Origin of the sequence: Streptomyces sp. ISL-87 (genome assembly GCF_018614095.1) — a bacterium.
In the GTDB taxonomy this organism is placed as follows: Bacteria; Actinomycetota; Actinomycetes; order Streptomycetales; family Streptomycetaceae; genus Streptomyces.
This window is the reverse complement of record NZ_JAGGOY010000041.1, coordinates 1-52,743: the sequence shown is the minus strand read 5'-3', so window position 1 is coordinate 52,743 and position 52,743 is coordinate 1. Positions and strand designations below refer to the sequence as shown.

Annotated in this window: 40 protein-coding genes; 32 read left to right on the top strand and 8 right to left on the bottom strand. The window is 71.5% G+C overall.

Annotated features, from left to right (window positions below; translation table 11 throughout):
* Nucleotides 1–1,335 precede the first annotated feature (1,335 nt).
* The 4 genes from J7I97_RS15965 (at nucleotide 1,336) to J7I97_RS15950 (ending at nucleotide 7,997) form a co-directional block, all read left to right on the top strand.
* A complete protein-coding gene (locus tag J7I97_RS15965) occupies nucleotides 1,336–3,273 on the top strand; it encodes an IucA/IucC family siderophore biosynthesis protein (protein WP_374195477.1) in 1,938 nt (645 codons plus the stop codon).
* 31 nt (nucleotides 3,274–3,304) lie between these two features.
* Nucleotides 3,305–3,943: a GNAT family N-acetyltransferase gene (locus J7I97_RS15960; protein WP_214935372.1), complete on the top strand. Its 639-nt coding sequence runs from the start codon at nucleotides 3,305–3,307 to the stop codon at nucleotides 3,941–3,943.
* Between the two features lie 168 nt (nucleotides 3,944–4,111).
* Complete coding sequence (locus J7I97_RS15955) at nucleotides 4,112–5,974, top strand: IucA/IucC family siderophore biosynthesis protein (RefSeq protein ID WP_214935370.1); 1,863 nt, start codon at nucleotides 4,112–4,114, stop codon at nucleotides 5,972–5,974.
* Nucleotides 5,975–6,026: 52 nt separating this feature from the next.
* Entirely contained in the window at nucleotides 6,027–7,997 is a 1,971-nt protein-coding gene (locus tag J7I97_RS15950; RefSeq protein WP_214935368.1) for an ATP-dependent DNA helicase, read from the top strand.
* A gap of 113 nt (nucleotides 7,998–8,110) precedes the next feature.
* Here the strand turns inward: J7I97_RS15950 and lexA are convergent, their stop codons facing one another.
* Nucleotides 8,111–8,908 (bottom strand): transcriptional repressor LexA, encoded by a 798-nt coding sequence (lexA, locus tag J7I97_RS15945; RefSeq protein WP_214935366.1) that lies wholly within the window; start codon nucleotides 8,906–8,908, stop codon nucleotides 8,111–8,113.
* Between the two features lie 468 nt (nucleotides 8,909–9,376).
* On the opposite strand from lexA, the gene nrdR reads away from it, so the two are divergent.
* The 6 genes from nrdR to J7I97_RS15915 all read left to right on the top strand — a co-directional run bounded on the left by nrdR (nucleotide 9,377) and on the right by J7I97_RS15915 (nucleotide 16,340).
* Complete coding sequence (gene nrdR, locus J7I97_RS15940) at nucleotides 9,377–9,889, top strand: transcriptional regulator NrdR (protein WP_214935364.1); 513 nt, start codon at nucleotides 9,377–9,379, stop codon at nucleotides 9,887–9,889.
* Nucleotides 9,890–10,018: 129 nt separating this feature from the next.
* Entirely contained in the window at nucleotides 10,019–12,910 is a 2,892-nt protein-coding gene (locus tag J7I97_RS15935) for a vitamin B12-dependent ribonucleotide reductase (RefSeq protein WP_214935362.1), read from the top strand.
* A gap of 204 nt (nucleotides 12,911–13,114) precedes the next feature.
* Complete coding sequence (locus J7I97_RS15930) at nucleotides 13,115–13,441, top strand: hypothetical protein (protein ID WP_214935360.1); 327 nt, start codon at nucleotides 13,115–13,117, stop codon at nucleotides 13,439–13,441.
* A gap of 27 nt (nucleotides 13,442–13,468) precedes the next feature.
* Entirely contained in the window at nucleotides 13,469–13,723 is a 255-nt protein-coding gene (locus tag J7I97_RS40310; protein ID WP_214935378.1) for a helix-turn-helix transcriptional regulator, read from the top strand.
* Nucleotides 13,724–15,274: 1,551 nt separating this feature from the next.
* Entirely contained in the window at nucleotides 15,275–16,108 is an 834-nt protein-coding gene (locus J7I97_RS15920; RefSeq protein WP_214935358.1) for a hypothetical protein, read from the top strand.
* A gap of 16 nt (nucleotides 16,109–16,124) precedes the next feature.
* Nucleotides 16,125–16,340 (top strand): Tn3 family transposase, encoded by a 216-nt coding sequence (locus J7I97_RS15915; RefSeq protein WP_214935356.1) that lies wholly within the window; start codon nucleotides 16,125–16,127, stop codon nucleotides 16,338–16,340.
* Nucleotides 16,341–16,413: 73 nt separating this feature from the next.
* Here the strand turns inward: J7I97_RS15915 and J7I97_RS15910 are convergent, their stop codons facing one another.
* Nucleotides 16,414–17,106, bottom strand: a complete 693-nt coding sequence (locus J7I97_RS15910; protein ID WP_214935354.1) for a TetR/AcrR family transcriptional regulator — start codon at nucleotides 17,104–17,106, stop codon at nucleotides 16,414–16,416.
* 53 nt (nucleotides 17,107–17,159) lie between these two features.
* On the opposite strand from J7I97_RS15910, the gene J7I97_RS15905 reads away from it, so the two are divergent.
* The 6 genes from J7I97_RS15905 to J7I97_RS15880 all read left to right on the top strand — a co-directional run bounded on the left by J7I97_RS15905 (nucleotide 17,160) and on the right by J7I97_RS15880 (nucleotide 23,978).
* Nucleotides 17,160–18,278: an NAD(P)/FAD-dependent oxidoreductase gene (locus J7I97_RS15905; protein ID WP_214935352.1), complete on the top strand. Its 1,119-nt coding sequence runs from the start codon at nucleotides 17,160–17,162 to the stop codon at nucleotides 18,276–18,278.
* 526 nt (nucleotides 18,279–18,804) lie between these two features.
* Entirely contained in the window at nucleotides 18,805–19,653 is an 849-nt protein-coding gene (locus J7I97_RS15900; RefSeq protein WP_214935350.1) for an arylamine N-acetyltransferase, read from the top strand.
* A 32-nt stretch (nucleotides 19,654–19,685) separates the two neighbouring features.
* Nucleotides 19,686–20,291, top strand: a complete 606-nt coding sequence (locus J7I97_RS15895) for a YdbC family protein (RefSeq protein ID WP_214935348.1) — start codon at nucleotides 19,686–19,688, stop codon at nucleotides 20,289–20,291.
* 80 nt (nucleotides 20,292–20,371) lie between these two features.
* Nucleotides 20,372–21,031, top strand: coding sequence for a histidine phosphatase family protein (locus tag J7I97_RS15890; RefSeq protein ID WP_214935346.1), 660 nt, complete (start codon nucleotides 20,372–20,374; stop codon nucleotides 21,029–21,031).
* An 11-nt stretch (nucleotides 21,032–21,042) separates the two neighbouring features.
* Nucleotides 21,043–21,960, top strand: coding sequence for an ADP-ribosylglycohydrolase family protein (locus J7I97_RS15885; RefSeq protein ID WP_214935344.1), 918 nt, complete (start codon nucleotides 21,043–21,045; stop codon nucleotides 21,958–21,960).
* A gap of 197 nt (nucleotides 21,961–22,157) precedes the next feature.
* Nucleotides 22,158–23,978 (top strand): DUF4153 domain-containing protein, encoded by a 1,821-nt coding sequence (locus J7I97_RS15880; protein ID WP_214935342.1) that lies wholly within the window; start codon nucleotides 22,158–22,160, stop codon nucleotides 23,976–23,978.
* 107 nt (nucleotides 23,979–24,085) lie between these two features.
* Here the strand turns inward: J7I97_RS15880 and J7I97_RS15875 are convergent, their stop codons facing one another.
* Nucleotides 24,086–25,639 (bottom strand): MFS transporter, encoded by a 1,554-nt coding sequence (locus J7I97_RS15875; RefSeq protein WP_214935340.1) that lies wholly within the window; start codon nucleotides 25,637–25,639, stop codon nucleotides 24,086–24,088.
* Between the two features lie 139 nt (nucleotides 25,640–25,778).
* On the opposite strand from J7I97_RS15875, the gene J7I97_RS15870 reads away from it, so the two are divergent.
* From J7I97_RS15870 to J7I97_RS15860, 3 genes are all read left to right on the top strand, one after another.
* Complete coding sequence (locus J7I97_RS15870; protein ID WP_214935339.1) at nucleotides 25,779–26,381, top strand: TetR/AcrR family transcriptional regulator; 603 nt, start codon at nucleotides 25,779–25,781, stop codon at nucleotides 26,379–26,381.
* A gap of 93 nt (nucleotides 26,382–26,474) precedes the next feature.
* Nucleotides 26,475–27,185: a ribonuclease HII gene (locus tag J7I97_RS15865; RefSeq protein ID WP_214935337.1), complete on the top strand. Its 711-nt coding sequence runs from the start codon at nucleotides 26,475–26,477 to the stop codon at nucleotides 27,183–27,185.
* Between the two features lie 59 nt (nucleotides 27,186–27,244).
* Nucleotides 27,245–27,904 (top strand): hypothetical protein, encoded by a 660-nt coding sequence (locus tag J7I97_RS15860; protein ID WP_214935334.1) that lies wholly within the window; start codon nucleotides 27,245–27,247, stop codon nucleotides 27,902–27,904.
* A 253-nt stretch (nucleotides 27,905–28,157) separates the two neighbouring features.
* Here J7I97_RS15860 and J7I97_RS15855 read toward each other — a convergent pair whose 3' ends face one another.
* Entirely contained in the window at nucleotides 28,158–28,787 is a 630-nt protein-coding gene (locus J7I97_RS15855) for a hypothetical protein (protein ID WP_214935332.1), read from the bottom strand.
* A gap of 506 nt (nucleotides 28,788–29,293) precedes the next feature.
* Here J7I97_RS15855 and J7I97_RS15850 point away from each other — a divergent pair.
* The 8 genes from J7I97_RS15850 (at nucleotide 29,294) to J7I97_RS15815 (ending at nucleotide 42,250) form a co-directional block, all read left to right on the top strand.
* Nucleotides 29,294–31,453, top strand: a complete 2,160-nt coding sequence (locus J7I97_RS15850; RefSeq protein ID WP_214935330.1) for a RecQ family ATP-dependent DNA helicase — start codon at nucleotides 29,294–29,296, stop codon at nucleotides 31,451–31,453.
* Between the two features lie 259 nt (nucleotides 31,454–31,712).
* Complete coding sequence (locus tag J7I97_RS15845) at nucleotides 31,713–32,978, top strand: DUF4192 domain-containing protein (protein WP_214935328.1); 1,266 nt, start codon at nucleotides 31,713–31,715, stop codon at nucleotides 32,976–32,978.
* Between the two features lie 200 nt (nucleotides 32,979–33,178).
* Complete coding sequence (locus J7I97_RS15840; protein WP_214935326.1) at nucleotides 33,179–35,146, top strand: glycogen debranching N-terminal domain-containing protein; 1,968 nt, start codon at nucleotides 33,179–33,181, stop codon at nucleotides 35,144–35,146.
* A 227-nt stretch (nucleotides 35,147–35,373) separates the two neighbouring features.
* Complete coding sequence (locus tag J7I97_RS15835; protein WP_214935324.1) at nucleotides 35,374–36,120, top strand: NUDIX domain-containing protein; 747 nt, start codon at nucleotides 35,374–35,376, stop codon at nucleotides 36,118–36,120.
* 158 nt (nucleotides 36,121–36,278) lie between these two features.
* Nucleotides 36,279–38,069, top strand: coding sequence for an ABC transporter ATP-binding protein (locus tag J7I97_RS15830; protein ID WP_214935322.1), 1,791 nt, complete (start codon nucleotides 36,279–36,281; stop codon nucleotides 38,067–38,069).
* A 212-nt stretch (nucleotides 38,070–38,281) separates the two neighbouring features.
* On the top strand, nucleotides 38,282–39,148 hold the full coding sequence (locus J7I97_RS15825) for a FadR/GntR family transcriptional regulator (protein WP_251058849.1): 867 nt from the start codon (nucleotides 38,282–38,284) through the stop codon (nucleotides 39,146–39,148).
* A gap of 496 nt (nucleotides 39,149–39,644) precedes the next feature.
* A complete protein-coding gene (locus J7I97_RS15820) occupies nucleotides 39,645–41,222 on the top strand; it encodes an RNA polymerase sigma factor (RefSeq protein WP_214935319.1) in 1,578 nt (525 codons plus the stop codon).
* Between the two features lie 110 nt (nucleotides 41,223–41,332).
* Nucleotides 41,333–42,250, top strand: a complete 918-nt coding sequence (locus J7I97_RS15815; RefSeq protein ID WP_214935317.1) for a serine protease — start codon at nucleotides 41,333–41,335, stop codon at nucleotides 42,248–42,250.
* 115 nt (nucleotides 42,251–42,365) lie between these two features.
* On the opposite strand, the gene J7I97_RS15810 is transcribed toward J7I97_RS15815, so the two are convergent.
* Nucleotides 42,366–42,599, bottom strand: coding sequence for a hypothetical protein (locus J7I97_RS15810; protein ID WP_008743800.1), 234 nt, complete (start codon nucleotides 42,597–42,599; stop codon nucleotides 42,366–42,368).
* Nucleotides 42,600–43,045: 446 nt separating this feature from the next.
* Here J7I97_RS15810 and J7I97_RS15805 point away from each other — a divergent pair, with 446 nt between their 5' ends.
* From J7I97_RS15805 to J7I97_RS15795, 3 genes are all read left to right on the top strand, one after another.
* Complete coding sequence (locus J7I97_RS15805; RefSeq protein ID WP_214935316.1) at nucleotides 43,046–45,166, top strand: type IIA DNA topoisomerase subunit B; 2,121 nt, start codon at nucleotides 43,046–43,048, stop codon at nucleotides 45,164–45,166.
* Nucleotides 45,167–45,309: 143 nt separating this feature from the next.
* A complete protein-coding gene (locus J7I97_RS15800) occupies nucleotides 45,310–45,795 on the top strand; it encodes a DUF485 domain-containing protein (RefSeq protein ID WP_214935314.1) in 486 nt (161 codons plus the stop codon).
* Nucleotides 45,792–47,384 carry a cation acetate symporter gene (locus tag J7I97_RS15795; RefSeq protein ID WP_214935312.1) on the top strand — a complete coding sequence of 531 codons (1,593 nt, stop codon included), beginning with the start codon at nucleotides 45,792–45,794 and terminating at the stop codon, nucleotides 47,382–47,384. Before J7I97_RS15800 ends, J7I97_RS15795 begins: the two co-directional genes overlap by 4 nt.
* 14 nt (nucleotides 47,385–47,398) lie before the next feature.
* On the opposite strand, the gene J7I97_RS15790 is transcribed toward J7I97_RS15795, so the two are convergent.
* The 3 genes from J7I97_RS15790 to J7I97_RS15780 all read right to left on the bottom strand — a co-directional run bounded on the left by J7I97_RS15790 (nucleotide 47,399) and on the right by J7I97_RS15780 (nucleotide 51,115).
* Entirely contained in the window at nucleotides 47,399–48,106 is a 708-nt protein-coding gene (locus J7I97_RS15790) for a response regulator (RefSeq protein WP_214935310.1), read from the bottom strand.
* Nucleotides 48,103–49,719, bottom strand: a complete 1,617-nt coding sequence (locus J7I97_RS15785) for a sensor histidine kinase (protein WP_251058845.1) — start codon at nucleotides 49,717–49,719, stop codon at nucleotides 48,103–48,105. The genes J7I97_RS15790 and J7I97_RS15785 overlap by 4 nt, the downstream gene beginning before the upstream one ends.
* A gap of 70 nt (nucleotides 49,720–49,789) precedes the next feature.
* Nucleotides 49,790–51,115 (bottom strand): citrate synthase, encoded by a 1,326-nt coding sequence (locus tag J7I97_RS15780; protein ID WP_374195476.1) that lies wholly within the window; start codon nucleotides 51,113–51,115, stop codon nucleotides 49,790–49,792.
* A gap of 61 nt (nucleotides 51,116–51,176) precedes the next feature.
* Between J7I97_RS15780 and J7I97_RS15775 the strand changes: the two genes are divergently transcribed.
* Complete coding sequence (locus J7I97_RS15775; RefSeq protein WP_214935307.1) at nucleotides 51,177–52,328, top strand: citrate synthase/methylcitrate synthase; 1,152 nt, start codon at nucleotides 51,177–51,179, stop codon at nucleotides 52,326–52,328.
* Nucleotides 52,329–52,342: 14 nt separating this feature from the next.
* On the top strand, nucleotides 52,343–52,743 hold a 401-nt coding region (locus J7I97_RS15770; RefSeq protein ID WP_374195475.1), incomplete at its 3' end, for a GTP-binding protein.

Below are 52,743 nucleotides of genomic sequence, written 5' to 3'. Positions count from 1 at the left end.
TCGGCCCCGGCCCTGTCTCCCGCAGCCACGGCAGGTCTCCTCCCGCCGTCGCCGCCCGCCGCCTCAGCCCCGCCTTCTCACCTGTCGGCTTCTGCGGACGCGTCGCCCCGCGCCACGGCGTCCCCGCCCGACATCTCGGCCCCGGCCCTGTCTCCCACAGCCACGGCAGGCTTCCTCCCGCCGTCGCCGCCCGGCGTCTCGGCCCCGACGCCCTACCCGTCGGCTTCTGCGGATGTGCCGGCCCGGGCCACGGTGTCCCCGCCCGACATCTCGGGCTCGGCCCTGTCTGCCCTAGCCGCGGCGGGCCTCCTCCCGACGTTGCCGCCTGTCGCCTCGGCCCTGCCGTCCCGCCCGGCGGCCCCGTCTGCCGTGGAGGTGTCGGCCCCCCTCCCGGCGGCCCCGCCCGACATCTCGGGGGCAGCCCTTTCGGCCGCAGCCGCCTCGGCCCCTCTCCCGACGCCTACGGTCTCGGCCCCGCCGTCCCGCCCGTCGGCCCTGGCTGCTGACGCGTCAGCATGCGCGACGGCGGCTGCGCCCGGCATCTCGGGACCGGCCCTGTCGGCCGCAGCCGCAGCTGTACCCCTCCCGGCGTTGCCGTCTTCCACCTTGGGTACGCCGCACGACCCGTTGGCCCTGTCTGCTGCAGACGCGTCGGCTCTCCTTCCTGTGTCGCCTCCTTCCACCTCGGGCATGCTGCTCCCCCCACCGGCCTGCTCTGCCCCAGCCGCAGCGGACCGCCTCCCGGCGTCCCCCCCTTCCGTGTTGGCCCGCCCCACCGAGGCCCCGCCCGGTGACCTGGGTTCCTCGCCCCTCCCGCTGGCCGCGCCGCAGCAGGCCGGGACTCCCTCCGCGCACGCGGACCCGGGTCCGACGCCGCCCGCCGGGGCACCCGGTCAGGCTCCCGACTTCGGGGCCGCCCCCGGGCACGCCCAGGCGGCGTCACCCTCCTCTGCCCGGGCCGGTGTGCCGGAGGAGGCCCCGGCCGCAGGGCAGGGGTACAAGGCCACTCCGCCCCCGGTGCCGGCCCTGCCGGCGTCCGACGCCGCCGTGTCGCGATACCCGGCGGGCTCGGCCCCGCAGGACGGTCCGGAGACTGGGCCCGGCCATGGACCCGCGCGCCCGCAGCACCCGGCGGGCTCGGCCCCGCAGGACGATCCGGAGACTGCGTCCGGCCACGTACCCGCGCGCCCGCAGCACCCGAGGGACTCGGCCCCGCACGAAGGCCCGGAGACTGAGCCCGGCCACGTACCCGCGCACCCGCAGCACCCGACGGGTTCGGCCCCGCACGACGGCCCGGAGCCGTACCCGACGGGCTCGGCCCCGCAAAGCGGTCCGGTGCCCGCGCGCGGTCATGGCGTACCCGCCCCGCAGTACCCCTCGGCCTGGTCGGCGGCGGAGCAGCCTGCCGGGGCGGGCCGCGAGGGTGAGCCGGCAGAGGCTCAGGCGCAGGCGGCCATCGTGCCGCGGCAGAAGGACGGCACGGCCAGACCCCGGGTGGGTGGCGTGGGACCCGTGGGGCCCGAACCGGCCGCGCTGCCCGACCTCCTCGACCACCCCGACCCGGCGATCGCCGCCGAGGCCGCAGCCGTGGAGAACCTGCTGCGGTGCTGGGTCCGCGAAACCGGTCTCGGCCGGCCCGACGGGCCCGTCGGTACTCTGCTGCGCATCCCCCTCCCCGCATCCGGCTCAGCCCTCCTCGTCGCCGTCCGGCACTGGTCCCTGGCCGGCTGGCACCGCTTCTCCCCACCCCGGCTCGAAGGCGCCCCCGCCAACGCCCCCGCCCTGGACGCCGTCACCCTCGCCGCCCTGATCGCCCGCGAGGGCAACGTCGGCGGCCGTGGCGGCGCCGACCTCGTCGGCCGGGTCGCCGACTCGCTCCACTGCACCGCCGAGTTCATCGCCGACCGGCGCGAACGCCCCGCCGCGCCCGCCCCCGTCGCCGCGGACCTCTTCCTCACCTCCGAGCAGTCCCTCCTCCTCGGCCACCCCCTCCAGCCGGACCCGAAGAGCCGCCAAGGCCTCTCCGAAGCCGAAGTGCGCCGCTACTCACCCGAGCTCCACGGCTCCTTCCCGCTCCACTGGCTCGCTGTCGCCCCGGCCGCCCTCGCCACGGACTCCGCCTGGACCGAACGCGGCCGCCCGGTCTCCGCCGCACAACTCCTCGCACGACTCGCCCCCGGGCTCCCGCTGCCCGAAGGCACCACCCCCCTTCCCCTGCACCCCTGGCAGGCCCGCGACCTGCTTCAGCGCCCCGCCGTCGCCGCGCTCCGCGACGCAGGACTCCTCACCGACCTGGGCCCGTACGGAGAGCCCTGGTACCCCACCTCCTCCGTCCGCACGGTCCACCGCCCCGGCGCCCCCGCGATGGTCAAGCTCTCCCTGGGCCTGCGCATCACCAACTCCCGCCGCGAGAACCTCCGCAAGGAACTCCACCGAGGCGTCGAGGTGCACCGGCTGCTTCGCACCGGCCTCGCCGAGCACTGGCAGGCGGCCCACCCCGGCTTCGACATCGTCCGCGACCCAGCGTGGGTCGCCGTCGACGCCCCGGACGGAACCCCCGTCCCAGGACTCGACGCCCTGCTGCGCCACAACCCCTTCCGCTCCGACGACGACGCCGTCTGCATCGCCGCACTCACCACACCCCGACCGTGGCCCGGCCGGACCACGATGCGCTCCCGGCTCGCCGAGACCGTCACCCGGCTCGCCGCCGCCACAGGACGCCCCCTCTCCGCCGTCGCCGCCGAGTGGTTCCTGCGCTACCTCGATCACGTCGTGCTGCCGGTCCTCGCCTTCGACGCGCTCGCCGGGATCGCCCTGGAAGCGCACCAGCAGAACACCCTCGTCCTCCTCGACAGGGCCGGCTGGCCGGTCGGCGGCCGCTACCGCGACAACCAGGGCTACTACTTCCGCGACTCCCACCGTGCGGAACTAGAGCACCGGCTTCCCGGCATCGGCAGCGCCAGCGACACCTTCGTCTCCGACTCCGTCACCGACGAACGCTTCGCCTACTACCTCGGCATCAACAACGTCCTCGGCCTCATCGGCGCCTTCGGATCCCAGCGGCTCGCCGACGAGCGCGTGCTCCTCGCCGCCTTCCGCCGCTTCCTCGGCAAGGCCTCGAACCTCGGCCCGCTGCCCGCGCGGTTGCTCGACTCGCCCACCCTGCGATGCAAGGCGAACCTGCTCACCCGCCTGGGCGGCCTCGACGAGCTCGTCGGCCCCGTCGACACCCAGTCCGTCTACGTCACCATCGCCAACCCCCTTCACGATTGACGCGTCACCACTGACGCGGAGAAGAGCCCCGATGTCCTCCACCGACGACACCGTCGAACTGCACCTCACCGCCGAGCTGCTGCCCCTGCTCGCCGAGGCGGACCTCCTCGACTCCCCGGCGGACTGGGGGACCGCCGCCACCCCGGAAGGAGCCTTCCGCCTCGAACCCGTACGGCTCGAACGCGACTTGGAGCTCCTCACCGGCTGGATGAACGACCCCGCGGTGGCCTCGTACTGGGAACTCGCCGGCCCCGCCTCCGTCACCGCCGCCCACCTGCGGGCCCAGCTCGACGGAGACGGCCGCAGCATCCCCTGCCTCGGCCTCCTCGACAGCACGCCGATGAGCTACTGGGAGATCTACCGGGCCGACCTCGACCCGCTCTCCCGCCACTACGCGGCGCGCCCCCACGACACGGGTATCCATCTGCTCATCGGAGACGGCACGAACCGCGGCCGCGGCCTGGGCACCGCACTGTTGCGCGCCGTCGCCGACCTGGTATTCGACAACCGGCCTCGCTGCACACGCGTCATCGCCGAACCGGACATCCGCAACACCCCCTCCGTATCAGCCTTTCTGAACTCCGGTTTCCGCTCTTCCACTGAAATCGACCTCCCCGAGAAGCGCGCCGCGCTGATGATCCGGGAACGGGCGCTGCGCAACCTCCTCTGAGTGCCGCCCCGCAGTCCCGGATCTCCCTCGCTCACGTCGCTTCGCCTCGCTCACGTCGCTTCACGTCGCTTCGCCTCGCTTCGCGTCTCGCCGCTTCACTTCGTTTCGCGCCTCTCACTTCGAAAACTCTGCGTCGCGCAGCAAAGTTCCCGATTCCCGAGGAGCCCCGTGCCGAATTTCCCCGCCGCCCCCGACTCCGCAGAGCCCGATGTGCCCCCGTCGCCCCAGCACCCCCGTACCCCGCCCGAACTCAACCCTGTGACCTGGGACTTCGCCACCCGCACCCTGCTCGCCAAAATGCTCGGCGAGTTCGCCTACGAGGAGATCATCAGCCCCGTCCCGGCCCCGGCCCCGGCCGCGGCCGGCGACGCCTGGTCGCTCACCCTCGATGACGGCAGCAGCCTCGGCTTCCGGGCCCGCCGCCGCTCGTACGGCAGTTGGCAGGTGACCCCCGACACCATCACCCTGACTCCGGCGCCGCCCTCGACGGACACCACGACCGCCTTCGGGGACCCGTACGCGTTCCTGATCCGCGCCCGGACCCTGCTCGGCCTCGACGGCGCGACCCTCGGCCACCTGGTCCGCGAGCTGAGCGCCACCCTCGCCGCCGACGCCCGCATCGCCCACACCGCACTCACCGCCGACGTCCTCGCCGACCTCGACTACGCCGACCTCGAAGGCCACCAGACCGGCCACCCCTGGCTCGTCCTGAACAAGGGCCGCATCGGACTGTCCGCCGCCGACACCGCCGCCTGGGCACCCGAGGCCCGCGCCCGCCAGCGGCTGCCCTGGCTCGCCGCCCACACCTCCCTCGCCGCCTACCGCGGCACCGTCGGCCTCGAGGACCCGGCACACCTCTACTCCGCCGAGCTCGACCCCGTCACCAGGGCCGCCTTCGAGCAGGCCCTGCGCGATCGCGGCCTCGACCCGCGCGGCTACCTCTACTTCCCAGTCCACCCCTGGCAGTGGGACGAGGTCGTGCTCCCCCTCTTCTCGTCGGCCCTCGCCTCCGGCGCCCTCGTCCCGCTGCCCGCCGATCCCGACGTACGCCTGCCCCAGCAGTCGATCCGTACCTTCCTCAACCTCACCCGCCCCGACCGGCACAGCGTCAAGCTGCCGCTCTCCGTCTTCAACACCATGGTCTGGCGCGGCCTGCCCTCCGACCTCGCCCTGGCCGCCCCCGCCGTCACCGCCTGGATCCACTCCCTCCGCGACGCCGACCCCTTCCTGCACGACGAATGCGGGGTCGTCCTGCTGGGCGAGGTCGCCTCCGTCACCGTCCGCCACCCCGTCTACGACGCGCTCCCCGAGGTCCCGTACCAGTACAAGGAGCTCCTCGGTGCGATCTGGCGCGAGCCCCTGACCGGCTGCCTGGCCCCCGGCGAGCGTGCCCGCACCCTCGCTTCGCTCCTCCACACCGACCCGCGCGGCCGCTCCTTCACCGCCGAACTCGTCGCCCGGTCCGGACTCGCCCCCGCCGTCTGGTTGCAGCGGCTCTTCGCCGCCCTGCTGCCCCCTCTCCTCCGCTTCCTCTACCGCTACGGCACCGTCTTCTCCCCGCACGGCGAGAACGTCATCGTGATCTTCGACGAGCACGACGTCCCCGTCCGGCTCGCGGTCAAGGACTTCGTCGACGACATCAACATCAGCCGTGAACCGCTGCCCGAGCACGATTCCATGCCCGACGAGGTACGCGCGGCCCTGCTCACCGAGCCGCCAGCCTTCCTCACCCAGTTCATCCACTCCGGACTGTTCATCGGCGTCTTCCGCTACCTCTCCGCACTGTGCGAGGACCGCCTCGGTGTCCCCGAGAGTGATTTCTGGTCCCTCGTTCGGGCGGAGATCCTCCGCCACCAGGCGCTCTTCCCGGAGCTCAAGGACCGCTACGAGCTCTTCGACCTGCTCACCGAGCGGATCGACCGGCTCTGCCTGAACCGGAACCGGCTCCACAAGGACGGCTACCGAGATCGCCCGGACCGCCCGCACGCCGTCACCCACGGCACCGTGCCCAACCCCCTGCACGAGCCGTGACGGCTCACCGATGCGGCCGCTGTCGGTGCGGCCCCGTAGGGTTGGCAGTGCTATGACGAAGCCCTCCCTCCCCGACCTGCTGCACGCCGCCGTCTCCGCCGTCGGCGGCACGGAGCGGCCCGGCCAGGTAGCCATGGCCGAAGCCGTCGCGGAAGCGATCGACGACAACTCCCACCGGCTGATCCAGGCAGGCACCGGCACCGGAAAGTCCCTCGGCTACCTGGTGCCGGCCCTCGCGCACGGCGAGCGCGTGGTCGTGGCCACCGCGACCCTGGCCCTCCAGCGGCAGCTCGTCGAGCGTGACCTGCCGCGCACGGTGGAGGCGCTGCATCCGCAGCTGCGCCGCCGCCCGCAGTTCGCCATGCTCAAGGGCCGTTCCAACTACCTGTGCCTGCACCGCCTGCACGAGGGCGCCCCGCAGGACGAGGAGGAGGGCCTCTTCGACCAGTTCGAGGCGGCCACCCCCACCAGCAAGCTCGGCAAGGATCTGCTGCGCCTGCGCGACTGGGCGGACGAGACGGAGACCGGGGACCGCGACGACCTGACCCCCGGCGTCTCCGACAAGGCGTGGGCGCAGATCTCGGTCTCCTCCCGCGAATGCCTGGGCGCGACGAAATGCGCCTACGGGGCCGAGTGCTTCGCGGAGGCCGCCCGGGAGCGGGCCAAGCTCGCGGACGTCGTCGTCACCAACCACGCCCTGCTCGCCATCGACGCCATCGAGGGCGCCCCGGTGCTCCCGCAGCACGAAGTGCTGATCGTCGACGAGGCGCACGAGCTGGTCTCCCGGGTGACCGGCGTCGCCACCGGCGAGCTCACCCCGGGGCAGGTCAACCGGGCCGTGAAGCGGTCGGCGAAGCTGGTCGACGAGAAGACGGCGGACTCCCTGCAGACTGCCTCCGAGTCGTTCGAGCGGGTCATGGAGCTGGCGCTTCCCGGCCGGCTGGAGGAACTTCCCGAGGACCTCGGGTACGCCCTGATGTCCCTGCGGGACGCCGCGCGCAACGTGATCTCGGCGATCGGCGCCACCCGCGACAAGTCCGTCCACGACGAGGACGCGGTCCGCAAGCAGGCCCTCGCCGCGGTGGAGAGCATCCACGGCGTGGCGGAGCGGATCGTCAACGGCTCCGAGTACGACGTCGTCTGGTACGAGCGCCACGACCGCTTCGGCGCCACCCTCCGGGTCGCCCCGCTGTCGGTGTCCGGGCTGCTGCGCGAGAAGCTGTTCGAGGAACGCTCGGTGGTCCTCACCTCCGCGACGCTCAAGCTTGGCGGCGATTTCAACGGGGTCGCGGCCTCGCTGGGACTGTCCCCCGAGGGGGTCGAGGGGGACGACGTGCCGGCCTGGAAGGGCCTGGATGTCGGCTCCCCGTTCGACTATCCCAAGCAGGGCATCCTGTACGTCGCCAAGCACCTGGCCACCCCCGGACGGGAGGGCACGCGCGGGGACATGATGGACGAGCTCGCCGAGCTGATCGAGGCGGCCGGCGGCCGCACCCTCGGGCTCTTCTCCTCCATGCGCGGGGCCAAGGCTGCGGCCGAGGAACTGCGAGGCCGGCTCGACAACCCGATCCTGCTCCAGGGCGAGGAGACGCTGGGCGAGCTGATCAAGGCCTTCGCCGCGGATCCGAAGACCTGCCTGTTCGGGACGCTCTCGCTCTGGCAGGGCGTGGACGTGCCGGGGCCGAGCTGCCAGCTCGTGATCATGGACCGAATCCCGTTCCCGCGCCCCGACGACCCGCTGATGAGCGCCCGCCAGAAGTCGGTCGAGGAGCACGGCGGCAACGGCTTCATGGCCGTCGCGGCCACGCACGCGGCGCTCCTGATGGCCCAGGGCGCGGGCCGGCTCGTACGGGCCAGCGGCGACCGGGGCGTCGTCGCGGTGCTCGACCCCCGGCTGGCCACGGCCCGGTACGGGAGCTTCCTGCGGGCCACCCTGCCGGACTTCTGGTACACCACGGACCGTAACCAGGTACGCCGCTCCCTGGCAGCCATCGACGCCGCCGCGCAGGCGGACGGCAAATAGCCCCTGCCGACGTGCAGACAGGGGCGGCCAATGGTGTCCGGAGGCCAGCCACCACAAAGGGGACAGCTCCGGGACCGGCGCAGTAGGTCCCGGAGCTGGCTAGGGGCGCGGGGTCAGACCCGGCGCAGTACGGCGACCACCTTGCCGAGGATGGTCGCCTCATCGCCGGGGATCGGCTGGTAGGCGGCGTTGTGCGGGAGCAGCCAGACATGGCCGTCTTCGCGCTTGAAGCGCTTGACCGTGGCCTCGCCGTCCAGCATCGCGGCGACGATGTCGCCGTTCTCCGCGACCGGCTGGCGACGGACCGTGACCCAGTCGCCGTCACAGATCGCGGCCTCGATCATCGAGTCGCCGACGACCTTGAGGACGAACAGCTCGCCGTCGCCCACCAGCTGGCGCGGGAGGGGGAACACATCCTCGACCGACTCCTCGGCGAGAATCGGGCCGCCGGCAGCGATCCGGCCGACCAGGGGAACGTAGGAGGCGGCGGGCTTGCCGGTGGTGTCCGTGGGCTGCGAGCTGGGCTGGTCGGAGCCGCGCACCTCGTAGGCCCGCGGGCGGTGCGGGTCGCGGCGCAGGAAGCCCTTGCGCTCCAGGGCCATCAGCTGGTGAGCGACCGACGACGTGCTCGACAGGCCGACCGCCTGACCGATCTCCCGCATCGACGGCGGGTAGCCGCGCCGCTGCACCGAGTCGCGAATGACCTCGATGACCCTCCGCTGCCGGTCCGTGAGCCCGGAGCTGTCGGCGCGGATGCCTGGAGGTCGCCCTGGCAGCGAACGTGCGGGGCGTACGGGCTCCGCCTCCGGGTTGAGGCTTGCGTCATTCATGGCATGCACCGGCTCGAGTCGGCTCTGGCTCTGGGAGCGGTTCTGGGCAGTGATGGTGGCACTGTCTGCGGTGGTGGTCACGTCGGCCCCTCTCGAAATGTTCTCCCTAGCTGGACAACGGTAGTTGCTTTCGAAAGGTTGCGCCAAACACACGTTCGAGTGAAAAATCGCAGATCGTCCGACGTGGTCACATCGCGGGGTGTATAGACGATCGGTCCGCCGAACACGGGTTCGGCCCGGCATCCGGTGCCTACGGTACCCTTCCGGGTCGGGTCGCCACCGTTGGGTCTGTGCTCAGTGTGGCACCGCGAGGTCGCGTATCCGGGTATCGGACGCCGCGACACGCAGAGCGCAGTAAATCCGCCACAACACAAGATCTAGTGGTTGGATGAGCGCTGCCACCCAGAAGTTGGGGTCCTCGGTCTGCTGGGGTCCCCGACATCGCATATGCTTGTGGCTGCTTCACAAGCCCCCGACAGAGCCTCGTCTCTGCCGTTCAGGGGCCTCGTGAGGTGATTCAGTCGTGCCAAGAGGGAGGGTGAGGGAATCATGCACTGCCCCTTCTGCAGGCACCCCGACAGCCGCGTCGTCGACAGTCGCACCACGGACGACGGCACATCGATCCGCCGGCGCCGTCAGTGCCCCGACTGCTCCCGTCGTTTCACGACGGTGGAGACGGCCTCGCTGATGGTGATCAAGCGCAGCGGGGTGACCGAACCCTTCAGCCGTACCAAGGTCATCTCTGGGGTGCGCAAGGCATGCCAGGGGCGGCCCGTCACCGAGGACGCCCTCGCCAAACTCGGCCAGCGGGTCGAAGAGGCGGTGCGCGCCACCGGGAGCGCCGAGCTGACCACCCATGACGTGGGTCTGGCCATACTCGGCCCGTTGCAGGAGCTCGACCTGGTCGCCTACCTCCGGTTCGCGTCCGTTTACAAGGCGTTCGACACACTCGAAGACTTCGAGACCGCCATCGCGGAACTCCGCGTGCCCCGGCCTCACCCCGAAGAGTGCGAGCCCGGTGGGACCCCTCCGGTCCCCGTGCCCGCCTCCGCCGCCGACTGACCGGAAGGCCGCAGTCCAGCGCGGCCGCTCAGCTCAGCCAGGCGAAGAAACGCAGATACAAGACACAGCACCGTGCCGCGGAATAACGCTGGCACTTTAGGGCGTTTTTGCCCGCATATGGGAGGCGGCATGACAGAGACGGCGAGCGGCTCGGCACGAGGTTCCCGCGCCAAGGGGACCAAGGCTGCCAAGAGCGGCCTGCGTATCGAGCGCATCCACACCACCCCGGGCGTGCACCCGTACGACGAGGTGAGCTGGGAGCGTCGTGACGTCGTCATGACCAACTGGCGCGACGGCTCGGTGAACTTCGAGCAGCGTGGCGTCGAGTTCCCCGACTTCTGGTCGGTGAACGCGGTCAACATCGTCACCAGCAAGTACTTCCGCGGCGCGGTCGGCACCCCGCAGCGCGAGACCGGTCTGAAGCAGCTCATCGACCGGATCGTGAAGACCTACACGAAGGCCGGCGAGGACTTCGACTACTTCTCCTCGCCCGCTGACGCGGAGATCTTCGAACACGAGCTGACGTACGCGCTCCTGCACCAGATCTTCAGCTTCAACTCGCCGGTGTGGTTCAACGTCGGCACGCCCCAGCCGCAGCAGGTCTCCGCGTGCTTCATCCTGGCCGTCGACGACTCCATGGAGTCGATCCTCGACTGGTACAAGGAAGAGGGCATGATCTTCAAGGGCGGCTCCGGCGCCGGCCTGAACCTCTCCCGCATCCGCTCCTCCAAGGAGCTCCTCTCCTCCGGTGGCAACGCCTCCGGTCCGGTCTCCTTCATGCGTGGCGCCGACGCGTCCGCCGGAACGATCAAGTCGGGCGGCGCCACCCGCCGCGCGGCCAAGATGGTCGTCCTGGACGTGGACCACCCGGACGTCGAGGACTTCATCGCCACCAAGGTGAAGGAAGAGGAGAAGATCCGCGCCCTGCGTGACGCGGGCTTCGACATGGACCTGGGCGGCGACGACATCACGTCCGTCCAGTACCAGAACGCCAACAACTCCGTCCGCGTGAACGACGAGTTCATGACGGCCGTCGAGAACGGCACCGAGTTCGGCCTGCGTGCCCGCATGACCGGCGAGGTCATCGAGAAGGTCGACGCCAAGGCGCTCTTCCGCAAGCTCGCCGAGGCGGCGTGGGCCTGCGCCGACCCGGGCATCCAGTACGACGGTGTGATCAACAGCTGGCACACCTGCCCGGAGTCCGGCCGCATCACCGCGTCCAACCCGTGCAGCGAGTACATGCACCTGGACAACACGTCCTGCAACCTCGCCTCGCTGAACCTGATGAAGTTCCTGCACGACGACGGCAAGAGCAACCAGTCCTTCGACGCCGAGCGCTTCTCCAAGGTCGTCGAGCTCGTCATCACCGCGATGGACATCTCCATCTGCTTCGCGGACTTCCCGACGCAGAAGATCGGCGAGAACACCCGCGCCTTCCGCCAGCTGGGCATCGGCTACGCCAACCTCGGCGCCCTGCTGATGGCCACCGGCCACGCCTACGACTCGGACGGCGGTCGCACCCTCGCCGCCTCGATCACCTCGCTGATGACCGGTACCGCGTACAAGCGCTCCGCCGAGCTGGCCGCCATCGTCGGCCCGTACGACGGATACGCCCGCAACGCCGAGTCGCACAAGCGCGTCATGAAGCAGCACGCCGACGCCAACGCGGTCGCGCCGCGCACCGACGACCTGGACAACTCGATCTGGGCCGCGGCCACCGAGGCCTGGCAGGACGTCCTGCGCCTCGGCGAGAAGAACGGCTTCCGCAACTCCCAGGCCTCCGTCCTCGCGCCGACCGGCACCATCGGTCTCGCGATGTCCTGCGACACCACCGGTGTCGAGCCGGACCTGGCCCTGGTCAAGTTCAAGAAGCTCGTCGGCGGCGGCTCGATGCAGATCGTCAACGGCACCGTCCCGCAGGCCCTGCGCCGCCTGGGATACCAGGAGGAGCAGATCGAGGCGATCGTCGCGCACATCGCCGAGCACGGCGTGGTCGTCGACGCCCCGGGCCTGAAGGCCGAGCACTACTCGATCTTCGACTGCGCCATGGGCGAGCGCTCCATCTCCCCGATGGGCCACGTCCGCATGATGGCCGCGATCCAGCCCTGGATCTCCGGCGCGATCTCGAAGACGGTCAACATGCCGGAGACGGCGACCGTCGAGGAGATCGAGGAGATCTACTTCGAGGCGTGGAAGATGGGCGTCAAGGCGCTCGCGATCTACCGCGACAACTGCAAGGTCGGCCAGCCCCTCTCCGCGAAGAAGAAGGAAGAGGAGAAGACCGAGGTCACCGAGAAGGCCGAGGAGACCATCCGCGCGGCGGTCGAGAAGGTCATCGAGTACCGCCCGGTCCGCAAGCGCCTCCCGAAGGGCCGCCCGGGGATCACCACCTCCTTCACGGTCGGCGGCGCCGAGGGCTACATGACCGCCAACTCCTACCCGGACGACGGTCTCGGTGAGGTCTTCCTGAAGATGTCCAAGCAGGGTTCGACCCTCGCGGGCATGATGGACGCCTTCTCGATCGCCGTCTCGGTCGGTCTGCAGTACGGCGTCCCGCTGGAGACGTACGTCGCGAAGTTCACGAACATGCGCTTCGAGCCGGCCGGTATGACGGACGACCCGGACGTGCGGATGGCGCAGTCGATCGTCGACTACATCTTCCGCCGCGTGGCGCTGGACTTCCTGCCGTTCGAGACCCGCTCGGCGCTCGGCATCCACTCCGCCGAGGAGCGCCAGCGCCACCTCGACACCGGGTCGTACGAGCCGCTCGAGGAGGAGATCGACACGGAGTCCCTGTCCCAGTCGGCTCCGCTGGCCGCGGTCCCGTCGTTCCCGTCGGTCCCGCAGCCGGTCGTCGAGGTCCCGGCCCCGAAGACGGCGCACAGCAACGCGGAACTGGTCGAGATGCAGCTCGGTGTCTCCGCCGACGCCCCGCTCTGCTTCTCGTGCGGTACGAAGATGCAGCGCGCAGGCTCCTGCTACATCTGCGAGGGCTGCGGCTCCACGAGCGGCTGCAGCTGACTCCCCGAAGTCATCCGGTCTAACCGGAACTCGACGCATCTGCTGAGGTCTTGGTGATGCTGGGTTTGTGAGGAGGTCCGGCCTTTTGGCCGGACCTCCTCGCTATTGACGAACGCAGGGCCCCCACATGCTAGCCTCCGGTTTAACCGGCACTTCAGCGGTTAAACCGGAAGAGGTTTTGTGGCGGATTCTCGCCTTCGTCTCGTGCAGGGAAGCCCTCAACAGGGGAAGCAGGCGGAGTTCTTCGCCGACATGCTGCGGGGCTACGGCACCATGCTTCTGGCGGCCGGCAGGGATCGGCAATCAGTCGGCAAGCTCCTACAGATGCTCCGCGGATTCGTCGTGTGGTCGGACGCCTGGCCTTGGGAGTGGACTGCTCAGGACGTCGACGAATGGTCGGCTGACATGCGCGAACGTGAGATCGCACTGTCTATGCTGCGCAACCGCCAAGGGGTAGTTCGCCGGTTCTGCGAGTACGCCGTCAACCCGCAGTACCCGTGGATTGAGCGGTGCCAGGCGGCGTTCGGCTAGGTGCCGAAACAGGTCTGCCACGAATAAATCCGGTTCGCCAAGCAGGTCCAGGAACTGCTGACGGCCCAAGGGGTCCAGATCGGACACAGCCGCGTTCACGAGCTGGTGACCCAAGCGCCGGCACGACTCACCGTCGAGGTTCAGTTCGCGCTCTGCCGGATCTTCGATTGCACGCCGTCCGATCTGTGGCTCGACCTCGGGCAGGTCGCAACTGATCACGAGCCCGACCCCGCAGCCCGGCAACGGCTGCGCGGTGCGAAGGTCCAAGGCCCGAAGCGCTGATCCCAGCAGACCGACCTGCCCGGCCGGGCTCCACAGGATGCCAGCATTGGCCTCCCGCTGTGACAACTGCGCCGACGATCAGGACACCGCTCTTGTCGAGCACCCGATCGTGCAGCTCGGTGCCAGCACCGACGCCGCGCGAAAGGTCGTCGTAGACGTCCTGATCCACCGAATATCCCGACGCCGGGTCGCGGAATGGCTGCGCGCTGGCGGGTCACTGACCCAGGACCACGCACCCCGCCACTGGTCCAACGGCTTCGGCACGCCCTTGCCGACGGGCTGCCACACATTGCCCGGACCCGCTGCGCGGGTTGCGGAAGAGAGCGTCGCGCCCTTCCGCATCGAAGTGAAGACGGCCGTATCTGCGAGAACTGATATCGGAAGACCCCAGGACGAATCGAGACCTGCCGGTCCTGCCGGAAGGAGCGCAACGTCGTCTGGCGGGACGAAGACGGCTGGTCCTGGTGCGCCCCATGCCGCCGACGCCATCCTGATGTCGTTGAACCATGCATCCGCTGCGGGCAGATCGGACAAGTCACCGCGCGAACACCGGACGGGCCGATTGGGCTCTGCTGCTATCAGACCCCTGTGGAGCAGTGTCGTGGTTGCCTACGGCACCGTCCTGTCTCCGCCCGGACCGACGACGGACCGCTCTGCAAGTCCTGCGCCGGACGCCCCTTGGAGATCTGCGCCAATTGCGGACAAGGACGGCTGATTCCTCGACTGAGGACCCGTGGCCGTTCCGGCTGTGTTTCGGCTGCATCGCGCAGGCCACAGCGGCGTTCGCCACGGTCGGCGAGATCTCTGTGGAGGCCGCAGATGTCGACAGTGTGCGATGGGCGGTATGCGTCACTTGCGGCAGGGACCACGGCATCAACTTCCTCCCAGACGGCCCGAGATGCTCCAGTTGCCGAGATCGGGCAATGCGTCGACGGGAGGAGTGCAGCCGCTGCGGGAAGACTGGGCGTGTCTTCTTCGCTCCTGGAGTCTGCAGAGAGTGTCTCGGTGTCGACGTCGGTGGCACTTGCACCGGATGCGGACTCGAGGATCGGCTCTACTCGGGCGGTCGTTGCGAAAGATGCGTGCTGACCGGGCACATTGGCAAAGTCTTCAACGATTGCGGAGACGCGGGCCGCGCAGTCGCTGAGCGGTTGGCTGCCAGCCCCAACCCCAGATCCAGCCTGAACTGGCTCGAGCAGAGCCCCACGGCACAGCTTCTTATCGGACTCCTTCGGCGTGAGAACAAACCCACTCACGAAGATCTCGACGCGATCGAAAGCCCGGAGCGTGCCGATGGCAAGGCAGATCGGCGCCAAGCCGTCGAGAACGCCAGGATGATTCTTGTCTCGACCGGAGTTCTCGAACCCCGACATGCTTTCACCGGCCGCTACGAAGCCTGGGCGCGACAAGTGCTGGCCAAGGTCGGCCAGGCTGCGGACCGCTGGACTCTTCAACAGTTCTACCGTCACCGGCTCCTACCATCCGTCGAAGGTCCGTGCGAAGTCGGCAAGGCGACTCGTGGCACAGTGAGGCGAGCCCAGAATCAGCTGCGTGCTGCGATCGACCTGCTGGCCTGGGCTCAGCTGCGAGGCGGGGCTGGCTGGGCTCGACCGATCGGGCGTCGACGAGTGGCTGGCAGGCCCGAGCACCCGCCACTGGGCCCGGGAGTTCTTGCTTTGGGCAATCCGTCAACGTCTGCTGGACCTTCCGATATCCGCCATTCCGTTGCGGTTGCCCCAATCCCCACCTGCAGTCGAGGACTACCAGCTGCGCATCGACTTGGCTCACAGACTGCTTCATGAAGAAGGGTTTCCGGCAGACGTTCGCGTTGCCGGTCTTCTCGTCGTCCTCTACGGCCAGCACCTTTCTCGGATCGCCAGCATCGAACGAAAGAGCGTCGACCCAGCATCCACGCCCTCACGGATCAAGCTGGGTAAGGACTGGCTGGAGCTCCCCGAGCCGATGGGTCGACACCTTGCCGAGCTGCTCGCGCAGGGGCCTCGACGGAATGCGCCTTTCATCGAAAACGCCAGGTGGCTCTTCCTCGGAGACGGCGCCGGAACTCATCTGTCCTCCGACCGACTTGGCGTCCGGCTGGCCAAGTACGGCATCCGAGCCCGACCGATGCGTAACACCGTGCTGTTCCAGCTGGGCACGACCGTTCAACCAAGGACTCTGGCCCGGCTCCTCGACCTCCACATCAACACCGCCGTGGACTGGGTCGACAAGGCCGGCGGGATCTACGCGAACTACTGGGGACAAGTCCTCCGCGATGAAGACGCCGAGGATCTTGACCTCTTCGACCCAGGACTTGAAACACTCGACGAGGATGGCGATGTCGATGGTGATCCGGAGGATCTCCTCGACGAACTCGGAATCCTATGACGAGCACGCGGACCACATGAGCACCGTCGCTGTGTCTACGCCCGTGGCATCGGAGCGGGTGGCCACCGACGACATGTGCGCCCGGCTCTCGCCGATCGCCTACGAGCACATCAACTTCCTGGGCCGCTACGCCTTCACCCGCGCCGACTCGGGCGCCGGCTTGCGGCCCTTCCACGACCCGACCCAAGAAGCGGACGCTCCCGGCGCCCCGATGGCAGCACCAACGTTATGAGGGTGGCGGCGCAAGCCCGCACGGTCCGTGGACACCGACCCCGGCCTCGCTCACATTCGGCAAGAGCTGAGCGTCACGCCGGCGGCCGGGTGAGTTTGGCGGCCACGGCGTCGAGGACCCAGTCCAGGCCGGTCGCGAAGGATGTCTCGGCGTCCACGTCCGTGCCGTCGTACACGGCCTTGGTCAGCGCCGGGAAGCGGCCCGTGGCCAACATTCTCATCACATGCGGGCCGGAGGCGCGCTGCCAGTCGCGCTTGGACAGGCCCGTGGCGCGCTCGGCCCGCAGGTTCGCGATCTCGCGCCTGATCGCGCCAGTGAAGTAGGCGCTGACAGTCTCCACAGCGCGCATGACAGTGTCGATGTCGGCGAGGCCGTCGAGGGCGGCCAGCGTGGCCTCGGTCACGGCGAGGCCGTTCGGGCCCAGGGTCGGGCGGCCGCCGAGCAGGTCGGCCAGCCATTCGTGACGGAGAGCTGCCTGCCTGGTGCGGTGGGCGAGGATGCGCAGCGCCTCCCGCCAGTCACCGGGCTGCTCCGCGGGGAGAATCTCGGCCTGGACCTCGTCCACCATGAGGTCGAACAGCTCCTGCTTGGTGGAGATGTATCCGTACAGCCGCATCGGGCCAGCGTTCAGCCGGGCGGCGACCTTGCGCAACGACACCGCCTCCAGCCCGCCCTCGTCGGCCAGCGCGATGGCGGCGGCGACGATCCGCTCCCGGTCGAGCGGCACAGGGCGAGTCGGCGGCTCCGGCCGGTCCCACACAGTCATGTTCACACCGTTCTGTTGCGATGCATCGCAATGGGGAAATACAGTGTATCGACATGAGGCACCGCATCGCTGTTGTCGGGAGCGGCCCTGCCGGCCTTACCTTCGCCCGCGTCCTGCACCGCCATGATTACCCCGTCGCCGTCCTCGAACGAGATCCCGCCCCCGACGCCCGCCCCCCGGGCGGCACGCTGGACCTGCACGAAGGGCTGGGCCAGCTCGCGCTGGACAAGGCGGGGCTGCTGGCGGAGTTCCAGGCGCTGTCTCGTCCCGAGGGGCAGGCCATGCGCATCCTGGACACGGCCGGGACCGTCCTGCGTGACTGGCGACCCCGTCCAGACGACCGGGCCAATCCCGAGATCGACCGCGGTCAACTCCGTGACCTGCTGCTCGGCCCTCTCGACGTCCGGTGGGGGCGGGGCGTGACGCAGGTGGTGTCGGGGACCCGGGATGGCGTACTGGTCCATTTCGCGGACGGGCGACAGGAGACGTTCGACCTCGTGGTCGGCGCGGACGGCGCCTGGTCCCGGATCCGCCCGGCAGTCTCGTCGGTGACGCCGCACTACACCGGCGTCACCTTGGTCGAGACCTCCCTGGACGACGTCGACACCCGCCACCCTGACCTCGCCCGGTTGATCGGCGACGGTTCAGTGGCTGTGTACGGCGTGAACCGAGCTCTCGTCGCCCAGCGCAACAGCGGCGGCCACGTCAAGGTGTACGCCCAGTTCCGCGCGCCGCTGGACTGGCACACGAACCTGGACCTGGCCGACGTCGAGGCCGTGCGATCGAGCCTGCTGGCTCTGTTCGACGGCTGGGCCGCTCCCGTCCTGGCCCTCCTCCGCCACGGCACCGCTTTCGTCCACCGCCCCCTCTACGTCCTGCCCGTGTCCCACACCTGGACCCACGTCCCCGGGGTGACGCTACTGGGCGACGCCGCTCACCTGATGCCCCCGTTGGGGGCGGGCGCGAACCTCGCGATGCTGGAAGGCGCCGAACTCGCCGAGTCCATCGCCACCGGCCCTGGAGATCTGGACGAGGCCGTCCGCGCCTTCGAGGAACAGATGTGGGCACGGGCCGGCAGGTGGGCGAAGATGACGATGGCCGGTCTGGAACGCCTCGTGAGCCCGGACCCCGCCGAAGCCCTCGCCCTCTTCGACCAAGTCCAGCCATCCTGACTGCCAAGCGCGAGAGCACCAGCACTAACAGCTCGCCACGGCTTCACGAGACAGTACGGCACCGCTGCGGTCCCTTCCGGCAAAAAACCACCGTTAGACGAACGCACGACACCTGCACCGAACGCAGCCCTCAGCCCGTTACCGCCAAAATCCGGTCCGATCCTCCTCGCGGGCCGACTGCTCAGTCGTCTGGGATGAGTCGAACTCGGCGTACCTACGACTCCCAGCAGGTCCCAGTATTTCGGGCGTCGGCAGCTGGACGTGAACTAGCTGGTCAGGGCGGTGGAGCCGGGGTTTCCGGGCTCCACCGCCCTCGGCGTTTTCCGCGCTCCACCGCCCTCGGCGTTATTTCGGGCTCCACCGGCCTCGTCGTTATTTCGGCCCGGGGCTGCTCTGTTTTCTGTTTCTGCGCGAAATGATCACCGGTTAGGCTCCCCCAGCGCGCATAGGGCGCGACCGGCAGGGTGATCGGGCGCCTCGTCCTTTCACGAGCGGGGGACCGGGGGACCGGGGGAGCGGGGGAGTCATGTGGAGCGGTGACGAGCTGGATCTGGATGCCTACCTGGAGCGGATCGGGTACGGCGGGCCGGTCGGGGAGGGCGGGGAACTCCGGCCGGACCTCCCGACGTTGTACGCAGTGCACCGGGCCCACACCGGTGCCATCACCTTCGAAAGCCTGGATGTCCTTCTCGGCCGCCCCGTAGAGCTGGAGGTCAAGGCCGTCGAGGACAAGCTCGTGCACGGCCTGCACGGCCTGCGCGGTGGCTACTGCTACGAGCAGAACTCGCTGCTGGCCGCTGCCCTGGAGCGGATCGGCTTCGAGGTCTCCGGGCGCGGTGCCCGCAACCGCACCCGCGGGGACTCCCTGCTGGCGGTGACACACGCCGTCCTCGTCGTCACCGTCGAGGGTGAACCGTGGCTGTGCGACGCCGGGTTCGGCTACCAGGGCCCGCGCGAGCCGGTCCCGCTGGCGCGCCCGGGCGTCGAAGTGCGGCAGGAGGACTGGACGTACACCGTCCGCGAGGAGGACGGCGGCGTTCTCGCGCTGTGTCTGCTGCGGGGGGAAACCTGGCGGGACCTGTACGCGTTCTCACCGCAGCCGTACCACCCCGTCGACTACGTGGTGCTGAACCACTACAGCTCCTCGCACCCCCGCTCCGCTTTCGTCGGCCAGGTCATCGTCCAGCTCCCGGGCGATGCCGTCCGGCTGGCGCTCGTAGGGCGGGAGCTGACCCGCCTGTACCCCGACGGGCGGATCGAGCGGCAGCCCGTGGCCTCCGGCGAGCTGCTCGCTCTGCTCGACCGGGAGTTCGGGCTTCGGCTGCCCGAGCGGGATGCGGCCGAACTGGTGCGGATCCACCGCGCCGGGGACTGACCGGGGCCGCGCCGGGCCCGTACGATGGCTCGGTGCTGGTCAAGTGGATTCGCTGCACGGTGACGGACCGACGCGGGTTCGAGCGTGGACAGCGCAAATGGGCGGGGTTGCCTGGCGAACCGGGGTTCCGGGGACAGGGCGGCGGTTGGAGCCGGGGCCGGCAGGGGGTCGCGCATGTCTTCGCGTTCTGGGAGAGCCGTTCCTTCTACGACTCCTTCATGGCCCGCTCGCACGACCGGCTGGCCGCCGCCCAGAACGGGACCTACACCGATCTGCGGGTCACGCTCTTCGATCACCGCTTCGATGTGAAGACGGGCTTCGAACCGCGCTTCACCGATGCCGATGTCGTCCGCGTCGCGCACACCCGGGTGCGGGACGGCCGGGTGGACCACTTCGCCCACATGCAGGAGAAGGTGTGGAACCCGGCCATGGCGGGTTCGCCCGGAATGATCCGCGGCCTCTTCGGGGAGGCGCCTGGCCGGGAGTTCCTCGTGCTGTCGATGTGGCGCGCGGCCGCCGAGCACGGAAAGTACCGGCAGGAACGCGTCGAGCGGCTCTCGCTGCGTGCGCAGACCGAGGCCGACGTAGAGGCGCTCACCGGTGACGTCGTCGACCTCGAACCGTCCTGGACGGTATGACCGTACGACTGTACTTGGAACGGCGATCCCACCGGCGTGCCCGGATGCCCGGCCCGCCGGTGGCCGAATAGGGTCGTGGAATGGCACGACCACGGCGCATCGTCCTTGTCCGGCACGGGGAATCGGAGGGCAATGCCGATGACACGGTCTACGAGCGGCAGCCCGACCACGCCCTGAGGCTGACCGCGAGGGGGCGCGAGCAGGCCGCCGAGGCAGGCGTACGGCTGCGCGCGCTCTTCGGCGACGAGCGCATCAGCGCGTACGTCTCCCCGTACCGCCGGACCCTGCAGACCTTCCGGGAACTGCGGCTGGATCCGACGCGGGTCCGGATGCGCGAGGAGCCCAGGCTGCGCGAGCAGGACTGGGGAAACTGGCAGGACCACGACGACGTGCGCCTCCAGAAGGCGTACCGGGACGCGTACGGGCACTTCTTCTACCGCTTCGCGCAGGGCGAGTCGGGGGCGGACGTGTACGACCGGGTCGGGTCCTTCCTGGAGAGCCTCTACCGCAGTTTCGAGGCGCCGGACCATCCGGAGAACGTGCTGCTGGTGACGCACGGTCTGACCATGAGGCTGTTCTGCATGCGCTGGTTCCATTGGTCGGTGGCCGAGTTCGAGTCCCTCTCCAACCCGGGGAACGGCGAATTCCGGGTGCTGACGCTGGGAGTGGACGGCCGGTACCGGATGGACCGCCCGTTTGAGCGGTGGACCACACCCGAGCCTTATGACCTGGACGGCTAGAGTGACGCGCGATGACCGCTGACTCCTCTCCCGAAAGGCGCTACGCACGCGCCATGTCCAGCCTCCGCGGGCTGGCTCTGGGTGACGCCCTGGGCTCCCAGTACTTCGTCCCCGTGAACTACCCCCTGCTCAAGCGGCGCGAGCTGCCCGCCGGGACCGAGCCCTGGCAGTGGACCGACGACACCGAGATGGCCTGCTCCGTCGTCGCCGTCCTCGCCGAGCACGGGCGCATAGACCAGGACGCCCTGGCCGCCTCCTTCGCCCACCACCACGACTTCGACCGCGGCTACGGGCCCGCCGTGAACCGCATGCTCCGTCTCGTCCGGGAGGGCGAGGACTGGCGCACGCTCGCCGCCGAGCTGTTCAACGGGCAGGGATCGTGGGGCAACGGCGCGGCCATGCGGATCGCGCCGCTCGGCGCCTGGTACGCCGACGACCCCGAACAAGCCACGCACCAGGCGGAGATCTCCGCCTACACCACCCACCAGCACCGCGAGGCGGTGTGCGGGGCGATGGCCGTCGCGGCGGCGACCGCCCTGGCGGCGGCCCCGGCTGGCCCGCCGAAGGCATCCGACCTGCTGGACGGGGTGATCGCCCTGGTGCCGCGCAGCGCGGTGGGCGCGGGGCTGCGGCGGGCGCGGGACATGCTGGACTACGGCGACGCGACCACCGTCGCGGCGGTCCTCGGCTGCGGGCGGCGCACCAGCGCCCACGACACCGTGCCGTTCGCCCTGTGGTCGGCGGCGCGGGCGCTGGACGACTACGAGCGGGCGTTCTGGACCACCGCCCAGGTGGGCGGGGACGTCGACACCAACTGCGCGATCGTCGGCGGTGTGCTGGGGGCGCGCGGGGACGAGGTGCTTCCGCAGGCCTGGCTGGCACGGACCGAGGCGCTCCCGGCCTGGCTGCCGGAGGCCGCGGCGCGCTAGCCGGTTGGCCTCTTGGGGGTGTGCCCGGCGGGGAGTCCGGCGGTGGGAGGGCGCGTGCGGGGGGCGTGCCGGGGATTGTCACGGTCCTGCCACAGGGGCCTGCTTGCCTGGTCAAAGCCGCATGTCACGGGCCTACTCTGTCCGCTTCGCCGCCTCCACCGGAGCCACCGGGGGCGGCCGACAGGGAGGGGAACCCGATGCCAGAGAACGCCGACGGGGCGGATGCCGGGGCGGCCGCGGGGGCTGCCGCCGAACCGGTGAAGCCAGGTCCGCCATCCGCCGACGGGTCGCCCGCAGGCGGGGGCGGGGGCGCGAGCGGGGGCGCAACGGGCGAACCTGCGCCCCCTGCTCCTTCGCCTGGCGGCCACTCCAGACCTGCTGCCGATTCGCCCGCGGGCGCGCCCGAGCCGGCTGCCGCCGGCGGTTCCGCTGCCGCCGCCGGGACCGCCGCCGATGCCGCCGCGTGGCGCGCCCAGCAGGCGCAGCGTCAGCAGCAGTCGGGGCACGCTGGAGCGCGCCCCTCCGCGGCGCCGCCCGCATGGGTCGTGCGGATCCGGCCCGCCGAGGCCGCCCCGATCCGGAGCGCCACGCTCGGAGCCGCGCTCGTCGCGGGTCTTGCCGCCGCCCTGCTGCTCGGCGATGGCATGGGCCCCGGCCTGCTGCTCGCCGTGGTGCCCGCCATCGTCGCCGCGTACGTTGCCGCCCGCGCGGCCGGCCGTACCGCCCGCCCCTGGACGGTGGCCTGGTCCATCGGATGTGTCGTCCTCCTCGCCATACCGGCGCTGCGCGACTCCGCCTGGCCGTCCACGCTCGCCATCCTCTCCGCCGTCTCCCTGGCCGCCTTGGCTCTCCACGGCAGCCGCACCTGGCCCGGCGTCCTGTTCAGCCCGTTCGGCTTCGTCGACGCCGCGGTCAACGGCGTCGGCTGGGCCTGGACCGGCCTGCGCTCCCGCAGCGGCGGGGTCAGCCGGGACCGCTGGCTGCCCATCGTCAAGGCGGCCGCGGTGGCCGTGGTGCTGCTCGTAATCTTCGGCACCCTGTTCGCCTCCGCCGACGCCGCCTTCGCCGACTTGCTGGGCGACCTGACGCCCGAAGTCTCCGTCGGCGACGGCCCGGTCCGGGTCCTGCTCTTCATCCTCGGCGCCGCCCTCGCACTCGCCGGCGCCCGCGCCGCCGCCGCCCCGCTGCGCTGGGACCGGATCGAGGTGACCCCCGGCAAACCGCGGTCCCGGGTCGAATGGGCGCTTCCGCTGATCGTGCTCAACCTGCTCTTCGCCGGGTTCAACGCCGTCCAGCTGGCCGTCCTGTTCGGTGGCTACGACAAGGTCCTGGAGAGCACCGGCCTCACCTACGCCGAGTACGCCCGCCAGGGCTTCTGGCAGCTGCTCTGGGCGACCCTGCTCACCCTCGCCGTGATCGCGCTCGCCCTGCGCTGGGCCCCGCGCGCCGGAGCCGGTGACCGCCGCTTCGTCCGCGTCGTCCTCGGGACGCTGTGCGTGCTCACCCTGGTCGTGGTCGCTTCCGCCCTGCGCCGCATGAACCTGTACGTGGACGCGTACGGGCTGACCCGGCTGCGTGTGTCGGTGGCCGCGATGGAGCTGTGGCTCGGGCTGGTCCTCGTACTGATCATGGCGGCCGGGGTGTTCGGCGCCCGCTGGCTGCCGCGCGCGGTCGTGGGGAGCGCGGCAGCGGCCGTACTGGCCTTCGGGCTGCTGTCCCCGGACGGGATGGTGGCCGAGCGGAACGTGACCCGGTACCAGCAGGACGGCAAGATCGATCTGGCGTATTTCCAGTCCCTGTCGGCGGACGCGGCACCCGCCCTGGACCGGCTGCCCGAGCCCCAGAGGTCCTGCGCCCTGCGCGGGATCAACAACGACCTGGCACAGGCCGGCGACGTGCCCTGGTACGCCATGAGCCTGGGCGAGTACCGGGCCCGGCGGATCCTGCACGAGCGCCCGGCGAAGGCCTCGTACGAGGAGTGCTCGCGCCTCGGCGCGTTCAGCGGCCGCGTCGAGTAGGACGAGTAGAAACGGCAACGGCCCGACCATCGGCCGTGGCGGGATCTTGTACGAAGACCCGGGCGCGGGTTCACTCCCCCCGCCCGGGCCCGTACGGCGATCAGGGCTCAAGCCCCCGGACCGGCCTCGGTGGTGGCCCCGTTCAGGGCCGCCAGGTCGCTCTTGCGCACCCGGATCACCAGCAGCGCGGTGGCCAGGGCGAGCCCGGCCATGGCCACGGCGGCGGTGAACGCGGTGGACATGCCCTGGGTGAGTACGTAGTCCCCCCAGGGGTCGGGAAGCCGCCCGGTCTCCTTGAAGGCGGCCAGCTGACCGGCGTCGGCCTGCGCCAAGAAGGCGGGGGCCTGCTTCTGCCCCTCCGTGCGGGCGGCCGTGCCGAAGACGGTGACCAGGATGGACAGGCCGAGCGAACCGCCCACCTGCTGGCTGGCGTTGAGCAGCCCCGAGGCCGCGCCGGCCTCCCTCGGCGCCACCCCCGAGACGGCGGTCAGCGTGAGGGTCACGAAGTTGAGGCCCATGCCGAAGCCGAACACCACCATCGGGCCCAGCACCCCGGAGAGGTACGAACTGTCGGTCTGGATGAAGGTCAGCCAGGTCAGCCCGGCGCCGGTGAGCGCGGAGCCGGCCACCATGAACGGCTTGGGCCCGAAGCGCGGCAGGAACCGCTGCGAGAGGCCCGCGGCGGTGATGATGGCGACGGTCACGGGGAGGAAGCCGAGTCCGGACTGGATCGGCGAGAACCCCAGCACGTTCTGCACGAACTGGACGATGAAGAAGAACATGCCGAACATCGCGGCGGCGAGCCCGAGCATGATCAGGTAAGTGCCTGCGCGGTTGCGGTCGGCGAACATCCGCAGCGGGATGATCGGCTCGCGGGCCTGGGTCTCGACGGCCACGAAGACGCCGAGCAGCACCACGGCCGCGGTGAAGGAGCCGATGGTGACGGTGTCGCGCCAGCCGTCCTCGGAGGCGCGGATGAACCCGTAGACGAGCGAGGCCATGCCCCCGGTGGACGTGAGCGCTCCGGCGATGTCGAAGCGGCCGGGATGCCGTTCGGACTCGTTGATGTAGAGGGGCGCGAGGGCCGCGATCGCCACGCCGATCGGCACGTTGACGAAGAGGACCCAGCGCCAGTCGAGCCACTCGGTCAGCATGCCGCCGGCCAGCAGACCGATCGCGCCGCCGCCCGCGGAGACCGCGGCGAACACCCCGAAGGCCCGATTGCGTTCGGGTCCTTCGTCGAAGGTGGTGGTGATCAGGGCCAACGAGGTCGGCGAGGCGATCGCGCCGCCGACCCCCTGGAGGGCACGGGCGGCCAGCAGCTGCCAGGGCTCCTGGGCGAAGCCGCCGAGGAGGGAGGCCAGAGTGAAGAGGAGGATTCCGGCCATGAACACGCGGCGCCGGCCCAGGATGTCGCCGGCCCGGCCGCCGAGCAGCAGCAGGCCGCCGAAGGTCAGGGTGTACGCGCTCAGGACCCAGGACAGGTCGGTGGTGGAGAATTCGAGGGCGGTCTGGATGTGCGGGAGTGCGATGTTCACGATGGTGGCGTCGAGGACGACCATGAGCTGACATGCGGCGATGACGGTGAGCGCCACTCCGGGGCGCCCTTCCCGGCGGGCCGCGCCCGGTATCCGGGGCGTGGCGAGTTGAGACCTTGTCACCGAGGATCCCCCCAAGTGAAATAGTGAACGCAATCGTTCACGGCAGCTCCAAGGTAGGAGCCTCACTTAGTGAACACAAGCGTTCACTAAGGCTGAAAACGCGTGCGGGGGACGCTCGTGTTGGTCGGAGGTTTGGGCGATGGTGGGTTCGCGCTGGTCACCGGCGTCACCGGGGCGCAGGCGGGGTTCGGAACTCGAACGGGCGATTCTCGACACCGCCTTGGAGCAGCTCGGCACGGCCGGCTGGAACGCGCTCACGATGGAGGGCGTGGCGGCCGGCGCGCACACCGGCAAGGCGGCGCTGTACCGCCGCTGGCCCTCGAAGGCCGACCTCGTGGCGGAGGTGCTGCGGACCCGGCTGCCCCCGCTCGGGTCGATCCCCGACGGCGGGTCGATCCGTGAGGATCTCTACGAGCTGTGCGTGCGGATGCGGGAGGCGATGGATTCGCGCGCCGGACAGGCCCTGCGTGCTGTTCTTCACGAATGCGACCACGCCAACGCGGACCGGTTCCGCGAGGTGATCTGGGACGGGTTGCACAAGCCGGCCCACCGGCTGATCGAGGAGCTCGTCCAGCGCGGAATCCGGCGGGGCGATGTCCGGCCGGATGCGGACAGCCCGCTGGTTTTCGGCGTCATTCCGGCGATGCTGATGTATCGCGCGAAGGTGTGCGGGAGCGAATGGAAGGACGCGGAGATCGCGGAAATGATCGATCAGGTAATGGTGCCGCTGCTCAGGACGTGACCCCGGCCGCGGGTGGGGACGCGGACCCGCTTGCGGGCTTGGCCCGGGCCGGGGTGTGCAGGCGGCCCGGGGCGGCGTAACCTTGCTGGCGCCATGCCGTACGAAGCACCCACCCACGCCGTCGAACGCTCCATCCGTGCAACCACCGGCGCCAAGGTCATCGCCGGGGTCGACGAAGTCGGACGAGGGGCCTGGGCCGGTCCCGTCACCGTGTGCGCGGCGATCACCGGTCTGCGCCGGCCGCCCGAGGGGCTCACCGACTCCAAACTGCTCACCCCCAAGCGCCGCGACGTGCTGATCGAGGTCCTGGAGGACTGGGTCACGGCTCACGCCCTGGGACACGCCTCCCCGGAGGAGATCGACGAGCTCGGCATGACCGCTGCCCTGCGGCTCGCGGCGGTGCGAGCCCTGGAGGCCCTGCCGGTGCGACCCGACGCGGTGATCCTCGACGGCAAGCACGACTACCTCGGCGGGGCCTGGCGGGTCCGCACGGTGATCAAGGGCGACCAGTCCTGCGTCGCCGTCGCCGCAGCCTCGGTGATCGCCAAGGTCCGGCGCGACCGGATGATGGCCGAACTCGGCGAACAGGGCGGCGGAATCGAGGACTTCGCCTTCGCCGCCAACGCCGGATACCCCTCGCCCGTGCACCGCGCGGCACTGGAGGTGCTGGGGCCCACCCCGTACCACCGGCTCTCGTGGTCGTACCTCGACGCGCTGCCCCAGTGGCGGCACTTGAAGAAGGTCCGGCGCAGCGAGGAATCGTTGGAGCTGGAAAACGGAGGCCAACTCGGCTTCGATTTCTGATCGCACCCACGTGCCCCCAACCGGTACGTTTCGTACCGGTGTTTGATAGACATCAACTCATGCCTCTCACCCCCGAGGAGCCTCAGATTCACGAGAGTGCCCAGGGTCCCCGCGTCACGTCGGCCGCGAGCCGCACCGCGCAGACCCCCCGCCCCGTACCTGGTCCGCGTCCCGCCGCCGTACCCCGGCCCGGGCGCCCCGGTCCCTCCCCCGCAGCGGCAAGCCGCGCGGGAGGTGCCCCCCGGCCCGCCCCGCCCGCGCAGCGCGCGGCGCAGGCCACCCCCGGACCCGTCCCCGCAGCCCCCACCGCACCGTCCGTCTCCGCGTCGGTGCCGCAGGTGCAGCTGATCCCGGCCTCTGTCGAAGGCGCGCTGGACGCGGCCGAAGAGGCCGTGGACCTGCTGCTCGACACTGGGCGCGCGCCCGGCGACATCCTGGTGCTCACCACCGGCGACCCGCACCCGTGGGCCGCGCACGAACTGTCCTTCGGTGAGGCCGCGTACTGGGCCCAGCACGATGCCCTGGACGACGTCTTCTATGCGGACGCGGCGCAGATCCAGCGCGCCGCCGGCCGTCCGGTCGTGGTCTTCGCTGCCAACGGCGGACCGGCCGAGGCGGCCGCCGGCGCACTGCCGGTCGCGCTCGCACGGGCCGGTGCGCTGCTGATCGTGTGCGGCGACGCGCAGCAGATCAACTCCGTGCTGGGCGCGGGCGTCTGACGCCCCGTATCCCGGCGCGGGCGAGGGGCGGGGCGGGCCAGGCGCCGGCCCCGCTGAAGTCCGAGGCCTGACCCGCCGTACGCCTGATCCCGGATGTGCGGCTGTTCGGCCTGCCGTGGTGGCGTGCCCGCGGTGCCGTGTCCGTGCGCCCGTCCGCGTACGCACGCGCGGTGCGACGGTAAGAGGTCCAGCGCGCGGCGGTACGAGCCTCAGCGCGCGGCGGTACGAGCCTCAGGGTGCGGCGGTACGAGGTTCAGCGCGCGGCGGTACGGCGCAGGGCCTCGGCCGCGCCGCCGCCGGTGCGCAGGGGCAGCGGGGCGATCTCGGCCGCGGTGTCACCGAGGCGTTCGGGCCGCGAGTCGGAGCCGGGCCGACGGCCGCCCCGGCCGTCGCCGACCACCTGCCAACCGCCGCGGGTCAGCGTGATGTACGCCCCGCAGCGCAGGCCGTGCAGGGTGCAGGCGTCCCGCAGTCCCCACATCCAGGCGCCGTCCTCCTCGGTCCACCGCTCGTCGCCGTCGCGGCAGTACAGCAGCACTGCCGTCCGCACCGGGCTCCGGCGCCGCAGGTCGTGCGGGATCACCCGGCGCAGCCCGGACAGCAGGGCGTTGCGGTACTCCCAGCCGTCGGCCGTGACCGACCGCTGCACGAAGGAGGCACTCGCGACGAGTCTCTCCTCCGGGCCGAGGACGGCGATCACCGCGGTGGACGGCACCGGGCTGTGCCGGGAGTGCAGTCCGCTGACGACCTCGCGCGGATTGCTCAGCAGCGGCACTCCGGCCGCGGTCCACTCGGCGGGTTCGAGCAGTCGGCCGTGCCGGCTGGCGCCGCCGTTGGCCGTTGTCAGGGACGTGGTCGAGGGCGGGGCGAATCCGAAGGTCACGGTCCTCCCTTCGGGTACACGCCCGCGGACGGGCACAACTGAGTTGTGGGCGCGCCGCGGCGCGGCCCTTGAAAGTGCCGTCGAGCCGAACGGGAGCTCCCCAATTCTCGCGTGGCGCGCGAGGATGCGGCAACGAGCAATTGGCGCAGCCGACCGGAATTCGCCGGTATGCCGTTCATATCCTTGCCCCGCCACGCCGCGTATGACGCATCCGGCTACGGCTGGAGCGCCGGCACCAGCGGAAACAACTCCTTCGCGCCCGCCCGACCGCCGCAGCAGCCGGGCCAACTGCCCGGGCCGCGGACCCAGTCGGCGAGGACCGCCACCACGGCCTGCGCGACATCGTCCGGAATCCGTCCAGCGGGCCGCGCGGCTCCCAGTGCGTCCGTCCCGGCGCCGGAGCGAGCTGTTCGGCGACATCCCGCAAGGCCGGTGGACCGTTCGCGAGCCCATGGTCACGCTGGGTGAGCTGGCCCTTTGTCCTGGCTATCGGGTTGCATGGGGGCATGGACAACCTGGAGCTCCGCATTGAAGCCGACGCCATCCTCGCTGAGCTCGTCGGTGCCCCGGGGGGTTCGGCGCGGCTGCGGGAGGACCAGTGGCAGGCGGTGGCGGCCCTGGTGGAGGAGCGACGGCGGGCACTGGTGGTGCAGCGCACCGGGTGGGGCAAGTCGGCGGTGTATTTCGTTGCCACAGCTCTGCTGCGCCGCCGTGGCTCCGGCCCCACGGTGATCATTTCGCCGCTGCTGGCGCTGATGCGCAACCAGGTCGAGGCGGCGGCGCGGGCCGGTATCCAGGCTCGCACCATCAACTCCGCCAACCCGGAGGAATGGGACACCATCTACGGAGAGGTCGAGCGCGGTGAGACCGACGTTCTCCTCGTGAGTCCGGAACGCCTCAATTCCGTGGATTTCCGCGAGCAGGTGCTGCCCAAGCTCGCGGCCACGACCGGCCTGCTGGTGGTCGACGAGGCACACTGCATCTCCGACTGGGGCCATGACTTCCGCCCTGACTACCGCCGCCTGCGGGCGATGCTCGCCGAGCTCGCCCCCGGCGTGCCGGTGCTGGCCACCACCGCGACCGCCAACGCTCGGGTAACGGCGGATGTGGCCGAGCAGCTGGGCACCGGTGCCGGCGAGGCCCTGGTGCTGCGCGGCCCGCTGGAGCGGGAAAGCCTGCGGCTGGGCGTGGTCCAGCTGCCGGACGCCGCGCACCGCCTGGCCTGGCTCGCCGAGCACCTGGACGAGCTGCCGGGCTCCGGGATCATCTACACGCTGACGGTGGCCGCGGCCGAGGAGGCCGCCGCTTTCCTGCGGCAGCGCGGCTTCCCAGTGGCCTCGTACACCGGGAAGACGGAGAACGCCGACCGGCTGCAGGCCGAGGTCGACCTGCAAGAGAACCGCGTCAAGGCGCTGGTCGCGACGTCGGCGCTGGGCATGGGATTCGACAAGCCGGACCTGGGTTTCGTGATCCATCTCGGCTCGCCGTCCTCGCCGATCGCCTATTACCAGCAGGTCGGCCGCGCCGGGCGCGGGGTCGAGCACGCCGACGTCCTGCTGCTGCCGGGCAAGGAGGACGAGGCCATCTGGCGCTACTTCGCCGATACCGCCTTCCCGCCCGAGGCCCAGGTTCGCCAGACCCTCTCGGCCCTCGCCGATGCGGGACGGCCGCTGTCCGTGCCGGCACTGGAAGCGGCCGTGGAGCTTCGGCGCACCCGGCTGGAGACCATGCTCAAGGTGCTCGACGTCGACGGGGCCGTCAAGCGGGTGAAGGGCGGCTGGACCTCCACCGGTCAGCAGTGGACCTACGACTCCGAGCGGTACGCCTGGGTCGCCCGCCAGCGGGCCGCCGAGCAGCAGGCCATGCGCGACTACGTGAGCACGTCCGAGTGCCGGATGGAGTTCCTGCGCCGGCAGCTGGACGACGAGGGGGCGACCCCGTGCGGCCGATGCGACAACTGCGCGGGCGCCTGGGCGGATTCCGCCGTTTCGGCCGAGACGCTGACCGGGGCGGCGAAGGAACTGGACCGCCCGGGCGTGGAGGTCGAGCCGCGCCGGATGTGGCCGACGGGGATGGCCGCTCTGGGCATTAACCTCAAGGGGCGCATCCCGGCCAAGGAGCAGTGTTCCACCGGGCGCGCCCTGGGGCGTCTCTCGGACATCGGCTGGGGCAACCGGCTGCGCCCGCTACTGGCTGAGAACGCGCCCGATACACCGGTCCCGGACGACGTCCTGCAGGCCGCGGTGGCCGTACTCGCCGACTGGGCGCGCTCTCCGGGCGGCTGGGCGCCGAACGTCCCGGACGCCGCTGCCCGGCCGGTAGGAGTCGTCGCCGTGCCGTCCCTGACCCGCCCGCAACTGGTCGGCTCCCTTGCCCAGGGAATCGCGACCATCGGCCGCCTCCCCTTCCTGGGCACCCTGACGTACACAGGGGCGGACGGGGCGCACTCGGCACGCCGCAGCAACTCCGCCCAGCGCCTCAGGGCGCTCTCCGGCGCCTTCACCGTCTCCGAGGAGCTGGCCGGTGCGCTGGCCGGCTCTCCCGGCCCGGTCTTGCTCGTGGACGACTACACCGACTCCGGCTGGACCCTCGCAGTCGCTGCCCGCCTACTCCGCCAGGCGGGCAGCGAACAGGTTCTTCCGTTGGTCCTCGCCGCGGCCGCCTGAGCTTTCCCGGACCACCGAGCCGCTTCTGCACACCAGTTGACGGTCCGGAGGGGCTGCCCGGTACTGCGGAAGGAGTACGCCAACCGTCGTAGTGACATCGGCTGCACCATCAGCGTTTGCCGCTCGTGCGCCACGAGGGCCTCGATCGCCTGCAAGTGGTCCTCGCGCAGACAACGTGCCCTGAGCCTGTGGATGTTGAAGCTTGGATGAGTTATCCACAGGGGTTTCGGGATCGGATCACGCGCGGGACCGTCGACGCATGACGAAGAACCACGAATCACGCATCCCGTCCGGCGGGGCCTCAAAAGGCAGCCCGTCCGGATCCGCGACCGAACCGCAGATCACGCTGCGCAGCCCGGCCGAACTGGCCGACGCGCTGCCCTACATGCTCGGGTTCCATCCGACCGACTCCCTCGTCATGGTCGCCGTGCACGGGGAGGGCGGGCGCTTCGGCGGCCGGCTCCGCGTAGGCATCCCCACGGCACCCGCCGAATGGGAGGACACCGCCCGGCAGGTGGCCGAGACCCTGGTCCAGGGCAGCCGGCGGCGCGGAGCCGAGCCCGACGGCATCGTCGTCTACCTCTGCCAGGATCCGCGCGGCGGCGAGAGCGGCCAGCGGGTGATGACCCGGCTTCGGCCGCTCGCCCAACGCCTCCGGCTGGCCTGCGGCGCGCTGGACGTGCCGGTGCTGGAAGCCCTGTGCCTCTCCGGAGGCCGCTTCTGGTCGTACACCTGCTCCGACGAACTCTGCTGCCCCGCCGAAGGCCATCCGCTCGCCGCGTACGGCACCTCGGTGATGGCCGCGGCCGCCACCTTCGCCGGGCTCCAGGTCAGGGGCTCGCTGAGGGAGATCGAGGGCCGGCTGACACCGCTGCGCGGAGCGATGGCCGAGGAGCAGGAGCGGGCCCTGGACCGGGCGGCCGCCGCCCTGGTCCCGAAGATCCTCGACGGGGCCACCCGGGCGGAGGTGGGCGCCGAGACCATCACTCTCGCCCGGGCCCTGATGCAGCGCATGGTCCTCTCCCCGCCCGCCGAGGCCGGGCCCGGCGCCGATGACTGGGACGACGCGCTGCTCGGTCCCGACGAGGCCGCCGCCGTCATCCTCGGCCTCCAGGACCGCGAGATCCGGGACATCGGGGCCGAGTGGATGGAGGACGAGGAGGCAGGCCCGGCACTGCGCCTCTGGCGGGCCCTGGCCCGGCGCTGCGTCGGGGCCTACCGGGAGCACGCCGCGGCCCCGCTCACCCTCGCCGGGTGGGTCTCCTGGTCCACCGGGGACGAGCCGACCGCCCGGATCGCCCTCGGGATGGCCCTGCGGGCGGACGCCGAATACCGCTTCGCCCAACTGCTCCACCACGCCTGCAACGAGGGAATCGACCCGGAGGGGCTACGGCAGTGCCTGCGGGAGGAGCGGCGGCGCCGGGAGCCCCGGCGCAAGCGCCCGGCAGCCGCCAACCGCCCGCCCGGCCGCCGGGAGAGGCCGGCCCGCCGCGGGAACCGCCGCACCGAGGGGAGCGAGCAGTGAGCCGGGACCTGGGGAGTCGCGCACGGCGGCTCTGGAACGCCGTCGGCGCGGCCCCGCGCCGCACACGTCACCCTCGCCGCGCGCAGCCGCCCCCCGGGCCCGTGACCCGGGCGGGGGTGGGGGCGTTCAGCTGGGGGGTGGTGGGGGCCCGGCCGCGCCGCCGCCCCGCGAATCCGTCCGGAGCGCAGACAAGGCACCGCATGGCTCATCCCGTACCTCCCGCCCGCAGGCCCGAGTTGCCGCCCGTGCACGGGGCCGTCATCTGTGTCGCCGCGCCCAGCCTCGTCATCTCCCCGGAGCACGGCCAGCTGACCGGGCAGGGGATCGACGGGATCTACCGCTCGGGTCGCCGGCTGCTCTCCCGGTGTGTGCTGCGCGTCGGCGGCCGGGACCCGGTCGCCGTGCAGGGGCGCAGCCTCGGCGCCGACCGGGCCGCCTTCACCGCCACCGTCCGCACCGGGGCCGAGGCCGGACCCGACCCGGACATCGGCGTCGAGCGGATCCGGCACGCGGACGGCACCGAGCGGATCACCCTGCGCAGCTTCGCGGCCCGGCCGCTGCGCCTGCCCGTGGAAGTCTCCCTGGGCACCGACCTGGCCGAGCTGGCCGCAGTGGCGGCGGGCAGAGCCGGGCCCGAGCTGCCCGCCGGAGTGCACACCTGTGGGCTGCGCTGGAGCACCGGCGAGGCGCAGGCCGTCACCGCGGCCGAGCCCGCCCCGGACGACGCGCTCGCCTCGGCGGGCCTGCTGCGGTGGCAGCTCGAACTGGGTCCTGGCGAGACCCGCACGATCGAGTTGCGGACCACGCAGGACCGCACGACGCGGGCCCCGGCCGGCCACGTGGCCAATCCACTGGCCGACGCCCGCGCCGAGGGCGACGACCCTAGGGCCGAAGCCTGGTTCCGCACCGGGATCGAGGACCTGGGCGCACTGTTGCTGCGCGATCCCGACGAGCCGGGCGACGCCTTCGCGGCCGCCGGAGTGCCGTGGCGGCTCGGACTGGCTCCCGCGGAGTCCCTGTGGGCGGCCAGGATGGCGCTGCCGCTCGGCACCGGGCTCGCCGCCGCCACCCTGCGCACCCTGGCCCGGACCCAGGCCGGCGGGCGCAGCCCCGGTGGCGGAAAGATCCCGGGGCCGCTGCGCGGGGCGGGCCCCCAGCTGCCGCCGGGGTGCACCGGGACGGAGGCGACCCTCGCCTTCCCCGCGGTGCTCGCCGAGGCCCGGCGGTGGGGGATGCCCGAGGGGGAGGTGGACAGGCTGCTCCCGGCCGCGGAGCGGTGCCTGGACTGGCTGCGCGGGGCCCTGGGGGAGGACGGCTTCCTGGCCGACCCCGACCCGGGACCGCGGCGCTGCGAGACCCAGGCCCACGCCCACCGGGCCGCGCTGCTCGGCGCCGACCTGCTCGCCGGATGCGGGCGGCCCGGCGCTGAGGAGTGGCGGGAGTGGGCGGCCGCGCTGCGGGAGAAGTTCCGGGACCGCTTCTGGGTCGACGGCCCGGACGGCGGCCGGCCCGCGGCGGCCCTGCACCCCGACGGGCGACCGCTGTCCCGGCTGACGGGGGCTGCCGCCCATCTGCTCGACACCGGACTGCTGGGTGGCGGCCGGCTGGCCCCGGGGCTGCTGGACCGGGTCCGTACGGAGCAGCTCGCCCGGCTGCTCGGAGCCCCCGGAATGGATTCCGGATGGGGGCTGAGGAGCATGGCGGCCCGCGAGCCGGGGCACAACCCGTTCGGCCACCGCTCGGGCGCGGTCCGGGTGTACGAGAGCGCCGTCGCGGTGGCCGGCCTGGCCCAGGCCGGCTTCGAGAAGGAGGCCGCCGGGCTGCTCCGGGGCCTGCTGGACGCGGCCGAGACCTTCGGGTACCGGCTGCCGGAGATGTACGCGGCCGAGCAGCGCACCTCGGGCAGCGCGCCGCTTCCGCACCCGGCGGCCTGCCGCCCGGCGGCGGTGGCCGCTGCCGCCGGGATCCATGTGCTGACCGCACTCGCCGGGATCCGCCCGGACGCCCCGGCGGGCACGGTCGCCCTCTCCCCGCTCCCCGGCGCCCCACTCGGCGCCCTCCGGCTGTCCGGCCTGCGGGTGTCCGGGGAACCTTTCGCCGTCCGGATCAGCCGGCTCGGCCTCGGCATGGTGGAGGAGGCCGCAGATGCGCTGCAATTGGGTGGCTAGTTCGTGTCCGCGGATCGCCTCTCCCAGCTGCCGCTGGGAGGCGCCCCCGGGCCAGCGACGCCCTGCGGGACCCCCGGGCGCCGCTGTGCGGACACGGTCCAGGGGGTGGCTTTCGGGCCGGGCCGGGGTGGTCGACAGCATCCGGAAGACACGTGTCGGCTACGGATCGCCGTCTTCGGGATCACCAAAGCTCTGTTTATCGTCAAGCAGACGACTATGATCGCGGCATGTCGCCCTACGACCCGTCGGCCTTTCCGCCCTTTGCCGTCACCGTCGACCTGGTCGTGCTCACCGTGCGGCGCCACGCGCTCTGCGCGCTGGTCGTCCGACGGGGTGAGCAGCCGTTCCAGGGGCGCTGGGCCCTGCCCGGCGGCTTTGTGCGCGATGAGGAGGATCTGGCGGCGGCCGCGGCCCGGGAGCTCTCCGAGGAGACCGGGCTCTGTGCGCACGACCCGGCCGTGCCCGGCGTGGACAACGGGGCGCACCTCGAACAGCTCGCCACGTACGGGGACCCGAAGCGGGACCCCCGGATGCGGGTGGTCAGCGTGGCGCACCTGGTGCTGGCCCCTGACCTGCCCGCGCCCCGGGCCGGCGGGGACGCCAACAGCGCGCGCTGGGCGCCCGTCGACGAGCTCCTGGCGCCTGACGACGAGGCGTCCGCGGGGCTCGCGTTCGACCACGCCCGGATCCTCGGCGACGGCGTGGAGCGAGCCCGCTCCAAGATCGAGTACTCCTCCCTGGCCACGGCCTTCTGCCCGCCCGAGTTCACCGTCGGCGAGCTGCGCCGGGTGTACGAGGCCGTCTGGGGAGTGGCTCTCGACCCGCGCAACTTCCACCGCAAGGTCACCGGCACCCCCGGGTTCCTGGTGCCGGCCGGGGGGACGACGACGCGTCAGGGCGGCCGCCCCGCTCAGCTGTTCCGGGCCGGCGGGGCCACCCTGCTCAACCCGCCGATGCTGCGCCCGGAGGTCTGACGCCCCGACAGCCGCAACAGCGGCAGCGGGAACGGCGCCACCGAGGGCAATGGCGGGAACGGCGCGGAGCGGCTGCGTTGAAAATCGGACATATCGCGTTATCTTGCTTGCGGTACCCACCGTGCCGCAGAGCGGTCTCACCCCCCGCGAGAGAAGCGATGCTCCAGGCCATCGGACTCACCAGCACACCCCGTCGAGACCTCCCGCCCCTCGTCGACGACCTCACCTTCGAGGCCCGTCCCGGGAGCGTGACCGCCCTGCTCGGAGATCCGGGCTCGGGCAAGACCACCGCGCTGCGGCTCATGCTCGAACTCGAACCGGGCCGCGGCGTCACCTACTTCCGCGGTCGCCCGCTGCACCGGATCCCGCATCCCGGCCGTGAGGTGGGCGTGCTGCTCGGGGACGTCCCCGGCAACCCGTCGCGGACCGTCCGCAACCAGCTGCGGATGCTCTGCGCCGCCGCAGGGGTGCCGGCCTCCCGGGCCGACACCATGCTGGAGGTCGTCGGCATCGCGGGTCTGCGCGACCAGCGCCTCGGGTCGCTCTCCCTGGGCATGGACCGCCGGGTGGGACTGGCCGCGGCACTGCTCGCCGACCCCTGCACCCTGATCCTCGACGAGCCCGCCGCCGGACTCTCCCCACGCGAACGCGGCTGGCTGCACGGGCTTCTGCGCGGCCACGCCTCCCTCGGCGGCGCGGTGCTCTTCACCACCGACGACGCGAAGGAGGCCGCCCGCTGCGCCGACCGGGTCGTCTCCATCGAGTCGGGCCGGCTCGTCGCCGACCAGGACGCCGCGGACTTCGCCCGCACCCGGCTGCGCCCGCGCGTCGCCGTGCGCACCCCCCACGCCGCCCGGCTGGCCGACGTACTGGGCCGCGAGGCCCGGGCCGCCCAGCGCGCGGTGGAGATCGTGGAGGAGAGCGGCAGCAGGCTGTCGGTCTACGGCAGCAACTGCGCGGAGGTCGGCGAGGCTGCCTTCCGGCACGGCGTGCTGGTCCACCAGCTCGCCGACGAGACGGGCGACGCCGGCGCGCCTGCGTCCCCGCCTCCGCCGGAGACCGCCGCCTGTGCCGAAGGCGGAGCCCTGGCCGAGCCCGCCGCGGGGCCTCACCGGGCCTCCGGCGGGCAGCGGCGGCACGCCCGCTCAGGGCGGCCCGCCTCGACGGTGCGCCGGGTCGGCGGCCCGCTGCGGCCGCTGCGCTACGAGCTGCGCCGGGTCTTCGGCACGGCCGCCCCCGCCCTGACCGCGGCCCTTGTCGTCGTCGCCTCCGCCGTCACCGCCCTGGCGCTGGCCCGCACCGGCCAGACCTCGCAGAACCGGTTGCTCGCCGCCTGGCCGGAGCTGCTGCCGCTGCCGCCCGCCGCCCTCGGCGCCGGACTGCTCGGGGCCCTGGCCTTCGGCGAGGAGTACCGCTACCCGGCGCTGGCCGCCGACCGCGGCACCGTGCCGCGCCGGATGGGACTCCTCACCGCCAAGCTCGCCGTCACCGCCGTCCTCGCGCTGCTGCTGGGCACGCTCGCGGTGGCCGCCGACGCCGCCGCCTTGAAGCTCGTCTTCGACAGCGGCCCGCTGCGCTCCCCGGCGGAGTGGGTCTCCCCGGCCGCGAGTTGGGCGGGCCTGCTCATCGGCTGCGCCTGGGCCGGCGTACTGGCCTCCGGGGTCTTCCGCTCCGCCTCGGCGGGCCTGGCCGCGGTGCTCGCCGTACCGGTGATGGTCGTACCGCTGGTGCGCAAGGTGCTCGACGGGCCGTCCGCGTACCCCGCGCGCGGACTCGCGGCCCGGCTGCGCGGCCTGTCCTGGGCACAGTGGCCCCCGGAGGCCGACCGGCTGGTCCTGGGCGCCCTACGGGTGATGGCACAACCCGTCGGGACGGCACTGGTGTTGTCGCTGATGGTCCTGTTGTGCGCCTATGGGTTCACAGGACTGCGCAGCCGAGTCCGTTGGTGACCGTTCCGAGGCGAGACGAGGCGCCAACGAGACCGTTGTAGTCCGCATCACGCGAAGCGGACCGCAACTCCACGTAAAAGGCCCGGTTATTTACGATAAGTCGTCAATTGCGCAGGTGGCACCGATCACCCTTTCGTGTGCTTTTCACCAAAGACCTCAAGGGCGATGAAGGCACGGCCGACAAAGGATTCGTGAGTACCCTTGCGCACACCATGATGACCGCCGCCCGCCATGCCGACACAGGCCTCGCCGGTTCGGGCGAACTCGACCGCTACCCCTACGCGGAGACCCCCGGGTCCGACCGCGTCGGAGTGCCCCACTGGGACGGAGGCGACGTCGAGTTGAGCCGGGTCGGGCGCCGCGCGGCAGGCAGCCGCGGTCGCGGACTCCACGGCCAACTCGTCCAGCAGCTCGGCCAGATGATCGTTTCCGGCGACCTCGGCGCGGACCGCCCGCTGGTCCCCGAGGAGATCGGCCAGCGCTTCGAGGTCTCCCGTACGGTCGTCCGTGAATCGCTGCGGGTCCTGGAGGCCAAGGGCCTCGTCAGCGCCCGCCCCAACGTCGGCACCCGGGTCCGACCGGTCGCCGACTGGAACCTGCTCGACCCCGACATCATCGAGTGGCGGGCCTTCGGCCCCCAGCGCGACGAGCAGCGCCGCGAGCTCAACGAGCTCCGCTGGACCATCGAGCCGCTCGCCGCCCGCCTGGCCGCCGGCCACGGCCGCCCGGACATCCAGCAGCGCCTCGCCGACATGGTCGAGATCATGGGGCACGCCCTCGGCCAGGGCGACACGATCACCTTCGCGCGCGCCGACAATGAGTTCCACGCGCTCCTCATCCAGGTCGCGGGCAACCGCATGCTGGAGCACCTGTCGGGCATCGTCTCCTCCGCCCTCCAGGTCTCCGGCAGCCCCATCACCGCCTGCGACCGGCCCGGCGAGACCTGCGTCGCGCACCACGCGCGGATGGTCGAGGCCCTCGCCGCCGGCGACGCGACGGGCGCCGAGAACGCCATGCGCCAGCTCCTGATGGTGCATCCGGAGGTCGAGCGCGTGGTCCCCGCACCGCGCGAGCACTGACGGCGAACGCGCGGGGGCGCAGAGGCGCGGGGTGCGCACAGGTCGCCGGGCCTGGGGGAGGGCCCGGCGCACCGGTGTCCGGCGAGAGAGTCGTCTGGCAGCACAGGAGAGGCGTCCGGCGGCACACCTGTGCGGCCGCACAGGTGTCCGGCCGCACAGGTGTCCGGCGACACCGGCGCCCGGCAGCGCCGCGGCCGTCTCTCGGGCTGCGCCGGCCGACCCCCGCGGGCCGCTTTGCCCGCGCGTATGACCGTATGACCGGCATTGGCGCAAACGGGGTGTGACTCGGGCCACGAAGATTGGGCGTAACGCTCCGCGACGTCACGCGATGACTTAAGAGGTGATGGCCGACGGAGGGAATACAGCAGCCCTTGGGGGTGCTGTGCAGCTCCCCGGCCCCTGCCCGCGCCCCCGGCCCATCCCCAGTCGGTGGTCGTCGGCTCCGGTCGAGCACCACCAGGCCGGGGTCGGAAGCCGTTCCCATCGTTCCGAGAGGTTGTTCGTGTCGGCCAGCACATCCCGTACGCTCCCGCCGGAGATCGCCGATTCCGAGTCTGTGATGGCGCTCATCGAGCGGGGCAAGGCCGAGGGGCAGATCGCCGGCGATGACGTGCGTCGGGCCTTCGAGGCTGACCAGATTCCTGCGACCCAGTGGAAGAATGTTCTGCGCAGCCTCAACCAGATCCTCGAGGAAGAGGGTGTGACGCTGATGGTCAGTGCCGCGGAGTCGCCCAAGCGCGCCACCCGCAAGAGCGTCGCAGCGAAGAGCCCGGCCAAGCGGACGGCCACGAAGACCGTCGCGGCGAAGACGGAGGCCGCGCCGGCTGCCGCCGCGGCGTCGGAGGCCGATACGGCGGAGCCCGCCACCTCGGACGCCCTGGCGGAGGAGCCCGCAACCGAGACCCCGGTCAAGAAGACGGCGGCGAAGAAGACGGCGGCGAAGAAGGCCGCGCCCGCCAAGAAGACCGCCGCGAAGAAGACGGCGGCGAAGAAGACCGCCTCCAAGAAGGACGCCGACGAGGCCGGCGAGGAGGAGTCCTCCGAGGAGGGCCCCGTCGCGGCCAAGGCCGAAGCCGAGGACGAAGAGGACGGCGGCGAGAGCAAGGGCTTCGTCATCTCGGACGACGAGGACGACGCACCGGCCCAGCAGGTCGCCGTGGCCGGCGCCACCGCCGACCCGGTCAAGGACTACCTCAAGCAGATCGGCAAGGTGCCCCTCCTCAACGCCGAGCAGGAGGTGGAGCTCGCCAAGCGCATCGAGGCGGGTCTGTTCGCCGAGGACAAACTGGCGAACTCCGACAAGCTGGCACCCAAGCTCAAGCGTGAGCTGGAGATCATCGCCGAGGACGGCCGCCGCGCGAAGAACCACCTGCTGGAGGCCAACCTCCGCCTCGTGGTCTCCCTCGCCAAGCGCTACACCGGCCGCGGCATGCTCTTCCTGGACCTGATCCAGGAGGGCAACCTGGGCCTGATCCGCGCGGTCGAGAAGTTCGACTACACCAAGGGATACAAGTTCTCCACGTACGCGACGTGGTGGATCCGGCAGGCGATCACCCGCGCCATGGCCGACCAGGCCCGCACCATCCGTATCCCGGTGCACATGGTCGAGGTCATCAACAAGCTCGCCCGCGTGCAGCGCCAGATGCTCCAGGACCTGGGCCGCGAGCCCACCCCGGAGGAGCTGGCCAAGGAACTCGACATGACCCCCGAGAAGGTCATCGAGGTCCAGAAGTACGGCCGGGAGCCGATCTCCCTGCACACCCCGCTCGGCGAGGACGGCGACAGCGAGTTCGGCGACCTGATCGAGGACTCCGAGGCGGTCGTCCCGGCCGACGCGGTCTCCTTCACGCTCCTCCAGGAGCAGCTGCACTCGGTGCTCGACACCCTCAGCGAGCGCGAGGCCGGCGTGGTCTCGATGCGCTTCGGCCTCACGGACGGCCAGCCCAAGACCCTCGACGAGATCGGCAAGGTCTACGGCGTCACGCGTGAGCGGATCCGCCAGATCGAGTCCAAGACGATGTCGAAGCTGCGCCACCCGTCCCGCTCCCAGGTCCTGCGCGACTACCTCGACTGACCGGCCCGAGCCGCCGAGGGGCGGCGTACGCCGGTGGCCGCGCGGGTGCGCACGGCCACCGGGCATCCCACTCTGGGTGGAGTCATGCACACTCGGAGTCAGGAGGCCACATGCGTCGTCCCTTTGCCCGTGTTCTGGCGGGCGCGCTGACCCTGGTGGCTGGAGCGGCCGCGGCGCCGCTGGCCCAGGGTCCCAAGGCAGCCGCGGACAGCGTGGTGATCGGCGGGAAGCCGGTGCAGGTGGCCGACAGTCCCTGGGTCGTGGCCCTCGCCAGCCGTGACCGGTTCGGGGGTACGCGGGGCGGGCAGTTCTGCGGGGGCGTGATCGTCGGCCCGACCAAGGTGCTGACCGCGGCGCACTGCCTCGGCCGCCAGGTGCTGGGTGGCCCGGTCGAATCCGTCACGGACTTCCGGGTGATCACCGGGCGGACGGAGCTGCACGCGACCGAGGGCCGGGAGATCGCGGTGCGCGCGGCCCGGGTGAACCCGGCCTACGACCCCCGGAGCAATGCCGGGGATCTCGCCGTACTGGAACTCGCCGAGGCCGTGCCGGCGCACGACGTACTGCCCATGGCCGCGGCCGGGCATCCCGGCTACGCGGCGGGGACCGAGGCGGATGTGTACGGGTGGGGCGACACCAGCGGGTTCGGCGACTACTCCTACGGTCTGCGCGCCGCGCAGGTGACGGTGCTGTCGGACGAGGCCTGCCGGGCCGCCTACCCGGGGGACGCCGACGGACAGTACCGGGCCGACTCCATGCTGTGCGCGGGGGATGAGGAGGGTGGCAAGGACGCCTGTCAGGGGGACAGCGGGGGGCCGCTGGTGGCCCGGGGCCGGCTCATCGGGCTGGTTTCCTGGGGGCGCGGCTGCGGGCGCGCCGACAGCCCGGGCGTTTACACCCGGATCGCCCCACTGGCCGGCTTCGCGAGCGGCCCTGAGGCGGCCTTGCAGCGGGGGATCGGGCTGGACACCCGGCACAGGGCCCGCGGCGCCTCCGGACCCTCGGCATGGGCCGCCAAGGGGCCATAGCGCACGTCGGCCCGGATCGAACATGAGGACGGGCGGTACCCCTGGGTCTCAGAGGTCCCGCCCGTCGACCGGCCTGGCCGGTCCTGGCTCGTCGGATGCGAGGTATAGGCCTGTGTCAGCGGTCCTCGGTGTCGGCGTTTACAGCCGGAGCGGACGTGAGCCGCTCGGTCTCATCCTGTATTTCCGCGGCGATCTTCTTGAGTTCCGGCTCGAACTTGCGCCCGTGGTGGGCGCAGAAGAGCAGTTCACCGCCGCTCAGCAGGACGACGCGCAGATATGCCTGGGCGCCGCAACGGTCGCATCGGTCAGCGGCCGTCAGCGGGGTCGCGGGTGTCAGAACAGTAGTCACGTCGCCTCTTCTCTAGCTCGACGAGCTGTCGTACCAGGGTCAACATCCAACCAGGCCGAAAACGTTCCCGCTCGCGGCTTTTCCTCGAAACTTCCTTCCGAAGCTGGCCGGCTGTTGCCGGTTGGCGGCGAAGGAGCCGTATTGCGTTGCTTTACGGTTTCGCGTTGTCAGTCGTTCGCTTGTAGCAGTTCCCGTCCACCCCGGCGTGAGTGCCGGTTGTTCATGAGGACGTGCCCGAACCCTAAATGGTTCATGCCTGGAAGGGAACGTGATGTTTGCTTCACCCCCACGGGGGATCGAACGTGCGTGCGGGTCTGCACTAGGCTGATGAAGGGCGAGGGTGGCGTTGCATCGGCTCTACCAGGCCTCGGTACCCTCTGACGGGCACCCCAGCCACCCCTGCGCCCGACCGGGCCAGAAAAGAAATTCAGCGAGGAGCGAACTGCGTGACCGCCGACACGTCCGTGCCTTCCAGCGCACTGCTGACCGGAGCAGACCGGGACGGCTCCAACTACACCGCGCGGCACCTGCTCGTCCTCGAAGGCCTCGAGGCCGTCCGCAAGCGCCCCGGCATGTATATCGGGTCCACCGACAGCCGAGGCCTGATGCACTGCCTCTGGGAGATCATCGACAACTCCGTCGATGAGGCCCTGGGCGGCTACTGCGACCACATCGAGGTGATCCTCCACGAGGACTCCTCCGTGGAGGTCCGCGACAACGGCCGCGGCATCCCGGTCGACGCCGAGCCCAAGACCGGCCTGTCCGGCATCGAGGTCGTCATGACCAAGCTGCACGCCGGCGGCAAATTCGGCGGCGGCTCGTACGCCGCCTCCGGCGGCCTGCACGGCGTCGGCGCCTCCGTCGTGAACGCACTCTCCGCCCGCCTCGACGTCGAGGTCGACCGCAACAGCTCCACGCACGCCATCAGCTTCCGCCGCGGCGTCCCCGGCATGTTCACCGAGCAGGGCCCCGACAGCCCCTTCGACCCCGCCAACGGCCTGCGCAAGGTCAAGCGGATCGCCAAGGGCAAGACGGGCACCCGGGTCCGGTACTGGGCCGATCGCCAGATCTTCCTCAAGGACGCCCGGCTCGGCCTGGAGACGCTGTACCAGCGCGCCCGCCAGACCGCCTTCCTCGTCCCGGGCCTGACCATCGTCGTCCGCGACGAGCGGGGCATCGACGGAGCCGGCAAGACCGAGGAGACCTTCCGCTTCGACGGGGGCATCAGCGAGTTCTGCGAGTACCTCGCCCAGGACAAGGCCGTCTGCGACGTGCTGCGCCTGACCGGCACGGGCACCTTCAAGGAGACCGTCCCGGTCCTCGACGACCGCGGCCACATGACCCCCACCGAGGTCACCCGCGAGCTCGGCGTGGACATCGCCCTGCGCTGGGGCACGGGGTACGAGACCAACGTCAAGTCCTTCGTGAACATCATCGCCACCCCCAAGGGCGGCACCCACGTCTCCGGCTTCGAGCGCTCGGTCGCCAAGACCGTGAACGAGGTGCTGCGCTCGGCGAAGCTGCTGCGCGTGGCCGAGGACGACGTGGTCAAGGACGACGCGATGGAGGGCATGACGGCCGTCATCACCGTCCGCCTCGCCGAGCCGCAGTTCGAGGGCCAGACCAAGGAGGTGCTCGGCACCTCGGCCGCCACCCGGATCGTCTCCGCCGTGGTCGCCAAGGAGCTCAAGGCGTTCCTGACCTCCACCAAGCGGGACGACAAGCAGCAGGCCCGCTCCGTGATGGAGAAGATCGTCGCGGCCGCCCGGACCCGCATCGCGGCCCGTCAGCACAAGGAGGCGCAGCGTCGCAAGACCGCGCTGGAGTCCTCCTCGCTGCCCGCGAAGCTGGCCGACTGCCGCAGTGACGACGTGGAGCGCAGCGAGCTCTTCATCGTCGAGGGTGACTCCGCCCTCGGTACCGCCAAGCTCGCTCGGAATTCGGAATTCCAGGCACTCCTGCCGATCCGCGGCAAGATCCTCAACGTCCAGAAGTCGTCCGTCTCGGACATGCTCAAGAACGCCGAGTGCGGCGCGATCATCCAGGTCATAGGAGCCGGCTCGGGCCGCACCTTCGACATCGACGCAGCCCGCTACGGGAAGATCGTCCTGCTCGTCGACGCCGATGTCGACGGCGCGCACATCCGCTGCCTGCTGCTCACACTGTTCCAGCGGTACATGCGGCCGATGGTCGAGGCGGGCAGGGTCTTCGCGGCCGTGCCGCCGCTGCACCGGATCGAGCTCGTCCAGCCCAAGAAGGGCCAGGACAAGTACGTCTACACGTACTCGGACAACGAGCTGCGCCAGACCCTTCTCGAGTTCCAGCGCAAGAACATCCGGTTCAAGGACTCGATCCAGCGCTACAAGGGTCTCGGCGAGATGGACGCAGACCAGCTGGCGGAGACCACCATGGACCCCCGGTTCCGTACCCTGCGCCGGATCAACATCGGTGACCTGGATTCGGCGGAGTCGGTCTTCGACATGCTCATGGGCAATGAGGTCGCGCCCCGCAAGGAGTTCATCACCGGCTCCGCGGCGACCCTGGACCGCTCGCGCATCGACGCCTGATCCGACGGGCTCCCCGGCACACCGGCGCTCTTCCCTCCATCACCTGAAGGAGTGAAGAGCGCCGGGACACCAGTCCGGAAACCGTCCATTCCGCACATCCTTGTGGACACGCGGCCAATGCGGCAGCGGGCAAGGAGAGTTCGGTGGACAAGCACGAAGGTCGTGATGCCGGAACGATCCGGCTGGACGACCCCTGGTACGACGCGCTGGCCGTCGGCTGGGGCGAGGGCGAGGACACCGCCCTCCAGCGCCCGGCCCCTGGAGGCCGCCCCGCGCCCGGCGCATCCGACATCTACGTCGAAGTGCAGCGCAGCGCTGCCTTCCAGGAGGTCCGCAGCCGATACCGCAGGTTCGTCGTCCCCGCGACCGTCGGCTTCTTCCTCTGGTACTTCGCCTACGTGATCGCGGCCACCGCGGCGCCCGGGATGATGGCCCGGCCCGTGGTCGGCTCGGTCAATGTGGCCCTGCTGGCAGGACTCGGCCAGTTCCTCAGCACCTTCCTGCTGACCTGGGCCTACGCCCGGCACGCGCGGCTGCGCCGGGACAGGGCCGCGCTCGACCTGCGCTGGACGGTCTTCGAGCAGGAGCGCGGCCAGGAGCGGTCCCGTAGCCGCGGGGAGGGCCGGTGACCACCGAACACCAGACTCTCGCGCTGATCCTGTTCAGCCTCTTCATCGCGGTCACCCTGGGCATCACCACGTGGGTCAGCCGGAACCGGCGCGGCTCGGCGGAAGAGTTCTACGCGGGCGGGCGGCTGTTCTCCCCACTGGAGAACGGTTTCGCCATCGCCGGCGACTACATGTCCGCCGCGTCCTTTCTCGGCATCTCCGGCCTGATCGCGCTCTACGGCTACGACGGGATGCTGTACTCGGTCGGGTTCCTCGTCGCGTGGCTCGTCGTGCTGTTCCTCGTCGCCGAACTGGTCCGCAACTGCGGGCGCTTCACGCTCGCCGACGTGGTCGCGGCCCGGATGAGCGAGCGGCCGGTGCGGATCGCCGCCGGGACCTCCTCGGTCACCGTCTCGGTGCTGTACCTCGTCGCGCAGATGGTCGGCGCGGGCAGCCTGGTCGGCCTGCTGCTGGGGGATTCGGGCACCGCCGCCCGGACGCTGACCGTCATCGGGGTCGGCGCCCTGATGGTGGTGTACGTGTCCTTCGGCGGGATGCGGGCCACCACCTGGATCCAGATCGTGAAGGCCGTGCTGCTGATGGGCGGGGCGATCACCCTGACCGTGCTGGTGCTGCTGCGCTTCCACGGGAACTTCGACCAGCTGCTCGCCGGCGCCGCGGAGCGCAGCGGATACGGGGCCCGGTTCCTGAGCCCAGGGCTCAAGTACGGCGGGGGCTGGACCGCCCGCGTCGATTTCATGAGTCTCGGGCTCGCCCTGGTCCTCGGGACGGCGGGGCTGCCGCACATCCTGTCCCGCTTCTACACGGTGCCGACCGCGCGGGCGGCGCGCCGGTCGGTGGTGTGGGCGATCGTGCTGATCGGCGGCTTCTACCTCATGACCATCGTGCTCGGCTTCGGTGCGGCCGCGCTGCTGGGACCGGAGCAGGTCCGGGCCTCCAACGCCTCCGGGAACACGGCGGTTCCGCTGCTCGCCGCCCATCTGGGCGGTGGCGCGGAATCCACCGGGGGCGCGGTGCTGTTCGCGTTCGTGGCCGCCATCGCCTTCGCCACCATCCTCGCGGTGGTGGCCGGGATCACCCTGGCGTCGTCGGCGTCCGTCGCGCACGACCTGTACGCCTCGCTGAAGCGCAGGCACGCCAGGCAGCGCAGCGAGGTGGCGGTGGCGAAGGCCGCGGCCGTCGGGATCGGGGCGGTGGCCATCGCCCTCGGGTTGCTCGCCCAGGACCTGAACGTGGCCTTCCTGGTGGGGCTGGCCTTCGCGGTGGCCGCCTCGGCGAATCTGCCGGTGCTGATGTACTCGCTGTTCTGGCGCGGCTTCACCACGCGGGGCGCGGTGTGGTCGGTGTACGGGGGGCTGGTGCCCGCGGTACTGCTGGTGGTGCTCTCGCCGGTGGTGTCCGGCAGCCCTGAATCCCTGTTCCCCGGCGTGGACTTCCAGTACTTCCCGCTGCAGAACCCGGGTATCGTCTCGATCCCGCTGGGCTTCCTGGCGGGCTGGCTGGGGACGGTCACCTCGGCGGAGGAACCGGACGAGCGCAAGCACGCCGAGACGGAGGTTCGGTCCCTGACCGGAGCCGGCGCGGTGTGACCCTTCAGGTCCCTTCAGGTCCCCGACGCGGGATGCCAGCTGTACCGGTGCTCCGGGCGGCCCGTTTCGCCGTAGCGAAGAGCCAGGGTGACGAGGCCGGTGCGGTCGAGGAGCTTCAGGTAGCGCTGGGCGGTCTGGCGGCTGACACCGGCGCGGTCGGCGATCTGCTGGGTGGACAGCGGGCCTTCGGCCGTGCGGAGGACCTGGCGGATCAGTTCCGCGGTGCTGGCGGAGTGGCCCTTGGGGAGCTCGTTCGGGGCGCCGGCCGAGGCGAGGGCGCCGAAGATGCGGTCCACCTCGGCCTGTTCGGCCTCGCCGCCGGTCTCCAGACTGCGGCGCAGCGACCTGTACGCCTCCAGCCGGGCGCGCAGACCGCCGAAGGTGAACGGCTTGACCAGGTACTGGAGGGCGCCGAGGCGCATCGCGGCCTGGACGGTGGCCAGGTCGCGGGCGGCCGTGACCATGATGACGTCGGTGTGGTGGCCCGACTGGCGCAGGCGGCGTACCAGGTCGAGGCCGTTCTCGTCGGGGAGGTAGTGGTCGAGGAGGATCAGGTCAACCGGGTGGGCTGCGAGGAAGTCCAGGGCCTCGGCCGCCGAATGGGCCTGCGCGGCCACCGTGAAACCGGGAACCTTCGCCACGTACGCCGCGTTGATCCGGGCAACGCGGCTGTCGTCGTCGACGACCAGTACGGCCAGGACGCCGCTCGGGGTCTCGTTCATCGCAGGGCCTCCGGGAGTACGACGGAGAACTCCGCCCCTCCGTCCGCTGCCTCGCCGGCCCGGACCGTGCCGCCCTGCCGCTCCACCAGGCGCCGCACGAGCGCGAGACCCAGCCCGCGCTCGCGGTGAGCGCTGGGCTGCTTGGTCGACCAGCCCTCGGTGAAGATCTCCTCGCGCCGCGCGGCGGGGACTCCGGGGCCGCTGTCACGGACGCGCAGCACGGCGGTGCGGCCTTCGGTGTGTATGTCGACCTCGACCAGGGGCGCCGCCGAGCCCGCGACCGCGTCCAGCGCGTTGTCGACCAGGTTGCCGACGATGGTGACGAGACCGCCGGGGTCCACCAGGCGGTCGGGGAGGAGGGCGGTGTCGGCGAGGCGGAGCGGGACCCCGCGTTCGGCTGCGACGGTGGCCTTGCCAACGAGGAGTGCGGCCAGCAGTGGGTCGTGGACCTTCTCGGTGACCTGCTCGGCGGTGCTGCGGTGCACCCCGACGACCTCGGTCACGAACTCCACCGCCTCCTCGTGCAGGCCCAGCTCCAGCAGGCCCAGCAGGGTGTGGAGGCGGTTGGCGTGCTCGTGGTCCTGCGCGCGCAGGGCGTCGATCAGGCCCCGCGTCGAGTCGAGCTCGCGGCCCAGGTGCTCCAGTTCGGTGCGGTCCCGCAGGGTGGCCACCGCGCCACCGTCCTCGGTGGGCATCCGGTTCGCGACCAGCACCCGCGGGCCCTGGACGGTGAGCAGGTCGCGGCCGGTGACCCGGCCGGACAGGACATCGGCGGTCCGGCCCGCGCCGAGTACGTCGTCCAGCGGGCGCCCGGCGACGGCGCCGGCGGAGTCCGGCGCGAGACCCAGCAGCCTGGCGGCCTCGTCGTTGACCAGCCGGATCCGGCCACCCCGGTCGAGGGCGATCACGCCTTCGCGGATGGAGTGCAGCATGGCCTCGCGCTCGGCGAGCAGCCCGGCGATATCAGAGAAGGCCAGGTCACGGGTCTGCCGCTGGATCCTGCGGGACAGCAGGTAGGCGGCGAGTGCTCCCGCGGCCAGCGCGCCGCCCGCGTAGGCGAGCAGGCCGGGGATGGCGCCCAGCAGCCGGTCGTGGACGCTGTCGTAGGCGATGCCGACCGAGACGGCCCCGACGATCTCCCCGTCGGCGGCGACGAGCGGGACTTTGCCGCGGGCGGAGCGGCCCAGGGTGCCCTCGTCGATCTCCATGACCTCGCGGCCCGCCAGGGCGTCGCCCGGGTCGGTGGAGACGGGCAGCCCGATCCGGTCGGGGCTGGGGTGCGAACGGCGGATTCCGTCCAGGTCGAGGACGACCACGTACTCGGCGCCCGTGGCCCGGCGGATCCGCTCGGCCGAGGACTGTACCGGGCTGTCCGCCGAGGGCCCGGAGGCCAGCAGGTCGGCGGCCAGCGACGGGTCGGCCGCAGCGCTCTGCGCGATGGCGAGGGCGCGCCGCATGGCCTGGTCGTCGAGCTGGGCGCCGAGCGGGGCCAGGAAGAGCCCCGTGGCCAGCACGGCGACCCCGGCGGCGATGGCCAGCTGGGTCAGCAGGATCTGCGAGACGGCCCGTCTGGGCAGCCCGAGGCGCCGAGCGCTCATGAGATGGAACCGCATGACCAGCAACCGTAGGCCGCCTTCGGCCTAAGCGGAATGTCCCAGGTGCACGGATATCCTCGCGGCCCCGTCAGGGCATCGGCTGGGGCGGGCGAGGCCCGGTGTAGTGGCCGCTCGGGCGCATCCGCAGCGGGCGCTCCTGGTACTCCTCCAGCGCGTGCGCGATCCAGCCCGCCGTCCGGGCCACCGCGAACACCGTCTCCCCGGCCTCCGCCGACATCCCGCAGGACAGCGTCAGCACCGCCAGCGCCAGATCCACATTGGCGTGCAGCCCGCCCCCCTGCCGGGCCATCACCGCGGCCACCTCCCGTGCCGCGGCCAGCGCCGGCCCGGCTTGCGGGAGCCCCTCCAGCCGCCCGAACAGGGCTGCCGCACGCGGGTCCTCGCCCTGGTACAGCCGGTGTCCGAGCCCCGGCACCCGGCGCCCCGCGCGCAGGTACTCCGCCACCACCGGGGCCGCCCCGCCGCGCTCCAGCACCTCCACCAGCATCCGGTGCGCGAGCCGCCCGGCCGCGCCGTGCAGGGGCCCTTCGAGTACGCCGAGCCCGGCCGACACCGCCGCGTACGGGTGGGCGCGGGCCGACGCGGCCACCCGCACGGCCAGGGTCGAGGCGGCCAGGTCGTGGTCGGTGAGGAGCGACAGGGACAGGTCCAGCAGGGCCAGGGCGTCCGGATCCGGTTCCCGCGCCGTCAGCCGGGGCCACAGCCGCCGGGCCAGCCTGCCGTCCCCGCCCCACTGGGCCGGGCCCACCTCGGGCAGCGCGCCGACGAGCGTGGGGATCAGGCAGCGCGCGGAGGCCAGAACGGCTCCCTCCGACAGGTCGAAGCGGAGCGGATCCGCGACCGCCGCAGCGGCGACGGCCACCCGCAGCCGGTCGACCGGACCACTGTGTTCCGGCAGCGCGGCAACCGCCCGGCGGGCGGCGGCAAGGGGCTCCGGGGGAGCGGTGAAGCGGGCTCCGCGCACCAGCTTGCCCGTCCAGAGCCACTCGGCGACCTCCTCGTAGGCGTACCGCGAGGCCAGCTCCACCGCGTCGACGCCCCGGAAGTAGTACCGGTCGGACTCGATCAGCGTGAGCGCGGTGCGTACGGAGAGCTCCCCGGAGGGCGCGGCCGCCGCCTCGCGCCGACTGCGCCGGGCCAGAGCCTCCACCTCGGCCGCGTCGAAGCTGCTGCCGCGCCCGACCGGGTCGCGGCGGCTGGTGAGCTGGCCGCGGCTGACGTACGCGTACACGGTCGCGGGCTTCACGCCGAGCAGTTCCGCCGCCTGCCGGGTGCTGAGCCGTCGCCCGCTTCCCCGCTGCTCTGCCGCCCCGTCCGTCCGACCCGACTGGTCCGCCTCTTCCGCGTGGTCTGTCTGGTCCGCGTGGTCCGCGTGGTCGTTCATGACGACCACCCTACACATATTGATTCAATCAACATTGACAGGGATTGAGTCAACCATGGATGGTCAATCCATGAACACCACCGTCGATGTACCCCGCGGTCTCGCGGGAGTCGTGGTCACCGAGACCGAGCTCGGCGACGTCCGTGGCCGCGAGGGCTTCTACCACTACCGCCAGTACTCGGCCGTCGAGCTCGCCGAGAGCCGCACCTTCGAGGACGTGTGGCACTTGATGGTTCGCGGCGCCCTGCCGGCGGACTTCGCCGAGCGAGCCGCCTTCGCCGCCGAGATCGCCCCGCTGCGCCGCCTGCCCGCCGAGGTGTGCGACGCCCTGCCCGCCCTCGCCCGGGCCACCGCCCTGTCCGGCCCGCTCGCCGGGCTGCGCACCGCGCTCTCCCTGCTCGGCGCCTCGGCCGGTTTCCGACCGGTCTACGACCTGGCTCCCGAGCGCCGGGCCGCCGACGCGCTGACCGCGTGCGCGGCCGTGCCGACCCTGCTCACCGCCCTGCACCGGCTGGGGCAGGGCCTGGAGCCGGTCGACCCCCGCGAGGACCTCCCGTACGCCGCCAACTACCTCTACATGCTGACCGGGCAGGAACCCGACCCGGTCAAGGCCCGCGCGGTCGAGCAGTACCTGATCTCCACGATCGACCACGGCTTCAACGCCTCGACCTTCACCGCCCGCGTGATCGCCTCCACCGGCGCCGATGTCGCGGCCTGCCTGACCGGCGCGATCGGCGCGCTCTCCGGCCCCCTCCACGGAGGCGCCCCCAGCCGCGCCCTGGACACGCTCGACGCCATCGGCACCGCGGACCAGATCGATGCGTGGATCCGCGACCGGGTCCTCTCCGGGGACCGGATCATGGGCTTCGGCCACCCCGTGTACCGCACCGAGGACCCGCGTTCCCGCATGCTGCGCGATATCGCCCGCCGGTTCGGGGGCCCGCTCGTGGACTTCGCCGTAGAGGTGGAGCGGCACGTCGAGGCGATCCTCGCCGAACTCAAGCCGGGCCGTGAGCTGCACACCAACGTGGAGTTCTACGCGGGCGTGGTCATGGAGCTGTGCGGGCTGCCCCGCGAGATGTTCACCCCCACCTTCTGCGCGGCGCGTGTGGTCGGCTGGAGCGCGAACATCCTTGAACAGGCCGCCGACTCGAAGATCATCCGGCCGGCCGCCCGGTACACCGGCCCCACCCCGCCGCAACCCGTGCCCGCGCTGCGCTGACTACGATCGGCCGGGTGAACAGCAGGCAGCCCATCCCCGTCGTCGTGCTCACCGGATTCCTCGGATCCGGCAAGACCACCGTCCTCAACCACCTCCTGGGCAACAGAGGAGGCACCCGGATCGGGGTCGTCGTCAACGACTTCGGGTCGATCGAGATCGACGCGATGTCGGTGGCCGGCCAGGTCGGAGACTCGATGGTCTCGCTCGGCGGCGGCTGCCTCTGCTGCGCGGTCGACGGCAGCGAGCTGGACGCGTACCTGGAGAAGCTCTCCGCGCCCGTCCACGGGATCGATGTCATCGTCATCGAGGCGAGCGGGCTGGCCGAGCCGCAGGAAATGATCAAGATGCTGATGGCCGGCGAGAATCCGGCGGTCCGCTACGGCGGCATGGTGCACAACACCGGTGCGTTTACGTC

Coding starts and splice junctions, on each gene's coding strand:
- J7I97_RS15960 (WP_214935372.1), top strand. CDS start 3,305: ATGTCCTCCACCGACGACACCGTCGAACTGCACCTCACCGCCGAGCTG.
- J7I97_RS15950 (WP_214935368.1), top strand. CDS start 6,027: ATGACGAAGCCCTCCCTCCCCGACCTGCTGCACGCCGCCGTCTCCGCC.
- nrdR (WP_214935364.1), top strand. CDS start 9,377: ATGCACTGCCCCTTCTGCAGGCACCCCGACAGCCGCGTCGTCGACAGT.
- J7I97_RS15935 (WP_214935362.1), top strand. CDS start 10,019: ATGACAGAGACGGCGAGCGGCTCGGCACGAGGTTCCCGCGCCAAGGGG.
- J7I97_RS15915 (WP_214935356.1), top strand. CDS start 16,125: ATGAGCACCGTCGCTGTGTCTACGCCCGTGGCATCGGAGCGGGTGGCC.
- J7I97_RS15910 (WP_214935354.1), bottom strand. CDS start 17,106: ATGACTGTGTGGGACCGGCCGGAGCCGCCGACTCGCCCTGTGCCGCTC.
- J7I97_RS15905 (WP_214935352.1), top strand. CDS start 17,160: ATGAGGCACCGCATCGCTGTTGTCGGGAGCGGCCCTGCCGGCCTTACC.
- J7I97_RS15900 (WP_214935350.1), top strand. CDS start 18,805: ATGTGGAGCGGTGACGAGCTGGATCTGGATGCCTACCTGGAGCGGATC.
- J7I97_RS15890 (WP_214935346.1), top strand. CDS start 20,372: ATGGCACGACCACGGCGCATCGTCCTTGTCCGGCACGGGGAATCGGAG.
- J7I97_RS15885 (WP_214935344.1), top strand. CDS start 21,043: ATGACCGCTGACTCCTCTCCCGAAAGGCGCTACGCACGCGCCATGTCC.
- J7I97_RS15880 (WP_214935342.1), top strand. CDS start 22,158: ATGCCAGAGAACGCCGACGGGGCGGATGCCGGGGCGGCCGCGGGGGCT.
- J7I97_RS15870 (WP_214935339.1), top strand. CDS start 25,779: ATGGTGGGTTCGCGCTGGTCACCGGCGTCACCGGGGCGCAGGCGGGGT.
- J7I97_RS15865 (WP_214935337.1), top strand. CDS start 26,475: ATGCCGTACGAAGCACCCACCCACGCCGTCGAACGCTCCATCCGTGCA.
- J7I97_RS15860 (WP_214935334.1), top strand. CDS start 27,245: ATGCCTCTCACCCCCGAGGAGCCTCAGATTCACGAGAGTGCCCAGGGT.
- J7I97_RS15850 (WP_214935330.1), top strand. CDS start 29,294: ATGGACAACCTGGAGCTCCGCATTGAAGCCGACGCCATCCTCGCTGAG.
- J7I97_RS15845 (WP_214935328.1), top strand. CDS start 31,713: ATGACGAAGAACCACGAATCACGCATCCCGTCCGGCGGGGCCTCAAAA.
- J7I97_RS15840 (WP_214935326.1), top strand. CDS start 33,179: ATGGCTCATCCCGTACCTCCCGCCCGCAGGCCCGAGTTGCCGCCCGTG.
- J7I97_RS15835 (WP_214935324.1), top strand. CDS start 35,374: ATGTCGCCCTACGACCCGTCGGCCTTTCCGCCCTTTGCCGTCACCGTC.
- J7I97_RS15830 (WP_214935322.1), top strand. CDS start 36,279: ATGCTCCAGGCCATCGGACTCACCAGCACACCCCGTCGAGACCTCCCG.
- J7I97_RS15825 (WP_251058849.1), top strand. CDS start 38,282: ATGATGACCGCCGCCCGCCATGCCGACACAGGCCTCGCCGGTTCGGGC.
- J7I97_RS15815 (WP_214935317.1), top strand. CDS start 41,333: ATGCGTCGTCCCTTTGCCCGTGTTCTGGCGGGCGCGCTGACCCTGGTG.
- J7I97_RS15790 (WP_214935310.1), bottom strand. CDS start 48,106: ATGAACGAGACCCCGAGCGGCGTCCTGGCCGTACTGGTCGTCGACGAC.
- J7I97_RS15785 (WP_251058845.1), bottom strand. CDS start 49,719: ATGCGGTTCCATCTCATGAGCGCTCGGCGCCTCGGGCTGCCCAGACGG.
- J7I97_RS15775 (WP_214935307.1), top strand. CDS start 51,177: ATGAACACCACCGTCGATGTACCCCGCGGTCTCGCGGGAGTCGTGGTC.